Below are 57,671 nucleotides of genomic sequence, written 5' to 3'. Positions count from 1 at the left end.
CTCCTTTCAGGGTTGCGGGGGACTCCCCTGGGGAGGAAAACAAATTATTGACTTATCGTTTACCTGCGGAACTTACCGTGCAACCAGGGGATATTTTGAGTGTACCCTTTGGCAATCAACAGGTAGGGGCGATCGCGATTCGGTTCATTTCTCAACTGCGGCCCGACTTAGATCCGACAAGGGTTAAAGATGTCGTAGATGTGGTCAGTGCGGGTTTTTTCCCGCCTAATTACTGGGAATTGCTCGATCGCATTGCCACCTATTATTGCACACCTTTAATTCAAGTAATTAGAGCCTCGCTGCCGCCCGGTTTGTTAAGGCGTTCCGTGCGCCGAATTCGCTTAATTAAGGACGCAATTTCTCCGAATGCCGAAACATTTCTCAATCCCGCCGCTACTCAAATTTTGCAATTGCTGCAAGCTCAAAAAAACTGCGATTACACTTGGCAATACCTCCAGCGACAAGTCAAGGGAAGTTATCGGGGATTGCGAGATTTATTGAAACGGGGTTGGGTAGAAAGTTATTTAGAACCTCCCCATCCTCCCAAACCACAACTTAAACCTGCAGTGACATTAATTGCTAGTGCATTTGTCACAGATTTAACCAAGCGGCAACAAGAAGTATTGGAAGTTTTGCGGCGCGAGGGCGGTGAAATGTGGCTGAACGATTTGCTGAAAAAGTGCAGTGCGAGTTCTTCGGTTGTCAAAGCTTTGGAGCAAAAAGGTAGCGTTGTTATCGATCAAAGGGAAGTGCTCAGGGGCGACCGCGGAATTGCTCGGTTGCCCGATTCACCGAAAGCTTTAAATCATTTTCAGGCTGAAGCTTTAGCGTTTATTAACACTTTTTCGGGATTCCGTCAAGTGCTGCTGCACGGCGTTACAGGTTCCGGGAAAACCGAAGTGTATTTGCAGGCGATCGCCCCCATCTTAGCCAGCGGCAAATCCGCCCTCGTACTCGTTCCCGAAATCGGTTTAACACCACAACTTACCGATCGATTCCGAAACCGTTTTGGCGAGCAAATTTGCGTGTACCACAGCGCCCTATCCGACGGCGAACGTTACGATACATGGCGTCAGATGCTGACTGGAACCCCGCAAATTGTCATCGGCACGCGATCGGCCATTTTTGCGCCTTTACCTCACCTCGGCTTAATTATCCTCGATGAAGAACACGACAGCAGCTTCAAACAAGACGACCCAATCCCCTGCTACCACGCCCGCACCGTTGCCAAATGGCGCGCCGAATTAGAAAATTGTCCCTTAATTTTAGGTTCCGCAACGCCAGCTTTAGAGACTTTTGTGGGGACGCGCCGAGATTATTGCTCGTTACCAAATATCCATTATTTATCATTGCCCGATCGCATTTATTCGCGCCCGATGCCGCCTGTGGAAATAGTCGATATGCGCCAAGAATTGCGGCAAGGAAACCGCTCAATTTTCAGTGCTTCCCTGCAAAACGCCCTGGAACAATTGCGAGCAAGACAACAGCAAGGTATTCTATTTATTCACAGAAGAGGACACAGTACCTTTGTCTCTTGTCGGAGTTGCGGGTATGTGATGGAATGCCCGAATTGCGATGTTTCTCTGTCTTATCACCACGTCGGTGAAGGAACCGCAGAAGTGTTGCGGTGTCACTACTGCAACCACACGGAACGGCACCCCCAAAACTGCCCGGAATGCAGTTCTCCTTACTTCAAAAACTTTGGTAGTGGCACTCAGCGAGTCGAACAGGAATTAACGAGATTATTTCCAGAACTGCGGGCAATTCGGTTTGACAGCGATACGACTAGAAATAAGGGCGACCACCGCAGATTGTTAACGCAATTTGCCAATGGGGAAGCTGACATTTTGTTGGGTACGCAAATGCTGACGAAAGGGTTAGATTTAGCTGGAGTAACATTGGTGGGAGTTGTGTCTGCTGACGGGTTGCTGAACTTATCCGATTATCGGGCCAGCGAACGAGCTTTTCAAACATTAACTCAAGTCGCGGGCCGTGCGGGCAGAGGCGACGATCCGGGGCGGGTAATTATTCAAACTTACACTCCAGAACACCGGGTTATTCAAGCAGTTAGGCGGCACGAATATACAGGTTTTGTGGAAACAGAATTAGCAGAAAGAGCAGCGCTGAATTATCCTCCTTCGGGGCGGCTGATTTTGTTGCGATTGAGCAGTGCAGATGCGACGGAAGTGGCGGTGACGGCGGTACAATTGGCGTCTGTTTGTCAGGAGTATATTGAGCGATTGTCTGTACCGGGGTGTGAGTTGTTGGGGCCTGCACCTGCGGTGATTATGCGGGTGGCAAATCGCTATCGGTGGCAGATTTTGCTGAAGTTGCCTTTGGATGAGTCGGTGGATTTGTCGGATTTGATCGGATTGCGCGATCGTACGCCGCGTTCTGTTAGTTTAATTATTGATGTCGATCCGTTGAATTTTGGTTGAGGGTTATTGGTTGGGTGGGGGCGGGTTTATATAGATTGTTTGTCAGCCTCAAAGATAGTTGGTAAAACCCGCCCCTACAGGTCATCGTCGGGGCGGGTTTTTATAGATTGTTTTTCAGCCTCAAATATGGTTGGTAAAACCCGCCCCTTGTATCTTAAAAGAGTGAGTCAGTCGATCGCCACGTCATTGATTAGATCGTACCGACAATCAGGCGATTGAGCCGAAAATCAGGCGATTGAGCCGAAAATCAGTCGATCGAGCCGATAAGTGGTCGAGCGTACCGATAAGTGGGCGATCGTACCGATAATCAGTCTATCGAGCCGACAATCAGGCGATGGAGCCGACAAGCAAAGCGAATCTAAAGAAACAAGGAAAGTTTTGTAAAAAAGGTTCTGTAACAGGCGAAAGTGCTAGCTATAGGACATCAGCAATCGGTGAAGTTGGCCCGCCCCTTAGACGGAATAAGTCTGTTGCGTAGATCGGCGGACATTACTGATGACAGGCGCACACTAAACACAGGCGGTATCTGAGGCTCTCGGCACCGCCCTTGAAAGCCTGCATTAACAAGGTTAGTATTCAATTGCCTGTCACGTTCTTTCATAAAATCGGAGTACATCGGGAGCTAAAAATGACATCAACAGTCTTAGGTATATAGCGGTTCTCAAAAAAGTGAGGTATGCCCTATGCCCTATGCCCTATACCCTATGCCCTATGCCCTATGCCCATGAGTACCTCATATGAGAGCTCGAAAGGCTATAGACATCAGTAAAAGAGACTTTCATGTCTGATTGCTGAAAGGAAGTCGTGCAACTAAACCAAAAAGATTCACTAACAATATTCAAGGGTTCGAGAGTTTACATAACTGGCTTCAACAACAAAGTGTAGTCGAACTCCATGCTTGCCTGGAAGCTACTAGCATCTATGGAGAAGCCTTAGCAGAATTCCTTTATGGGGCTGGATTTTTTGTTAGTATCGTTAATCCGACCCGGCTTAAAGGGTTTGCTAAAAGCGAACTCCTACGAACTAAAACTGACTCCGTAGATGCGGCATTGATTGCTCGTTTTTGTGCAGCGATGAAACCATCTCTACGGACACCAACTGCGCCCGAAGTCAAAGAATTAGAAGCCTTGTTGCAACGGCTCGAATCTGTGATTGAAATGACTACTCAAGAGCCGAACCGTCTGGAAACAGCTACGCCAACTGTTGCCGGTCTTACACTGGCACATTTGGAGTATCTAAAAAAGCAACAAAAACTCATTAAAAAACACATGAGTGACCATTTTGACCAGCACCCACATTTAAAACAACAGCGTGACCTCTTGACCTCAATTCCTGGAATTGGTGATGTGACAGCATCCGTATTGTTAGCTGAAATTCGTGATGTTTCCGATTACAACAATGCCCGTCAATTAGCGGCTTATGCGGGTTTAACACCCTGCGAACGGAGTTCTGGGACTTCGGTTAAAGGCAAAACTCGTTTGTCTTGTACCGGCAATGTGCGACTACGAAAGGCGTTGTATTTGCCGGAGGTAGTGGCGATGCGTCACAACCCTTTACTCAAAGCTACTCGCTGTGCGATTATTGGGTCGTGGAAAGGTCAAAATGCAGGTGATTGGTGCTTTGATGCGGAAGTTAGTGCATTTGGCTTTTGGGATTTTAAAATCTCAAAAGCCTTTCGACCCCAATTATTTACTTGCTACCCCTTGACAGTTCAAGACAGTATCTACAAGAATCCTGGTCAATCGATCGGACATGGTATTACTTATTAGCTTGCAGCCAAATTTCTAAACTCGTCAACAGCCACAGCTTAACGCCGTAACGCCCCCAGGTATCTCCTTCATAGTCTAACCATTGACCGATCGCAGATTGGTTGAAATAAGGAGCGATCGCAGCTTTTTTCGACAGCAGCAAACCCTTAGCCTCTCGCTGCCAAAACTTCTTAAATCCCAACTGTACGGGAACCAGCATCCCGCTTTTGGGCCTGTCTAAAATTTGAGCGGGCAGAAGGTTTGCAACCGCTTGTTTTAAAACAGCTTTTTCCACAACTCCCGATAGTTTGTATTCCGGTGGAATACTCATGCTCAAGTCAACTATTCGCTGGTCGAAAAGAGGCGATCGCCCGTGCAAGTCAGCAGCTTGAGTCAAGTTGTTCACTTTGGTCAAAATCTGGTCTGCTCCCTTAAATTTAATATTTAATGCCATTAATCGATTGAGATAATTGCCGCTGGCATTCAAATCCGCACTAAATACCGAAGGTTCTGCTTGCATCGCAGCCAAAATCTCCGGTTTTAACAGTTTCGGCAAATCAGCCGCGCACTTTTGAAAAGAGATTAAATACGCTGGCAGCGAATCCAAATTAGTGACAGAATTGTACAAGCTATTAATTAGCATCGGTTGATTTTTCGGCCCGCCAAAACAGGGGTCGCCGCCTTCGCCGTTGAGGACAACTTCAACAGATTCTCGCGCCATTCTTGCTAAGAGCAAGTTGGGCACTGTCAGCGGGTCGCCGATCGGATCGTCTAAATAGGCCATGGTTTCTGGCAACTTTTCCCACATATCCCGAAAGCTAATTTCTAAAATGTGGTGTTGAGTTTGGCAGTGTTGGGCAACTAAACTGGAAAACTCTAATTCGTTGGCGCATTCTTCACCAAAATGAATTGAGTAAGTGTGAACTGGTCGCTCGTGAAATTTAGCAGCTAAAGCAGCGATGCAGCTAGAGTCTAACCCGCCGGAAAGAAAGACGCCTACAGGTTGATTTGCAGGCAAATATTCTCGGACAATTTCATCTAAAAGAGAGCGCAATCTCGCGCCATGCCATTCTAAAGATTGTTCGGCTTCGGCAACTTGTTCTCGGAGTTCCCAGTAAGCGGAAATCGTCTCGTCAGGGAAGCTCAAAACGGTTCCTGGGCGCAGTTCTCGCACTTGCTGCCAGAGGGTACGATCGCCCGGAACGAAGGAGCAGCAGAGGTAATCTCGCAGCGCTGTCAGGTCGATCGCCCTTGAATGGTATGGTGCGATCGCCCTTTGTTGAGGAGCAATCCAGCGAGTCGCGCCAACATCAGTGTAGTAAAGAGTGCGCGCACCCGTGCGATCGCGCGCCAGCCGCAAAACTTGCCCTTCTCTGTCCCAAACCGCGAACGCGAACATACCCGCCAGCAGCGGCAAACATTCAACGCCCCAGCGTTCCCACAGTTGAGCGACTAATTGGCGATCGCACCCCTGCCAACCCGACGCAGAAATCCCCACTCTTTCCAGCAATTCTAATCGGTTGCTCAGCCAAATATCGCCGACAACTGCAAATTTTTCGGAGGGACTTAGAATTATTTGAGTGTTTGGGTTTGAGCAAATAATAGCGATTTGACCTTCTCGCCACGCTGTATTATCTTCTATCCCGTCTGTTTTGCCCCAAGCTATCCGCCAACTTGAGGCAAATTCAACCAGAGGATTTCGAGGGAGAGAGGATTTTTGTTTTTGGCTACCTTTATAATTTAGGAATGATTTTTTATTGCTCATTTTTGATAATTCAATATAATTCTAAATATTATCAATTATAACTGAGATGTTGCAGCATTCTTAATAAGCTTTTTATGAACAGGCAAGATGCCTGTTCCACAAGAAAATTCACTCTTCGCTTCACAGGCATCTTGCCTGTTCTTGAGAATGGTGCAAGATGTCAATTATAACAGACTAAGGAGTTACGCACTCCGACAGAAACCTGGTTTTTTATTGAATCTGCGACCTGCAACAAAGTCCGATCGTCCATCAAACCCGGTTTCTCGCCACCCGTGCGTCCAGGACTATCGAACAGCCACAATTAAATTGGTTTGTAGTGAGGACTCTAGTCCTCACTACAAACATTAGTAGCAGTAAGGTGCGCAATGCGTACCCTCTGTATTTCTTAGTCCACTAAGCTGTTGCGGCATTTAAATTGTCTGTCAAAAAACAATCAAACAATGAGTGGGGTGGGCGTCCCGCCCGCCTCGAATATGCAATTTAAATGCGCGACAGCTTAGGAGTGGACGAGAGTTTGTCTAGGATAGGTTTCAACCGCCGAGTAAGGTGCTTCAGGCGCACCCTACATTAGTTTATCGCCCGCTAGCTCAAGCCTCCCGCAATTTACGGCCCCGCGCTTTATCCCGAAGTTGTGGAGTCGCCATCCGCAACACAAAATCCAACAACCAAGGAGCAATTCGGTGACACCAAACTGCTAGATGACTTTGCCATCCTACCAAGATTTCCGGCGCATCTTTCTGCAATCCCGCGACAAGTGCCAGGGCAACTTTTTCGGGAGTTGTGGGCACTACCCACCGGAATTGCTCCAAGTCTCGCACCATGTCCGTATCTGTTAGGGATGGCAGCAAAGCTGTGACTCGAACATTGTACTGACTTAACTCGCTGCGCAAAGCTTGGGTGAATCCCAAAATGGCAAATTTGGTAGCAGAATAAGTCGCCATTGTCGGAGCGGCAATTTTTCCCATCAAGCTCGAAACATTGACGATTGTTCCCTCTTTTTGAGCCGCCATTCGCCGAGCTATCAAGCGGGTAATTGTGTAGGTTCCGAGCAAATTTAAGGCGATTTCTGACTCGATTAATGGCAGCGGCGAACGCAAGAATGATGCTTGGTGCGCGACGCCCGCACAGTTGACTAGCAGGTGAATCGGGCCGCAATCTCGCCAAGCTTGGGCGATCGCAATATTCACCGCTACTGACTGAGTTAAATCCAAAGCTAACGGCACTATTTCTGTGCCAAAAACATCGATTTCCTCTGCCAGTTCAATTAATTGCTTGCGGTTGCGCGCCACAATCACCAAACGTTTGACTCCTTGTCGCCCTAATTCCAGGGCGATCGCTCGCCCAATTCCGCGCGAAGCTCCTGTAACAAGAGCTGTTTTTCCTTGAAGTTGCATAGATTAAACCTTTTGGTAGATGCTCACCGCTGCACGGAGTTATGAGTTGTGAGTTGTGAATTATCAGTTATGAGTTGAATATTTTGGCGGTAACAACTCATAATCCATAATTTTGGGAAAGGCTATCTTTTTTCGATAGACCTCATTTACTTGTGGGGTTAACTCAAAACCAAAAACTGTTGAATCGCTAACGTGCGCGTGAGTTGAACTAAACTTTTAGTTTGCCAGGAATCAGTCAAATATCGGGTCACTTAACCTCATGCAAGCAGACAAACGTGAGATGAGAAAACCTAGTCGGGAATCATGCCAAAGCTGGCTTTAGTACCGCTATTTCTTCAGTTAGCGTCGGCGGACTTTGCCTGTGCAGCCGCGAATTTATTCGCCGGGATTGGTTTTCTTCAGTCCGCGTCGGCGGACTTTGCCTGTGTAGCCGCGAATTTATTCGCCGGGAATATTCGCCTGGATTGGTTATTCGTTTGGGCTTAATTACCCCTCTTTTTTTAGTCCGCAGAGGCAGACGATATCCTGTGCAGCCGCGACTTACAATCGCCGGGGATTCGCGCGAATTGGCACAGGATAATTGAGCAATGCAGATTATCAATTCCACACCTCCTAGATATGAGAATTTCCTATCTACACACACCTTAACAACTAGAAGTTAAAGCGGCAACAATTTTTAATAAATCTTCCGCAACACTTCTTTACACAATTCTCATACGGCGGATTTCCAAGTGCCGTGAAAGCCCAAAGGTATGACACCGGGCAATTCTAGCTGGCAAACAGGTTCGCGGGAAAGTCGGTCGCTGTCAAATATCCAGACTTCGCTGCTGTCAGAATTGCCGTCGTAAACAACTGTCAAAATCCAACCTTTGTCTGAGTAAATATCTGGAACGTAGATGGGCTCTGCGGGATAGCGATTTTCGCCACAGTCGGCAATTGTGAGATGGCGGCTTTGCGTGTCAAAACGGGCGATCGCGCCATAACGTTCCGGTACAATATCAACGTCAGGCCGATACATTGCCAGATAAATATACCGCGACTCTTGCCCTATTTCGGCAGCAGGTACCATCGGAAATTCGCAAGGTTGATCCAGCAATTCTTCTGTTGTTGTCACTTTGCCAGTTTGAGGATTTAGACACACCCGCCACAGAGTCCCCTCCGCATCAGTGCGGGTTTTACCCGCCGCTACTTCTTTCAGCCGCTGATTAGTTTGAAAGTCAGCCAAGCGCACAAAATCAACCGCCACCGAACCATCTTCTTTGACAAAACCGTTAGCAAAATGCCACTGATACCAAGGTTCGGTTTCGCCGCGACTAACTAAAGATAGAGTTTCCGAGTCAACCACTAATATCTGCGTTCCTAACTCGGGTTTCCATTCCAAAGAGTCGCTGTAACTGCTAATTCCAGCTAACATTGGCAAAAGTTTTGCTCGTACTGGCGGCACAAAAAATATTAGATACTTTCCCGCCATAACAAAATCGTGGATCAAGGGAAGTCCCTCTAAAGCAACAGTTGCTTGTTGCACAATTTTGCCTGTAGGATCGCTTTTATACAGATGCAACTTTGTACTGGCACCCGGTGTAGTTCCAAAGTTAAAAATATTGCCAGTAATCGGGTCGCGCTTGTAGTGAGCGGAATAAGAAGATCCACTCTCTAAACTTCCTAAATCGTCCGTTCCCTGAGTTTCCAGAGTTTGCAAATCGAGGCTGTGAGGCCAGCCGCCTTCCCACAAAGCTAAAAGGCGATCTGGCAAAGCTAAAACTGAAGTATTGGCAGCATTTTTAACAGATTTAGTCCACCGTAACCACACTGGACCCGGTGCTGTCATGCCGTAATTAGAGTATAGAAATTTATCAGATTTTTCCTCAGCTTGATATCCCGCTGTCTGCACGTAGCGATAAACAGCAGCAGCACCGGCATCGGTAAAATGTACTGCCAAAATTGCACCGTCGCCATCAAACCAGTGTCCCGCATTCATGCCGCCGCGTTCCAAACGTGCGGGCCCGTTGCGGTAGAGAGTGCCGCGCAATCCTGCGGGAATTTTACCGCTTTTAACCAATAGCTGAGTCAGCGGAAACTCCGCAGCAGGACGGGCTAAAGCTTTTGCCCAAGATTTTTTAGCTGAGATTTTAGTGTCGGTTTTCATTGGAAACTCGCAATTTAAAACTGATCTGACAGAAATTTTGCTATACAATTATAGCAAAAGTTACCTAACAGCTATGACTCTCCGCCGCCGCTATCTGCTCAGAACTTTTGGGCTGACTGCTATTGGTACTCAGCTTTTGCCGTTAGCGAAGCCCTCGAAGAGGATCGCCCAAACTAACCTATCTTCGCAAAGTGCGATCGAGCCGCGCCGCCTGCAAGTCGGCGATACTGTAGCTTTAATCAATCCTGCCGCTTTCAACTACCAAAAAGAAGTGCAGCCATTTTTTAAAGTTCTGGATAACCTGGGTTTAAAAGTTAAATTGGGAGAGCATTTTTACGACCGCTACGGCTATTTAGCAGGCAAGGATGCCGATCGCGCCGCCGATGTCAACGCAGCCTTTGCCGATGACTCAGTGCGAGCTATTTTTACCGGGATGGGCGGCTGGGGCTGCGGTCGGATATTGCCGCTCCTAGATTACAATATTATCCGCAACAATCCCAAAATTATTATGGGATTCAGCGATATTACTGCGCTGTTATTGGCGATTTATGCTAAAACTAATATTGTTACTTTCCACGGCCCGTTAGGTGTGTCAAATTGGAGTCCCTTTACAGTAGATTGCGTCAAGAAAGTTTTGTTTGACGGAGGTTCGGTTACGCTGCAAAACTCCCAAAGCTTGCAAGTAGAAACAATCTGGCGCGGAACAGCTAGGGGAAAACTAATCGGCGGCAATTTATCAGTAATAGCAGCAATGGTGGGTTCTGGATATTTACCGACCTGGGAAAACAGTATTTTGTTTGTCGAGGAAGTGGGCGAAGAAGTTTATCGAATCGATCGAATGTTGACGCAGCTCAAATTAGCGGGTATTCTCGATCGAATATCCGGTTTTATTTTCGGACAGTGTACCAAGTGCGAAGCTGAAAAACCCCAAGAGTCCCTAACCTTACCTCAAGTCTTGTCAGACCACATACGCCCCTTGAAGATTCCCGCCTGGTACGGTTCAATGGTGGGACACATCCGGGATAAGTTCACTTTGCCGATCGGCAAACAAGTCGAAATCGACGCAAATTATGGTACAATCAGATTGTTAGAATCCGCTGTCAATTAAGTTTTGAACTCTTCTGGATATTACCGAGGCAGAGCCAAAGCATCTGCGTTCCCAGGCAGAGCCAGGAAACGAGAAATAAATTTAAACACAAAATCAAAAATATCGTGAAAAAAACCGCACAATTCCTTAAACCATTAACAGTAATAATCCTGACAATTATTTGCCTGTTGCCGCTCAATGCCTGTGCAGCAGCAAGTAAAACCGCAAATGGCGACCCAATTTATCAGCAGCGAACCGTCCACAATCCCGACGGAATCGGCAAATTTTACATGGGTCGAGAAATTGCCCAAGTCATGGGATATCAAGGCGCTGGTTGGCTGGAAAGACCGTCTCGCGGCATGGAAGAAAAATCAGCTCGATTAGTCAACAATCTCGATTTAAAACCAACCGATATTGTAGCAGACATTGGAGCGGGAACGGGATATATTAGCTTTCGCATCGCTCCCTTAGTTCCACAAGGAAAAGTTTTAGCAGTTGACGTGCAGCCGGAAATGATTAATTTTCTGGAATTGAATAAACAAGAAAAAAATATCGCTAACGTTGAGCCAGTTTTGGGAAATATCGACAATCCGAATTTGCCGGAAAACAGCGTGGATTTAGTTGTGATGGTCGATGCTTATCACGAATTTGCATATCCCAGAGAAATGATGCAAGGAATTGTGAAAGCACTCAAACCGGGGGGCCGCACGGTATCGATCGAGTATCGGGGCGAAAACCCCCTGATTCCCATTAAAGGTTTGCACAAAATGACGCAGAAGCAGGTTAAAAAAGAAATGGCAGCCGTCGGTTTAGTATGGAAAGAGACAAAAGATATGTTACCTCAGCAGCATTTGATGGTGTTTGAGAAACAATCTCAAATTTAGCAGCCAAACAAAGCGATTATATACCATTTTTAATCATTTTTGTCAAGGTACAAAAGACGTATTTTTTATGCGCGCGGGCGCTCGCTCAAACATACTAAGCCTTAAGTAACCCTTAAGATAGACATTTTACTAAAAATACCATTTACAATTAAAAATTGATAACCCAGAGGCGCTTCCTTCATTTTTCAAGCGAAGAAGTGTCGCTATTAAGAAGTACCAGCGTGAAGATTCCAAGTTCTATCCTCACTATGCTCGCCGGCATCGGAGTGACTCTGATCAGTCTCTGGTACGGGCAGAATCACGGTTTACTGCCGATCGCCGCCTCTGATGAAGCATCCGAGATCGACGCACTCTTCAATACAATGATGACCATTTCCACTGGATTATTTATCATGGTCCAGGGAGTGCTGATCTATGCTGCAATTAGATATCGCCGCCGTCAAGGAGACAACACAGACGGGCCGCCTTGGCATGACAACTTTCCCTTAGAAATTCTTTGGACAGCCGTGCCGGCGGTGATTATTTTAGGAATCGGAGTCTACAGTTTTGAGATTTACAACTCAATGGGAGGCCTCGATCCGATGGGCAATCACGACCACGGCACCATGCAAGCGCACTCTAAAATGCGGGGAAGTGCGATCGCAGCCACACTCTCAGATACGCCCCAAAACGCCCCTCAAATTCCGTCTCAAAAATTCCTTGCTTTAGGCGTAGGCGCTTCCCCAGAAAATGAAGACAAACCAGCAGATTTAGTTGTAAATGTCATGGGTTTGCAGTACGCCTGGATTTTTAGCTATCCAGAAAGCGGCGTTAGTTCCGGCGAACTGCATATGCCAGCAAACCGCGACGTACAGCTAAATATCTCAGCCCAAGACGTGCTGCACGCATTTTGGCTGCCGGAATTTCGCCTCAAACAAGATGCAATTCCCGGGCGGCCGAGCGAACTGAGATTTACAGCAACTAAAACCGGCGAATACCGCGTTGTTTGTGCTGAATTGTGCGGCGCTTATCACGGAGCGATGAAAGCTTTAGCAGTCGTTCACACGCCCGAAGAATTCGACAGTTGGCTGCAAAGCCAGCAAGTTGCTAGCAGTCAAAACTTAGAGCAAGCAGTTGCAGCCAATCCTGGGGAATTGTCAGACGGTGAATTTTTGGCTCCCTACGTCAGGGAAATAAAAATTAATTCCGAAACCCTAGAACAACTTCACCCAACTCATCACTAAAAATAGTCATTAGTTCCTGGCACTGGATCTTCGATCCTCAGCCAATAACTAATGACTAATAACTAATGACTAATAACTATGACACAAGCACAGTTCCAAGAAAGTGCCAACACTGAGGCTCGCGGAACAGCGCCCGCCGATAGACATTGGCGCGACTACTTCACTTTTAATACCGACCACAAAGTCATCGGTATTCAATACCTAGTCACAACATTTATTTTCTATCTAATCGGCGGCGTCATGGCAACTTTGGTGCGAACAGAACTCGCCACCCCCGACGCCGATTTTGTCACCCCCGAACTCTACAACAGTTTATTTACTGTTCACGCCACAGTGATGATCTTCCTGTGGATCGTACCCGCCGGAGCCGGATTTGCTAACTTTTTGATCCCCTTAATGATTGGGGCAAAAGACATGGCATTTCCCAGGCTGAATGCCGTTGCCTTTTGGCTAATTCCCGCAGGCGGCGTGTTGCTGTTGAGCAGTTTTTTGGTAGGAGCTCCGCAGGCGGGTTGGACTTCCTATCCGCCTTTGAGCTTAGTTACAGCTCAAGCGGGAGAAGAAATTTGGATTCTCAGCGTTTTGATTCTGGGAACTTCTTCGATTTTGGGGGCGGTGAATTTTGCCGTTACCATCTTTACCATGCGCGTTCCGAGCATGAGTCTCAATGAAATGCCTTTGTTTTGCTGGGCGATGATTGCGACTTCAGCACTGACTTTGATTGCTACTCCAGTGTTAGCCGCAGCTTTGATTTTGCTGTCGTTTGACTTGTTAGCAGGGACGGCATTTTTTAACCCGACCGGCAACGGCGATCCCATCGTCTACCAGCATTTATTCTGGTTTTATTCGCACCCGGCAGTTTACATTATGATTATGCCCTTTTTCGGGGTGATTTCAGAAGTTTTGCCGGTGCATTCCCGCAAGCCAATTTTTGGTTATTTGGCGATCGCATATTCCAGTCTCGCGATCAGCTTTTTGGGCTTGATCGTGTGGGCGCACCATATGTTTACCAGCGGCACTCCCGGCTGGCTGCGGATGTTTTTTATGATCACCACTATGATCATCGCCGTACCAACTGGGATTAAAATATTTAGCTGGTTGGCAACTATTTGGGGAGGAAAACTCCGGCTTGTCAGCGCCATGCTATTTGGGATGGGTTTTATCTCAACATTTGTCCTCGGCGGCATCACCGGGATCATGGTAGCTTCCGTACCTTTCGACATTCACGTTCACGACACTTATTTTGTCGTCGCTCACCTACACTACGTGCTGTTTGGCGGCTCAGTGTTTGGAATTTACGCGGCTTTTTACCACTGGTTCCCCAAAATGACGGGGCGGATGATTAATGAATTTTGGGGTAGAGTTCACTTTGTTTTAACCTATGTTGGCTTTACTGTAACTTTCCTGCCGATGCACGCTTTGGGGATGCAAGGAATGCCCCGGCGGGTGGCAATGTACGACCCGAAATTTACCACAATTAATGTCATTTGTACTGTCGGTGCTTATATGCTGGCAGTGTCTACAATCCCGTTTATCATTAATGTGATTTGGAGCTGGAGGTACGGCCCGAAAGCAGGTGACAATCCTTGGCAAGCTTTGAGTTTGGAATGGATGACGACTTCGCCGCCCCCGATCGAAAATTTTGAAGGAGTGCCGGTATTGGCAACGGGACCTTACGATTACGGCATGGAAAAAATTCAGAATACAGGGGAACGTCTCAGGCTCAAGTTGAGGGAAAATGCCACCCGCAACGCCCAGAAACAGGGTATTCCTATTGCGGAGGCTCAAGCTTCAACTTTCTTGGGTAGAACTGCAACTTTGGTCGCTCCTGAATCAGACATAGATGTTGATTCTCCTGCTGATGAAAGTCAAGATGGCGAGTAGTTATTAGTCATCAGTCATTAGTCATTAGTTATTAGTTATTGCTCTTTGCAATATGAGAACTTTGGACTAATGACTTTTGACAGCAACAGCACACCAGCGATGTAGGGAGAAATTTTTTCCCTCTTCCCTCTTCCCTGTTCCTTCTTCCTTCTTCCTTCTTCCTTCTTCCTTCTTCCCTCAACATCCCATTACCAACTAGCAATTTATTATGCAAATTCCAGCGATCGATCCGGCAAAAACAGCCCTGAATTACCACCGCGAGGCCGAGGTAGAAGCACACGGTGTCGAGCATCCCGACCACCGAATGTTAGGTGTAATTGTCTTCCTGTGCGCTGAAGGCATGATATTTTTCGGTATGTTTGCGGCGTATTTGATTTATCGGGCGATGGCCCCCGTGTGGCCTCCTGAAGATACCCCGGCGCGAGAATTATTGCTGCCGGGAATCAATACGATAATTCTGATTGCTAGCAGTTTTGTGATTCACAATGCGGATACTGCAATCAAAAAGAATGATGCGGCGGGAATGCGAAATTGGCTGCTCGTCACTATTGCTATGGGCGCAGTTTTCTTGGGCGGTCAGGTTTACGAATACGCTCATTTAGAGTTTGGCTTGACGACGAATTTGTATGCCAGTTGCTTTTACGTTTTGACTGCTTTTCACGGCTTGCACGTTACGTTGGGAGTGCTGCTGATGGTGGGGGTGGTGTGGCGGTCGCGCACCCAAGGTCACTATTCTAGCGAACACCACTTCGGAATCGAAGCGACTGAGATTTACTGGCACTTTGTGGATGTTATTTGGATTGTTTTGTTTTTGCTGCTGTATATTTTGTGACCCCTAGGTTCTGCTTGGATGCCCCCTTTTTTAGGGGGTTTTTTTGTATTCACATGAATCAAAGCCGATCGCGCTAAACTAAAAGTAGGAGTTCTCCTATGCAGCAGCATTGAGAAAATTATGCAGTGCGAATTGTGCGATCGACAAATGGAAGCATTAACCGCCCATCACCTCATCCCCAAACAAAACACCAAGCGGAAAAACGAAGATCCCAGCCCGACAATCGACATTTGCTCCGCTTGTCACCGCCAGATTCACTCTCTATTTGACAACAAACACCTCGCCCAAGAGCTCAACACCCTGGAAAAGCTCAAAAATGACCCTGAGCTCCATAAATTTGTCTCTTGGATTAAGAAACAAAAAACCGACAAACGCATTCAAGTACGTAGCAAAAAACCTCGATCCCAGGGCCCGCACTCAGGTATATAGTCCTGGACGCAGTTACTGTCTGAAACCCGGTTTCTTCATAAATTATTCGTTTCCCAACCCAAAATTTTGCAGAGCAACCCGGTTTTTTTTGCCTAAATCCTAGTATAGTGATTTACTTATTCGTAACAAGCTGCCAACAATTATCATGAACCTCACCTCCCTCGAACTCGCAAAAGACCGAGCGCGCATCTTCAAAAACTACCTCCAAACCGAAATAGATGCCACAGCTAACTCAGAAAAATTAGCCTTTTTAGACCGGGGCATTCAAAACTCGCCTTACCAAAAAGAAATTACCAACTATCCCGATTATCTCAAACAGAAACCCGACGGCTTAAAAGTAATTAGCTATATTCCCGAACCCAATAACCGCCTCAAACTTGCCGCCTTTCCCAGCCTGGGAGAACTACCTCAAATTGACCCTCAAGCTTTAAATTTTCTCCACGAAGACATCAAACAAGCCTGCGTTTGCATTGGTACTTTTGTAGGAGGCAAAATTCAGGCGCAGTGGCTGGGAAAAAACGCACTTACCAAAGCTGAGTTTTGGAGTGCCACTAAAATTATCCCACTCCTTAATATCGTCAGTCAAGTAAATACCAAATATCCCAACTGCGACATTGACAACTGCGTTATTAGAGATAGCGACGGGCAACAACACGATTTTTACTTTTATGATTTAGCAAAAGACATGATTAGCTATAGTACAAATATAGCAACTTCAAACTCCTTAGCAGCGATGTTCAAACGCTTCGATACTCGCATAGGACTAGAACAGTGGCTGAAGAACACTACTGGCAATAACGACCTAACTTTTCGCGGCGATTACGGCGAAATCCCTTATCTCACCAACCCAAAAATATTCGATCGCAGCAAAAAACAAGTGCTGCTAACTGCAGCAGTAAACAGCGCCAAACAAAATAATTCCGTATCTGCTTATGACTTGACCAGGCTGATTTCAATGTTAGGATGGCACTTCCACCTCGAACAGCGATCGCGCATGAAAGGATGTCAGTGGAACAGCTTAAAAACCATTGTCAGAGCAATGGGACATGACAGCGCTCGATACGCGGACGAAGCAATTAAAACTTTGGGGATGGATAGCCTCATCACTTCTCCAGTAATTATCTCAAAATTGGGTTTCGGAGAGAGCTCGATCAGGGGAACCGTAGAAACAGTTTATCTGGCTTTAGTGCAGTTTGTTGACGAACGGCCTCATGCTGCGGGAAAGCCGGCAAAACTCAGAACTTTAGCCATGACTTTGCGGGCAGAAAAAGTTTTAGACGGTTCCAGCACTCTCGATCGCAAAGCGATAGAAATCGACGCCCGAGTCTGCGCCGAAGTCACCGAAATTCTCCGCCGGTTGTTGGCGGAAGAATTTTCTTAAACGCGGGCGATAGACTACTTAGAAAGCCCGTGAAACTTGCGGTAAAGCATCCTCTCCACCGGCTTTCCTCCCCGCAAATGTTGCTCAGTTATTGTAGCAACTTCTTCAGGGCAAACGCCATTGTACCAAACCTCTTCTGGCAGCACCAACACCATCGGCCCGTTGCCGCACTGTCCCAAACAACTGCTAGCAACAACTTCAACTTCTGAGGGCGACAATTGCCGAAAAGCTGCCAGTACCTTTGCTGCACTTTGCTTGCGACAAGTGCGGTTTTGACAAACAAGAACTTGCCTAGAAGATTCTTTGATTTTCATGTTTTTTTACTTGACAGTCTGCTACATATATGGTATTTTTTTATCATGGGAATAGGTGTGGCAATATATACTTGAATTTTAACTGGTTCCCAGGCAGAGCCGGAGAACAAATTTCCAGAGAAACAGCCTTGCTTGCAGAGGAAAATTCGAGACAGAGCCTGGTAACGCGTAGAGTTGGATAAAATTATTGTGGGGTGGGCGTCCCGCCCGCCCGAAAAATACAATTTAGATGCGGGACAACTTAAGACTTCAGCGCACCTGAGGGTTAATCAGGTGACAAACCTTTGGAAGCCAACCATTGTCGATCGAACAAACGCGACTGATACCGAGCCCCGCCGTCGCAGAGTACCGTAACAATCGTATGTCCAGGCCCCATTTGCTTCGCTAAAGCCACCGCCGCCCCCACATTAATCCCCACAGAACCGCCCATAAACAGCCCTTCTTTCCTCAGCAGGTGGTAAATCACCCGGACAGCTTCAGTATCGTCAATTTGAATGGCGTCGTCTACCGGGGCATTCTCCATATTTGCAGTGACGCGAGTGGTGCCAATTCCCTCAGTAATCGAACTGCCTTGAGTCTTAATTTCCCCAGTTTTGAAATAACTGTAAAGCCCGCTGCCCATCGGGTCTGCCAAGACAATTCTCACAGCAGGATTTTTTTCTTTCAAAAACATTCCTACCCCAGCAAAAGTGCCGCCGGTACCAGTAGCTGTTACCCAAGCATCAATTTTCCCGTTTGTTTGTTCCCAAATTTCCGGGCCAGTTGTCTCGTAATGAGCTCGGCGATTGGCTAAATTGTCAAACTGATTTGCCCAGACTGCATTCTCCATTTCCCCCGCCAATCTTCCCGACAACTTGACATAATTATTCGGGTCTTTGTAAGGAACAGCGGGAACAGTCCGAACTTCAGCGCCCAAGGTTTTCAAAGCATCGATTTTTTCTTGAGATTGGTTATCGGGAATCACAATCAAACATTTGTAACCTTTAGCGTTGCAAATGTGGGCCAAACCGATGCCTGTATTGCCGGCAGTGCCTTCAACAACGGTGCCGCCCGGTTTCAGCAAGCCTTTTTCTTCTGCATCTTTGATGATGTAAAGAGCTGCCCTATCTTTAACGGAACCGCCGGGATTGAGAAACTCTGCTTTGCCCAGAATTTCGCAGCCAGTTTCATCGCTGAAGCTGTTTAAGCGAATTAGTGGGGTGTTGCCGATTGTGCCTACAAAGCCGTTTTTAATATCCATATTTTTTGCGTGTTTGCATTCTATTATTAATTTTTACAATAAGTTGATATTTATTGCTAGCAGTTCTACCAAATCTTGCTCATATTGAGTACGAAGCCGGGCAAAACGGGGTCGCCGCTGACTGTCGCGGGATTCTCCAAACATTCCTCTGGCAAACCGGGACGATAGATGTAAACTCTGCGATTTTTGCGGTCAATTAACCAGCCTAACTGCACTCCTGGTTCTCTCATATATTCTTGCATTTTTTCTTGCAAGGGCTTGAGATTGTCAGAAGCAGACCTCAGTTCTACTACAAAATCAGGGCAAATCGGGGCAAACTTTTGCTTTTGTTCTGGTGACAAAGCATTCCATCTTTCCAATTTTATCCAAGCAGCATCCGGCGACTTTTCTGCACCTGTTGACAGAGTAAATCCTGTACTCGAAGTAAACGCTAAACCAGTACCATTTTCTTCTGCCCAAACCCACAGCGGTCCAAATATATTACCTTCTCGGTTTCCCGTCTCCGAACCAGTAGGGGGCATAATTAGCAATTCTCCCGATTTGTTGCGTTCAATGCGCAATTCACTATTGATTTGACAGAACTCGAAAAACTGGTCATCTGTCATTTGCAATTCTGGTGGTATTCGCAACACAATTGTTGATGTCAACATAATTGATTTCCTCGATCGTTGCTCCTATACTAAGCTTACCAAATCTTGCTCATATTGAGTGCGAAGCCGGGCAAAACGGGGTCGCCGCTGACTGTCGCGGGATTCTCCAAACATTCCTCTGGCAAACCGGGACGGTAAATATAAACTCTGCGATTTTTGCAGTCAATCAACCAGCCTAACTGCACTCCTGGTTCTCTCATATATTCTTGCATTTTTTCTTGCAAGGGCTTGAGATTGTCAGAAGCAGGCCTTAGTTCTACTACAAAATCCGGGCAAATCGGGGCAAACTTTTGCTTTTGTTCTGGTGACAAAGCATTCCACCGTTCCAGTTTAATCCACGAGGCATCTGGAGACTTGTCACCCATTGAAAGCTTAAATCCCGTACTGGAGTCAAAACATATACCGGTTCCATCTTGCCCGGCCCAAATATACAACTCTCCAAAGACGCTACCGCTGCGATTTCCCGTCTCGGAACCAGTAGGGGGCATAATTAGCAATTCTCCCGATTTGTTGCGTTCTATGCGTAACTCACTATTGATTTGACAGAACTCGAAAAACTCGTCGTCTGTCATTTGCAATTTGGGCGGTATTCGCAACACAATTGTTGATGACAGCATTTGGCCTTTACTCCACTCTAAATTGTTCAGACAAGATTGCACAATTTCTTTGTTTGTAGTGAGGACTTGAGTCCTCAAAAATCAGGATTAAGGACTCAAGTCCTAGCTACAAGCTGGTGTGATCTCAATTCCGGTTGTATCGGAATGATTAAACCACAGAGGGCACAGAGGACACAGAGAAAGAGAAGAGAGAGATAATAATTCCGATGTCAACGGATTTGATATGACGCGCGAATTATAGAGGTAAGGTGCTCTGCAGGCACCCTACATAATTAGGTTCTGCTTCCAGGAATGTTAAACCTATTTATTCGGCTGAGGAGTCATCCGCAAATAAGGCTTAATCGGCGTGTAGCCTTTAGGAAATTTCTCTGCCAACTCTGCGGGGTCGGTAATCGAAGGTACGATTACGCAATCGTCGCCGTCTTTCCAATCAACTGGAGTCGCAACGCTGTATTTGTCGGTAAGTTGCAAGGAATCAATTACTCGCAAAATCTCATTAAAATTCCGACCAGTGCTCGCCGGATAAGTAATGCTCAAACGCAATTTCTTTTGCGGGTCAATCACAAAAACTGTGCGGATTGTTAAGTTGTTTAGCGAGTTGGGATGGATCATGTCGTAAATGTCGGAGACTTTACGATCGCCATCTGCTAAAATCGGATAATTGAGGGTGACATTTTGAGTTTCCTCAATATCTTTAATCCAGCCCATGTGAGAATCCACATCATCGACGCTGAGGGCAATGGTTTTGACACCCCGCTTTTCAAATTCAGACTTGAGACGGGCCACTGCACCGAGTTCTGTGGTGCACACTGGGGTATAGTCTTTCGGGTGCGAAAACAACACGACCCAGCTATCGCCTGCCCAGTCGTAGAAATTGATTTCCCCTTCAGACGAAGCTTGGGTAAAGTTGGGAACTGTATCGCCTAATCGCAGAGTCATAACTGATTTCCTCTAATTTTATTTAAGGACTGTTCCTTATCATGCCATAATTCCCCGGTTTCTCGATCGAGCTGTAAAGGATTCTAAACTTTTGGGTCGATCGAGCGCCAATTCCACTACTGTAATGTATGTATGGCTTCTACCGCTGAATTTTCTTGCTATGCTTTACTTTTTGCTTAAGGCAATACAGCCTGTTTTAGTCCCGCTGTGTTTTGTCTCCGCCTGGGGTTTAGTTTTTTTGCTCTTTTCGAGTATCGGGCGTACTGTCTCCGACTCCATGCGCCGAGCTCAGCGGATGCACCAAATCCCTTGTGCTAACTGCGTATTTTTCACCGGCGACTACCACCTCAAGTGTCCCGTTCAGCCTACTATAGCTTTATCTGAAGATGCGATCGACTGTCCTGATTATCGAGCGCATTCGGGAACTTACGGTTAAAAAATCCGGCCGCCGCTTTACATATTTCTTAACATCTCTTGCTCTTTCAATTAAACTTAAGTTGTGGTAAAGAGATTTTTAGGAGTCGGGAAAGAATGCTAATTCAAAAGCTAAATGCCTGCGACGAGTTTATTGCTGGCGACGGTACTCAACTGCGAGAATTGCTGCATCCAGACAAACAAGCTGTGGATTTGCGTTACAGTTTAGCCCACGCCGCTTTGCCAGCGGGACAAACTTCTGTCCTGCACTCCCTGACAACTTCTGAAGTTTACTACATCCTCAGCGGCGTTGGGGAAATGCACATTGACGACGAAAATCAATTCGTGGAAGCCGGAGATGCAGTTTACATTCCCCCAAACGCCAAGCAGTTTATTTACAACTGTGGCACAGAGCCGCTAATATTTATTTGTATCGTCGATCCCGCGTGGCGAAAGGAAGACGAGACAATTTTCCAGTAATTTTCTAGTTTTTCTCCTTTTATGCTCGTTACCCGGCTATGCCCGGTAACGCATATCTAGAGGCTGTGCCTCTACTGAAAAAAACATCATATCAATTCCGGTTACACCGGAATGATGGGGAGTCGGGAGTCGGGAGTCGGGAGTGGGGAATGTGGAATTATTGACCTTGACTTTATCATTTCCATGCAACCGGAAACGACATCACAAACGGAAAATTTCTTTTAACAACAACAGCACCCAGCCATATGTACCGAGTGAATTCCTCTTTTTTTAACTTCGATGTGGAGTTGCAATAATCCTCGGATTCACTTGCATTGCTCCCCTCTAATTAGTTTAGGAACTATCAGCTTTGTTGGTGGGTGCTGCTATTGGTTTTTGATGAGACAGATGTGAGATTATACAGCGTTTTACTCCTTAGATTCTATTGTGAACTTCGCTGTGAGATCTGGATGTGGTATCTGTCGGAGAAGCTTTTTGTTCGCTTCATATTATTAATTTAGCACCTTCTTCTAGAAGCGCAAGTACCTGCAACTAAACTTTACATTTTCGCTGGGTCACTACTGAAAATTATGAAGTTAAATAAAACCCGAGTCCTTGTGGGCAGAAGGCAGAATCTTACCCTGTACACAAATCAGGGGTTTTGTGACCCAATTCTTTCCCTCGCGGTCGGTATGTAAACTTTTGTAAGTTTTGCGAAAGTGGCAGGACAGATAAGTAAATTCAGTATATAATTGGCTAGGTCGGATTAAGCTGAACCATGTCACTGCATGTAAACAGAGCTAAGTCAGCCACTACAGGGCTAAGCATACTTTACAATCGTTTACATAGTTGAGTTTTACATCACCTACTTACATCAATAGTCCGGACAGTTTTTAGTTCGTATTCTGAAACCATCGATTTTCCGTTGGTAGCGAACTTGCCGCAGATCCTTGAAACCCTTATTATACGGTTGGCAATCAAAAACTGTCCGAAGTATTGTTACATTATAGACATTCCTAATAGAGGGACTAAAATATTCACGTTATCAGGGTCAAGTCCATTTTAAACACTTAACAAAAAGGGCAAAACTGTGAAAAGCTTTATTCGTCAAAAATTACCGGCTTTATTTTACGGTCTCCGCTACCTAAAAAGACGATATTGGAGAGTTTCACATAGGTTGTTTTCAGAATGGCGTGTTGGAGAAATAGAAGAAAAATTTGCTAAAATTTATAGCCAAAATCTTTGGCAAGATATAGAGTCGGTTTCAGGCCCAGGCTCAAATATTATTCATACAAATGTAATTAGGAAAGAATTACCTAAGCTGGTATCGGAACTCGGTGTCAACTCGTTGCTTGATATTCCTTGCGGTGATTTTAATTGGATGAAAGAGGTAAATCTCGATATAGATATGTACACTGGCGTTGACATAGTTGAAGAATTAGTTGATTTTAACAATAAAAATCATGGAAATGAGCGCCGAAAGTTTGTTAAGTTAGACATTACCAAAGATCCGCTGCCAACAGCAGATTTAATCCTATGTAGAGACTGCTGGGTGCATTTTTCTTTTGCAGATATTTATAGAAGTATTAAAAATATCAAAAACAGTAATTCAAAATATCTTTTGACAACGACCGATCCTAATTTAGATGAAAACATGGATATTTATACAGGAGCTTGGCGAACTATAAATCTACAAATAGCTCCTTTTAACTTTCTTCAACCCATCAAAATTATTAATGAAAAATGTCCCCCAGAATGGTGTTACGATAAAAATTTGGGTTTGTGGCTAATTAATGACCTAACAATTGTGTAAGGGGAAATTTGCGGTGTTTGGAGGGCGGATAGGGCGATCGCACGGCATAATATTTGTATGAAAACAACCAAACTCATCAAATTGTGTGCCTTGTCGCTGGGCCTGTTTCTACTGTGTAGCAGTGCAGCTAGAGCCCAACCGACAGCCAAACCTCAACCGCAGCAGACTTACACTAACAAAGAGATTCTGCAACAGTTGGTAAAGGCAAAAGTCGTGTATCTGGGTGAAACCCACGATAGCGCGGAAGACCACCAAGCTCAACTAAAGATTGTCCGAGAAATGCAGCGGCAAAATCGGAAAATTGCGATCGCCCTAGAAATGTTTCAGCGCCCCTTCCAAAGCGTACTCGACCAATATTTAGCAGGTAAACTCACAGAAGAGCAATTGATTGAGCAAACAGAATACGATCGCAGATGGCGCTTTCCCTGGGAATCTTACGCCCCCATTTTGCGGTTTGCCAAAGAAAATCAACTACCTGTCCTCGCCTTAAATACACCATCCGAAGTAACGAGAAAAGTTGCCAGTCAAGGTTTAGAAAGCCTCACAGCCGAGGAAAAAAAGCACATTGCGCCAATATCCGAAATTCGCACCGACAACGCCGAATATCGGCAACTGCTGCTAGAAGTTTACCAGCAACACCAAAAGGCAGGACAGGGAAATAGTACGGCTTTTGAAAGATTTTTGCAAGCCCAAGTTTTGTGGGACGAAACTATGGCGGAAAAAATCGCTGAATTTGTCAAAGCAAACCCCGACTATCAAGTTGTGGTGTTGGCGGGGAAAGGACACATTATTTACGGTTACGGCATTCCCAGTCGCGTCGAGAGGCGTTTGGGTGTCGGGAATGTAAAAGTGCGATCGGTTTTATTTAATTCCAGTGAAAATCCTCCTTTGTCCGCAGATAGACCCATTGCTGACTTTGTTTGGAATCACTCGGAATAGTACAATTTTACTCGGAAGCAATAATTAGGAAAAAATTAATGACAAACAGACCAAAAATTATCGCATTTGCCGGAAGTACCCGCGAAGCATCCTATAACAAACTGCTGGTAAAAGTTGCGGCGGCTGGGGCTAGGGCGGCGGGCGCAGAAGTTACTTATGTAGATTTGCGCGATTTGCCGATGCCGCTATTTGACGAAGATTTGGAAGCAAAAGAGGGAATGCCAGAAAATGCCCGCAAATTGAAGGAATTGATGGTAGCGCATCACGGGTTTTTGATCGCTTCTCCTGAGTATAACAGTTCAATTACGCCTGTGTTGAAAAATGCGATCGATTGGGTATCGCGCCCAGCACCGGGTGAACCGGGATTGGTGGCATTTACTGGCAAAGTAGCGGTAATTATGAGTGCTTCCCCAGGCGGAATCGGCGGTTTGCGGGGATTAGTGCATTTGCGATCGATCCTGGGGAATATTAACGTATTGGTACTCCCGGATCAGAAAGCAGTTCCCCAAGCTTTTGAAGTATTTAATGCTGACGGTACGATGAAAGATCCCAAACAGCAGGAGTCTGTTGAGAATCTCGGTGCTAAGTTGTCTAATGTGCTGTCGAAATTAATCGCATGAGGCAATAAATTCATTTTGCAGTTGGGACACGGCAATATTGTGTCCCAATCCCAGCATCTGTTATTTTGCTGGGCATCAAGTGCGATCGCGTCGCAGAATTGCTACGATCGGAGTCGATCGACTGTTATTCTCACCCCCAAATTAACATGACATTCACCGGAGATCCGGACTCAGCACCTGCTTTGCCGACAGCAGCAGAAGCAGCGGTTGCCAAAACCAGCAGCCGCGCTTTAGAATCGCACTTGCAAAATCATCCGTCTGGCGAATCCCTCAAATTGATATTAAACGAAAAAGAGGGAAAGACAATTGACATACCTGCCGCAGCATTGCCACTGCTGTTAGCGATTTTGCAACAGACAAGCAGCGGCAATACTGTCAAGCTGATTCCAATTACCGAGGAACTTCATATTTATCAAGCAGCAGACATTCTGGGAGTTTCCGATAAATATATGCGGGAGTTGCTGGATGCGGGAAAAATCCCTTACCAGACAGTCAGGAACAGTCGCCGGATACGTTACGAAGATTTAATGGCTTATAAGAAACAAAGTTACGAAGAAAGCAGTAAAATTATGGATATGCTTGTAGATGAATCAGAAGCACTCGGTTTGTACCATTAAAACATGGCAATTTTAACTGTTGTTTACGATGCTAATGTTTTGTATTCGGCATCTCTTCGTGACTTGTTTGTAGAGTTGGCAATTACCGACATAGTTGAGGCACGTTGGACTGAAGAAATTCACGACGAGTGGATGAGAAATGTACTTATAAACCGTCCCGATATAAGATTTGAACAGCTTTCCCGAACCAAAAGATTAATGAATACAAGTGTTGAAAATTGCTTGGTGCAAGGCTATGAGACAATTATACCAGAGTTGGAACTTCCCGATCCGGGCGATCGTCATGTCCTCGCTGCTGCAATTCACTCTCGTTCAAAGTTTATTATTACTTTCAATCTCAGAGATTTTCCTGAAGAAGCTCTTGCACCTTACGACATTTTAGCGCAGCATCCAGATGATTTTATTTTAGACTTGCTTGACCTCAACTGGCAAACAGTATGCAAAGCAGCCGAGAAACAAAGAATCAGGCTCAAAAATCCGCCAAAAACGCCTGACGAGTATTTGGGAACGCTGGTAGAATTGGGACTACCGCTGTCAGCAACTCGGATGCGAGAATTGTGCTATCGAGATTAGTTCGATCGCAAACCGCAGACTTTTCCGAGTTTCTTCCAAGTTTTTTTATTGTACGATCGCACTGGATCGCTCTTCGGCGCAGCCAATATACCACTCATCTACTTTTTCCAACACCGCAGTAAACGTATTTTCGATTGTGCCTCTACTGGAAAACGGGTATAATTTTATTTTATAGAGATAATAGCTAGTTGAAGAATTACCACAAATTGTAGCAGCACCGCATCACCCGATCGCCCTAAAAGAAAACCACCCGATCGCATATTGCCAGAAATAGACGAGAGCAGGCATACTTTAACCATCGGTCATCGGTCGGTATATTTCTTCCAAACAGCACGGCAGGCGTGGGAGACTCCTCCGTCACGCCTGCCAGGCTGTTTTATTTTATAATTGCTCGATTGCCTAGGGGATAGCTTCGCTTCACGCCAATTATATCGTTTCCGGTTGCATGGAAATGATAAAGTCAAGGTCAATAATTCCACATTCCCCCACGGACCACTCCCCACTCCCAACGGACCATCATTCCGGTGTAACCGGAATTGATATCACCCCATTTTTTTCTTCTTCCAAGCCTCGACAAACGGCAAAAATACCGACACCAACTCCTGCCGATTCATCACCAAAGTCGGATAAGAAATCCTGCCGTAATTCTTCCCCACTTCCAGCGGAAAAATCGCCTGGGACTCCAGCGGTAGCCAAACCGCACCAGCAGCCTTCACAATTACCCAACTCCCGGCAATATCCCAAATTTTCGGCGTCGCTTCCACTCCTCCCAACACCGTACCCGAAGCCACCGTCAAAAAATTGTAACTAGCCATACCCAACATCCGAACTTTACTCGGAAGATGAGGCCCGATTCCCACACTCCGCGAACACAAATTAAAAAAATGATTCCCGCTCATTTTATCAGCACTCGGCCGAATTTGCTGCCCGTTTAAAAACGCACCTTGAGGCATATTGTCAAACACGCCGCCCGCCCAATCAGGTGCATAAAAACCGTGAAAAGACTGATTAATTGGCGGCAAATGCACGCAGCCAAAAACCGGAGTTCCGCGATACAACAAACCCAAAGAAATACCCCAAATCGGAATTCCCCTAGCAAAATTAGTTGTACCATCCAAAGGATCGACAACCCAACACCATTCAGTATCTGGGAAAACCTGTTCTCCTTCCTCGCTCAAAATGCCGTGACTGGGAAAAGTAGATGCGATCGCACTTCTAATTTCCGCATCAGCCCAATTATCGGATTTCGTCACCAAACTCCCGTCATCCTTCTCATCCGCTTGCACGGAACCGAAATCTTGCAACAACTGCCGTCCGACTCTCTCGACAGTAACCCGTGCAAAACTTAAAATAGAATCCCAAAAATTAGTCATTAGTTATTCGTTATTAGTTATTGGTTATTGATTGTGGGAACTAACAACTGCCCCAGGCAAGCTGACAACTGACACCTGCTGTCTCGTCAACTGCCCCAGGCAAACTGACAAAACATCAGTCTAAGTCATTTTCAAGAATATTTGCGATCGCACTTTTAGCATTATCCTGAAACTCCCCAACATCCACCCTACCCAACAGCCAAACAGCCAGAATCATACCCACCGCCGGCACAGCAAAAACCAACCCGTAAGCCAGCATCGGCACCCCAAATAAACTTCTGCCCAAATCCAAAATAGCACCGCCGCTAACCGTCGCCACACCGCGCGCCATCGCCTGCGACAAACCCCAAGCACCAATAAAAGTCCCAGCAGTTTCTGCAGCAGTCAAATCCAACATCAAACTCAGCGCACCAGTCGTCGTAATTCCCGAAGAAAAACCAAACAACATTAAAGCCGACTTAAACACAATTGGATTTCCTGTGAATCCAGATAAAATAATTAAACTCAAACAAGTCGCCACCGACAAACAGCCCAACCTAATCGTATTTTGCTTGCCAATTCGCGGCACAATTAAAAAACCAGTTGCGCTCAAACCGATCAGAGTACCAGTACCGTAAATAGCATTCAACCGGGTAGTTTCCGAAATCTGCATCTTAAAAATTTCCCCGCCGTAAGGTTCCAAAACCGCATCCTGCATAAACAAGCAAATTGTCATAATCAGCAGGAAAGTAAAAAACAAACCGGTTTGGCGGCTAGCGGTCAAAATCCGCAGCGCACTTCCCAGAGTAATTTTATCTTCTCGATTCACTGCGATCGATCGCACCCCGTACCGCGAATATTTTTTCTCAACGCCAAAAGTCGCAATCCCCACCAACAGCAAAACAAGCGCCGGCACCTTCACAAACAAACCGTTAATCGAAGCCTGCAACACTTCGCGCGACACATCCCCATCAATTTGCTTGAGCAAACCGCTGCTAATAATCGCCCCGATAATAATACCAACCATCAGCATCGACCACACCACACCCACCAACTTCGATCGATCTTCCTCATCCGAAACATCCACCAACAAAGCAGCAAAAGGAGTCGAACTCGAACAAATAGCAATACCGTAAAGCGCAAAAATCAAACCCAACAAACCCACCCAACCGTAAGTAGGAGTCGTCCACCCCACAGCCTCCAAACTGCCGCCCAAGCGCCACATCACCTGCACCGCCAAAAAAGCAGAAATCACAAACAAAACGCTTCCTACCCACACATAACCTGTGCGGTGATGGCCAAACAAAGGCCTAGCATCAGACATTTGCCCGAACCACACCCTAGCCGGCGCCACAAACTGGTGCATGGCCAGCGTACCAGCCACCACAGTAGCCGGAATCGCCAACTCCTTAATCATGACGCGATTGAGCACCCCCAGGGTCAAAATCGACATCATGCCCAATCCCATCTGAAACAAACCCAACCGGAACATAGTCAGCAGGGTAACTCTCTTGAGAGCAAAAGTCCCGGAATCTGTTAATCTTGAATCTGGCAAACGGTCGATCGACATAACTATTCAAATAAACACAGCATTTGAATTTATAGTAACTGAGATATAGCAACCCGCCGCCTTTCCTCCCCCGGCTAGAAGCTCGATCGCGATTATTCGTATAAATTCATATAAAAATAAAGAGAATCAAGAACTGTGGATTTACCAACCGTGACAACCATTACCCTAGGACAAAATGGCCCAGCCGTCATTCCCCTGTGCGTCGGAACTTGGGCTTGGGGCGACAAACTATTTTGGAACTACGGCAGCAACTACGGCGCCGCCGAAGTCGAAGCAGCATTCAAAACATCCCTAGACAGCGGAGTCAACTTTTTCGACACAGCCGAAGTCTACGGTAACGGCTTGTCAGAAGAATTACTGGGACAGTTTCTCAAAAAAACCACCCAACCCGTGCAAATAGCCACCAAATTCGGCCCCCTACCTTGGCGGATTACAGGAAAATCAGTTTCCGACGCTTTGAGTGCCAGCTTAAAACGCTTGCAAGTAGAACAAATAGCCCTCTACCAAGTGCACTGGCCCTTCACTTTTTTACTCCGTCAAGAAACCCTGATGAACGCCTTAGCCGATGAAGTAAAACAAGGCAGAATTCAAGCAGTAGGAGTCAGCAACTATTCAGCAGAACAGATGCGCGAAGCCCACAAAATACTAGCAGCCAGAGGCGTTCCCCTAGCAACAAATCAAGTCCGCTACTCCTTGCTGTCGCGACAAGTAGAAAAACAAGGAATTGTGAGTGCAGCCCGCGAATTGGGAGTAACAATTTTAGCTTACAGCCCCTTAGCCCAAGGATTGCTAACCGGGAAATATACAGCCCAAGAACAACCTACAGGAGCCCGCAAAATGGACTCCCGCTTCAGCAAAAGCGGCCTCGAAAAAATCGAATTAGTCATGTCCACCCTGCGGAAAATGGGCAAAAAGCGCGATCGCACGCCCGCCCAAGTAGCCCTCAACTGGCTAATAGCCCAAAACAAAGTAATCCCAATTCCCGGCGCCAAAACCGCAAAACAAGCCCAAGAAAACGCAGGCGCATTAGGCTGGACTTTAAGCCAAGATGAAGTCAACCAACTAGAACTAATGACTCGTCCCTGGCTAGAATAAATTGGTGTTAATTGTTGAGTGTTCACTGTTCGCTGTTCGCTGTTCGCTGTTCGCTGTTCGCCGTAGGTTGGGTTTTACTTCACTGTACCCAACCTACAGTTCACTTTCTTCTCCCCTCTTCCTTCTGCCTTCTTCCTTCTGCCTTCTTCCTTCTGCCTTCTTCCTGCTTCGTCTTACTATGAAAATCTTAACTCACTGGGGTTTCACGCGCGAAGGCTGGCGCCATAACAGCCGCGGCGAATATTTAGTTTTGCTTCAAGGAGGATTGCTCACAGGATTTGTAATCTTACCAGTTTATCAACTGCCAGGATTAAAAATTCAATCAACTCAATTACTTGCTCTTACCTGGATTGTAGCAAGTATGCTCGGCTTGGGCGGATTAATTTTAATCTTCAAAGCATTGATAGACTTAGGAAAAAACCTCACACCTTTACCGTATCCTATAGAAAACGGAGAATTAGTCCAAACAGGCATTTACGGGATAGTGCGACATCCATTATACAGTGGCTTAATTTTAGCCGCCCTCGGCTGGACACTTTTTCAAATGAGCCTATCCCACTTAATAGCCACCGCCATATTAATAATATTTTTTGACATCAAAGCCAATCGAGAAGAAACCTGGTTAACCCAAAAATATCCAGACTATTCAGATTACCAGCAGCGAGTCAAAAAAATAATTCCCGGCATCTATTAACATTTCCACATTCATCGGCGTTAATTCGCGTTCATCTGCTTCGATCAGGAGTCAAAAAAATGCATCTCAAAAACAGACAACTTACACTGGTAGCATTAACACTATTTTTATGCTTATCAACAGCAATTAATGGATGTAACTTTTTGATTGCAAAACCCTTTCAACTTCCCGCCTCAGCCAAACAAGAACCCTGGCCTATTCAAACAGGCCTCCGATTAGGCATCCTCCGATCCAAGATACCAACAGTCAACCGCGTAGTTCTAGTACCCGACGAAGCCACATTCTTAGCAGCAATCCAAAAATGGAATCTCAAAGGAAACTGGCCTATTCTCATCGAAGACGACAAATATACGCCCAGGTTTTTGCAGCGCTTTCAAGCCGAAGAAGTAGTCCGTTTGCCAAGCATCAAAGAGCAACTGCCAAAAGGTAAACAACTCCAAGAATTAATGCTGAACGCCGCAGCAACAGCCTGGAATGCCACCGATACTAAAACCTTAAAAGCAAAATGGACGGAACTCGGCTGGGAACCCCCAGGAGTAGTAATCACATCAGAAAACGACCCCGCACGCTCAGCAGCAGTTGCCTTAGCAGCCGCTCACGGCCAACCTTTAGTATTTCTAGAAGGCAACTTCGGAAAACCCAACCAGAGCCTCAATAAGACACAGTGGAAAACTCTGCAAATAGCAATTACAAAAGCCGTCGAATCTACCGGATTTTATTATTCTCAACTCGGAGACCCGATCGACACAATAACCATTGTACGCGAACTAGCAGTAAAATATCAATCCCCTCAAAAGAAAAACGAACAATTAGCTGTTACCGACGGTTTGGGACGGCACATCAACGGCGAACGCTGGGCGGCTGTCGGCTGGATTTACGGCTCGGAGGTGCGATCGATCTATCAAGCCATGTGTTCCATATTTCTAGACAGCCAAACAGCCATGCTTTATGACAGTTACACCAAGGAAGGAAATTGGGCAAAATATGAAATGGAGGAAGCAGCTGCCGAACTAAAAACCATAGGTTTGGATGTCGAAGTAGTGCAGCGACCAGAATCTAGCCTGGAAAAGTGGCGGAGTTTAGCCTCAAAACCGTGGACATTTGACTTAATATTAATGAATTCCAAAGGCTATTCAAAATCATTCCAAGTCGGCAACGGCGACGCTTCAGTTGAAGACATACCAAAAGTGGTATTTCCCACAGCAATCCACATGATTCACAGTTGGTCAGCCTCAGATCCAGATGACACAAACACCGTTAGCGGAAGGTGGTTAGCAAATGGTGCTTACGCCTATGTCGGCAGCGTCCACGAACCTTTGTTATCGGCATTTATTCCACCTAAATTAATGGTCGATCGCCTGAAGCGAGGAGCCCCCTTTTTAATAGCAGCACGGCAGCTACAATCCCCTCCCTGGAAAGTCGCCACCATCGGCGATCCGCTAATGTCGATCAACACACCTAGACAAAGGATTCCGCCCACTCAACAACCGCTATAGGATGATTTTGGATTTTATATCTAAGATTGGTGTTTTTAATAGACAAGATTGGAAGCATTCGCTCTCCAATCTTGAAATATATCTGCGTTCCGAAGCGTTGCTCTGCGGTTTCCCGATCGATCAAAAATTGAGGCAATAAATCTAATGCAAAATATCGAATCGCTAATTATTGAATCCGAAGGTTTAGTTTCACTAATTTCTCCCCAATCTACAGCTCATTGATTCGCTTATGCGATCGCCCTAAGCGCCAAAACTATAAATATAGTTAACTAGGACGATCGCCAGAGTGTATCTAAGTTTGAATGTAAGTGAGTATACAATCCCGCCAAATCCGTCGGTCCTCAGAATCAGTCATTCCACGCCAGCCGCCAGCCCAAAAAATCCGCCCTAAAATACCGCTTAATTAACTTGTCAATTCCCCTAAAATCACTCACAATTAAAATAAGAAATAAAATGTAATATTTATCTCACTTCTCACAGAAGAATTAACCGCTAAATGAGAGCCACCCCTCCTGTGGATCTGCAGCCGCCCGGCCCAACCGCAGCAACTCCCCAAGCCTCCCGCCTAAGCCCGCTGTTCACCCGCCTGCACCCAAGCCCAGAAACCCTCCTGCTCATCCTTTCCCTAGTCATTGGGGGAGTTACGGGTGCAGGCGTCGTCACCTTTCACTACCTGATCCACTTCATCCACAGCCTGATGCTGCAAGACTTCATGGGGGCGATCGCCTCCAAAGGCTCTTGGACGCTAGCCTGCATTCCCACCATCGGCGGAGTCATCATCGGGCTGATGCGCTGGCGGTTTCGGGACTTTGGCCCGAATATGTCTTCCTTAATTGCAGCCACCCGCGGGCTGCAAGAACTCTCCCCCCTCAAACCCATCACCAAAATGATGGCAGCATCAGTTTCCCTCGGCACCGGCGCCTCCCTGGGTCCGGAAGCCCCCAGCGTCGAAATCGGCGCTAATTTTGGAATGCTGCTGGCTCAAGTTTTGCAGCTCTCGCCAGAACGGCAGCGCTTGCTCCTGGGCGCCGGAGCTGCTGCAGGTTTATCTGCCGGGTTTAACTCTCCCATCGCCGGAGTGTTCTTTGCCTTAGAAGTCGTGCTCGGCAGCACCTTCGCCACTTCCTCAGTCAGCGTTGTCTTGCTCTCGGCCGTAGTTTCGGCGCTCATCGCTCAAATCTGCTTGGGAGCTCAGCCGGCCTTTTCTTTGCCGATCTACGATGTCCGCAGCCCCCTAGAACTGCCTCTGTACATGGGATTGGGACTTTTGGCGAGTGGAGTGTCTCTAGCCTACACAGAAGCAATTCAATTAGCCGAGGGCTGTTTTCAAGGAAAAGTCCGAGGATTTGCTTGGCTCGGACGACTGCCCCGGCCGCTTCACCCGATCGTCGGCGGGGCCGCAGTCGGCTTAGTCGCGCTGCAATTGCCTCAAATTTTGGGTGTCGGTTACGAAACAGTCCAAGCAATGCTCCAAGATGTTAAATTTTCTTTGCCTTTGCTGCTGCAGCTGCTGTTTGTCAAACTGGCGATGACAGCAATCAGCCTCGGCAGCGGTTTAGTGGGGGGCATCTTCGCTCCGGCGATGTTTTTGGGAGCTTCCCTGGGTTCGGCTTACGGCCTGTTTTTGGAAATGCTGCCGGCAATGAGCGATCGAGTCGCCGGTCCTGCCGCCTACGCAATGGTGGGAATGGCCGCCGTCCTCGCCGGCAGCGCCAGAGCACCGCTGACAGCCATCCTATTGATGTTTGAATTAACCCGCGATTACCGGATTGTCTTGCCTTTGATGGCAGCAGTGGGATTGAGCGTTTGGCTGGTGGAGTGTGTCAACCGCCGATCGACAGCCCACAGCCTCAACCTTCAGCAAATGGGCGTAGACGTGGCTGTCAATACACCGATCAAAGCCAGAGAACAGTTGCAAGATTGGGAAGATGTTCTGGGCGATCGCATCGTCACAGAACTGATTTCTTGCCCAATTCCCATTGATGACGAACACAGGGACGATGAGGCTGTGCTCGCGAGCGCTAACGCACATTTGCCGGAAAATGTCAAACCATTACCTGAAACAAAATCAGGAGTTTTACCCAGATCCAATCCCGTTGGTTCGTCACAAAACCAATAACCTCAAAGCTAAATCTGACAACTATGATATTTATCAACCCTAAAACCGATTACGCCTTCAAAAAAATATTCGGTTCCTCAGAAAGCAAAGACATTCTAATTAGCTTTCTCAACGCCTTAATTTATGAAGGCAATTCCACCATCGAAGACTTAGAAATTATCAACCCGAATCTGCCGCCCAAACTAGAAGGCTTAAAAGATACTTATCTGGATGTGAAAGCAAAACTCAGCGATGGCACTTTAGTAATTATTGAAATGCAAGTGCTCAACGTCCAGTCTTTTGGGAAACGAGTGTTGTACAATGCAGCGAAGACTTACGCTTTTCAATTGGAAGCAGCCCAAGGATATCGAATGCTGAAGCCAGTAATTGCTCTAACAATTACTGATTTTGAAATGTTGCCTAACAGCCCAGAATTTATTTCTCGATTTGTGTTCAAAGAAGTCAAGACTAATTTGACTTATCCCGAAAACGAGCTGGATTTAGTGTTTGTAGAGTTGCCCAAGTTTACCAAAGGACAGGAGGAACTTGAAACTTTAGCAGACAAATGGATTTATTTTATGAAAAATGCGAGAATTCTGACATCGATTCCAGAAACAATGGATAGCATACCAGAAATACATGAAGCTTTTAATATTGCGAATCAAGCCAGTTTGAGCCGAGAGGAAGTGGAAGATTTGGACAGAAGAGAACAGTTTATTTATGACCAACAGGGAGCAATTATTAAGGCTGTTCAGGACGGCATAGAACAAGGCATAGAACAAGGCATAGAACAAGGCATAGAACAAGGCATAGAACAAGGCATAGAACAAGGACGAGAAGAAGGAATGCGAGAAAAGGCGATCGCGATCGCCCGACAATTACTTTCACGGCTAGATGATGAAACTATTAGCCAAACTACAGGGCTTAGCGTTGAGGAGGTGCAAAATTTGCGCTCGGGCGATTCATAGTTTAAAGTAATTGGGTACAGGGAGTAAACCTAGACATAGTGATGAACTATTTTTGATTGTGGATTCTCTCAAAAAACTATTGATCCTCGATATTGATGAAACTTTAATTTATGCTACCCAAGCATCTCTACCTCGGCAAGCTGACTTTTTAGTGGAGCAATATCACATTTACAAACGACCGTTTCTTAATATGTTTTTGAAAAATTGCTTAGACTGGTTTGAGGTTGCAGTTTGGACATCTTCTACGCCGTCTTATGCGAGCGCAATTGTGTCAGCCATCTTTGAAAATCCTAAAACTTTATCGTTTGTGTGGGCAAGCGATCGCTGCACAGTTGCTTACGATATTGAATGGTTTGAATATTACAATCGCAAAAATCTAAAAAAGGTCAAGCGCAAAGGGTATCGTCTAGAGTCAATCATTGCAGTGGATGATACACCTCAAAAGTGGGAGCGCAGCTATGGCAATCTGGTGCGAGTAAACCCCTTTGAGGGAGAGGAGACGGATGATGAATTGAAGTATTTGCTGCTTTACTTGGATCAACTGAGATCTGAAGAAAATATCCGCAGTGTCGAGAAAAAGTTCTGGCGAAATCGGCTTACCCGATCCATCGGTGAGTCATATCAAATCCGTTGACATCGGAATTATTATCTCTCTCTTCTCTTTCTCTGTGTCCTCTGTGCCCTCTGTGGTTTAATCATTCCGGTATAACCGGAATTGATATCAGATATCTCAAACACTTCCTCAAGTCGCATAACAAATCGATGAAGCCGACGGCATGAATATCTTGGTGCTGAGTTTGATGTTACTTGCCGTCGCCTTACGCCCACCCTCAACCCCTCGACATCGCAGACAGTGGCGCTACCCTCAAATCTGCTCTAAAATAATCAAAAATTATAAACAACAAGCCCAGAGGCGCTGAGGTGACTCCTAACGAGGGAACGGCAAACAGCAAAAGTCAGAAAATACCCGGCAAAACCCCCTTGGGTTCTAGCTACTACGGCTTGTTAGGGCTGCATCCTTCCGCATCGCAGATCGAAATTCGGCGATCGTACCGGGAACTGAGCAAACTCTACCATCCCGATACCACCGACCTGCCGCCCGCAGTCGCCACCGCCAAATTTCAGCAGCTCAACAACGCCTACGCCACCCTCAGCAACCCAGAACGTCGCCTCGCCTACGACCTCAAAATAGGCTATTCTCGCCTGAACGTGATTCAGTCGCCGCCCGGTTTCAATACTCCGGTTTCGGGCTCGGGCAAAAAAACTTCCAACTCCGCTTACCTAGATCCCACGGATCGACCTCTTTCCCCCGGAGAAATGTTCGCCCTGTTTATCATGGGAGCTAGCTTAATCGGATGTTTGGTACTGGCGATCGCGATCGGCTTAATTCGCGGCAATTAAAGCCTCAAATCCCAAATCCCCCATCTAAAATCCCAAATCCTCAATCCTCCATCCCCAATCTAAAATCTAAAATCTAAAATCTAAAATCCCATGACTCTTCCTTCCGCTGACACTCCTTTGTACAACCATCCCCTCCCGTCCATCGAGCAGTGGCTCATCAGCCGTGGCTGCCAGCAAGACCGGCGAGAACTCCACTGCTGGCAGATCGATCGACCTACCTGGAAAGCAGAACTATCCCTCGATATCGACCAACTCACCATCCGTTACATCCATGCTGGAGCCGACGGCGAAGATATTCAGCGAGCCTTCAAATACTCCCTCTCGCGTCAGGACATTGAAGCTGCCGTTTTCTCCGGCCCCTAATTTGATTTGAGATTTAAGATTGGAGATTTGAGATTTAAGATTTGAGATTTGTGCTCCAATCTAAAATCTCCAATCGTTATGTTGAGCAGGAGTTGACATCCTCACCGGCATAAAGGCGCGGTGATTCCCAAACCTCACGATTTAGGTTTCTGTTTCATAGCAACTGCCTCTACCCACAAGTAGTTTTATGGTCTTATGTTCGCTCCACAGACGCTCCCCCGCGCTTACCGACGGTTTTTATGTATCTTCATTCCACAGAAGAATTTCTTTGTCGTTTTGATTCAAGGGATGCATATTTCATTGCCCCATCCTCTTTTCCCGGTCTACCGATTTTTCTTCCCCGTTGCGAAACATCGCAAACTTGGGTGTTGGGGTTTATTTCTCCATCGACGGACAGTGGGTCATTGACCACTGAAATTATACTGCGACACCGTGTAAAGCCGTCCTAGAAGGACGGGGTTTCTACCCAATTTTTTAGATGAGTCAAATTAGTATGAGATTTTAGATTGGGAATCCAGGTGAAAATCAGGAGCATCCAGCCTGCAAACATTTACATGGGAGTTCGAGCGGGATCCTCGCTGTATTGCGCTGTGCGGGACGCTCGCAGGTCGTAAAAACGTTTTTTACTTTCATGGAGATGCTCCCTCAGAATCGACACCTACTTGGAAATTGAAAAATCAACCAAAAAATCTCAAATCTCAAATCCCAAATCCCAAATCCTTACACTTTGCCAAATCGGCGGCTGCGCTGCTGATAATCAGACAAAGCACGGTGAAACTCCGATCGATCGAAATCCGGCCACAGCGTCTCAGTAATGTAAATTTCCGAATAAGCCATTTGCCATAGCAGAAAATTGCTCAACCGCATTTCCCCGCTCGTCCGGATCAGCAAATCCGGGTCACAAATATCAGCAGTATACAAATAGCGTTTAAATAAAACCTCATCAATCTCCTCCGGCTGCAACTTGCCCTCTTGCACCTGAGTGGCGATCGCCCGACAAGCTTGTACAATCTCCTGACGCCCCCCGTAATTCGTCGCCACCGTAAACAAAATCCCCTGATTGTGCTGAGTTGCCGTCACAGAACGCTCGATTTCCGCCTGCAAAGACTTCGGCAAAGCCTGCAAATTACCCATAAATTGAATTTGCACGTCCTCGTCCACCATCTCCCGCAATTCTTGCCGCAGCTTACCCTCAAACAAACTCATTAAAAAATCCACCTCCCCGGCCGGCCGCCCCCAATTCTCCGTCGAAAAAGCATAGGCCGTTAAAGCTGGAATCCCCCAATCTTTGCAGCAGCGCAGCAGTTCCTTCAGAGTGCTAGCTCCTCGGCGGTGTCCCGCAATCCGCGGCAACCCCCTCTTCTTAGCCCAGCGCCCGTTACCATCCATAATCACTGCTATGTGCTTAGGCAGTAGTTCTTGTTGCAGATCCTCCGGCAACTTTTCCAAGCAAATTCCTTGACTCATGGTTTCTCCCGATTACCCGACTAACGGCGCAGTATCCGTTTTAACAGCGTCACTCCCTTCAATCCTATCTGGCGTCCGAGATTGCCGATCGGAATTGGAGCCACAGCTCTTTCTCCGTCCGACGGAAACAGCTTTGCTTCCAGCAATTCCTTAAGTTTGCTGCTAGTCAAAGGTCGATTTAAAGTTCCCATCTGCGCCAGAGAAATAGAACCCGTTTCCTCCGACACCACCACGCACACGCAAGCTTGCACCCGTTCCGTAATCCCCATCGCCGCCCGGTGGCGGGTTCCCAACTGCCGCGACGCGCTGCGATCGGACAAAGGCAAAATTACCCCCGCCGACACGATCCGCGAAGCTCGAATCAAAACAGCTCCGTCGTGCAGCAAAGTTTGTGGCTGAAATATCGTCTGCAACAATTCCTTAGAGACTTCAGCATTTAGCTTCACCCCCGGCACCGAAAAATCTCGATCGTCGATCGGAGAATCTGTTTCTACAATTAGTAAAGCGCCCGTGCGGTTTTGCGAAAGTTCTTTTACTGCGTCCACAATTTCATCTATTACGCTGTCGGGTTCCGGAGTTGGTCGGCGATCGCGTCCAAACAATTGCCGAAATTCCCCCCGACCCAATTGTTCCAGAAATCGGCGAAACTCCGACTGCAATATTACCGCCATTGCCACAGCAGAACCCGTCACCAAGCTGTTGAGGGCAACGTGCAACAACCTCAATCCAGCCCAGTTGCTCACCGCCGCCGCCAGCATCAAAATGATAAATCCCCGTACCATCCACAGCGTTCTGCGCTCTCCAACAATGACGAGCACCAAATACGCAAGGGCAAAAACCAGTCCAATATCGATCCCTTGAATCAATAAGGACTGAACGAGGCCAAAGTCATACCCAGATTGTTGATTGTTCATGGTTCATCGAACGCTACCGCCTGTGAACCGCGAACCGTGATGCACTCGAACCCATGAACCATGAACAGTTGTTATAAGGAATATGCTGAAAATCCCCGTGTTTTTAGACCGGGGAGTGTCAATCCAATCGCGTGACTGAACAAGGCAAAAGTTAAAAGTGAAAAAGCAATCATCACGAAGTAAACATGGATTGTCTTTCTTTTAACTTTTAACTTTTAACTTTTAACTTTTAACTTTTGAGATCCGAGTCGTTCAGGAAGGCGGTCAAGCCTCAGCAAATCCTGGTAAGTTTCCCGCTGTATAATCGTGTTAACTTCCCCATTTCTCACTAAAACCGCTGCCGGTCGAGGTACTCGGTTGTAGTTAGAAGCCATGCTGTAATTGTATGCCCCTGTGGCCGTAACCGCGAGGACATCTCCGGCCTGACACTCTGGCAATTTGGCATCTTTAATCAGAATATCGCCTGACTCGCAGTGTTTCCCAGCAATTGTCACTGTTTCCGTTAAGGGTGCAGACATTTTACCGACTGCGATCGCTCGATAAACTGATTGATAGGTAATAGGACGCGGATTGTCCGACATACCTCCATCCACAGCTAAATAAGTCCGCATTCCGGGAATGACTTTTTGAGAGCCAACCGTATAAGCAGTGACGCAGGCTGTACCGACGAGCGATCGACCCGGTTCGCAAAGCAATTTCGGTAATGGCAATTGCTGCCGCTCGCAAGCTGCTACCACTGCGGAGCAAATTGTACGAGCCCAATCTTCTATGCTGGGAGGATCGTCCGCTTCAGTATAGCGAATGCCCAACCCCCCGCCAATATTAATTTCTGTCGCTGGCAATCCATAACTAAGTGCTTTTGTCAAGGCCTCAACTATGACATCGGCTAAATCGTCATGGGGTTGCAGTTCAAAAATCTGAGAGCCGATGTGAGCGTGCACTCCCACGCAAAATAAGGACGGCTGTTGGCTGATGAAAGTAAATACTCGATCGAGCGAGTTCGGATCGAAGCCAAATTTACTGTCGATTTGACCCGTCTGAATGTACTCGTGAGTGTGACACTCAATTCCTGGAGTAAACCGCACCATAATTCGTGTCGGCCCACCTGTGAGGCTGCTGACACCCAATTTTCCCAACTCTGCTAGAGTCTCTAAATCCCGCCAATTGTCGGCTACGGTAATGCAGCCGCTTTCGACAGCTAGCTGGAGTTCCTCGCGGGACTTGTTGTTACCGTGGAAGTAGATTTTGTCGGGATCCACACCGGCTTGCAGTGCAGTGTGGATTTCGCCTGCAGATACGACATCTATTCCTAAACCTTCCTCCGCGGCGATCGCGCAAACTGCCAAACAACTCCATGCTTTAGAAGCATAGAGCACTTGAGAAGATCCCGGATAGTAACGCCCGAAAGCATCCCGGTACTGGGCGCAAGCCGCCCGCAGCGTTTCTTCGTCTAAAATGTACAACGGCGAGCCAAATTGCTCCACCAAGGCTGTCACCTCGCAGCCTCCGATTTCCAACCGATCGCTGCTGTTGACACTGGCTGTCAGCGGTAACAGTTCTTGATTGGGCGATCGATTTTGCAGGACCGGCTTCGACTCAGACAGATACTTCAGCCCCGATTCGACCCCGAAAGATTGAGTTGATACCATCGCGCAATAACTATCCTAGGTTATTAGTCAGCAGTCAGCAGTCGGCAGTCATTAATCAGCAGTCATTGGTCGTTGGCAGTAGACTAATGTCTGGAGACTTGTGAGTCATGACTCAAAACTAGCCACAAACAGCTAATCGCTACTGTGTTTTCCAGTGTACAATTTACAGCCGTGCGTTTTCTACAAATTAAACATCTCGCCGCAGAACACCTCAACAGTGCAGTCGAACTCGATCGGCTTTGTTTTGGCGGACTTTGGACTTTAGAAGGCTATAGGCGCGAGTTAGGCAGCCCTAACACCGATTTACTGGGTTTGTGGGCATCGGAAACCGGGGATTCCCCATCAGAAAGATTCGACAGCGAACTCGAGTCGATCGAGCCCAACAGCATTCTCAACTCAAAACCGCTCAGTGTTGAGACATCCTCGCGGGCCACTCCCAACTCAAAACTTACCCCAACCCCGATCGGTTTGGGTTGCCTGTGGGCAATTTTAGAAGAAGCTCATATTACAATTTTGGCAATTCATCCTCGCTTTCAAGGTCAGGGTTTAGGACAAGCTCTGCTTTGGGCTTTACTAACAAAGGCTCACTCTAGACAATTAGAACGCGCAACTTTAGAAGTGCGGGACTCTAATTTAGCCGCCGTGTCTCTGTACAATAAATTTGGTTTTAAAGAGGCAGGACGGCGGAAACGATACTACAAAGACACCGGAGAAGATGCTCTGATCATGTGGCGCAGCGGCATAGAAAAACCCGAATTTAAGCAATATTTGGCTGTTGAGAAAGTCCAAGTTTGCGATCGGCTGCATGGGAAAAACTGGCATTGGGCGATCGATAGTTTTGAGTTTTTAATGTAATTTATTGCGAATTTAATAAGACTTAGCATGATAGTCCAGAAACCGGGTTTTTTACCAAAAGACGCGTTACAGCCCGCAGATTCCGTAAAAAACCCGGTTTCGAGCAGTCATATCATGTCCGGTCGAGGGACCGCGATTTTTGTAGGGGCTCCCCTCACCAACAATACCTGCCAACAATCTCCCATCTCAAAAACCCGCCCCGACCGGGATATTATGGTTAATCGTGAGGACATGATATCAAAGTGCGATCGCGAACAGTTTAATAAAAAAACATCATACCCAAATCCCCAACTTATTTAAGAAGTTGGGGGATTTAATATAATTACTGATATATTCAAAAAATCTAGTTATTTAGAAGCAAAAACTCTAGTAAAATTACAGTACATAATACAGCTAGGAAGCTTTAATCTTTATTGCAAGATATTGTTTTCGTTAATTGCTACGGACGTGAAAAAACTCACGGTTGTGGGTGAAGCCTTTCAAAGCAGGAATATCTAATGAACATCAAATATGGACTGACCGCTATCCTGGGAACATATTTAATATCCACATTAGCAGGAGAGCCAGTTATGGCAGCCACAATACGAGGCACAATCAAAGTCAACGTCGTCAACGTCACAGAGCCCAACTTCGCTGGTGTCTACACCGGAGACTTTTCCTACGACGATACACATCTGACCAAAGTCGGCACGGAATCGATGACTGTCAATGGTGGAAATGGAGCTCGACCCGGACTGCTATCTCTGAACTTGAGATTTTTGGACTTTGCGGAGGGCTTAACTCCAGTCACGTATACAGCCAGTGATGATTTCAACTTCCCAGATAATCCTGTTTTAGCTTTTGAGAACGGACTTCCAATTCAATTTGGCTTTCAAGTGGATCCGGGAAATAATGGCGGAGTTTGGGGCGGAAATAACGGATTTATGTTTGTAGATCCTGGTATATTTAAGTTCGTCTTGCGAAATGGAACTATTGGAGGTGAGGGGCTAGTGACCTTAGAAATTAACGAATCTCCTCCTCCTCCCGTACCCGAGAACGCCTCCCCATTGACCTGATTGTTGGCCTTTTTGGGCTTGGGTTCAGCTCACTTGTGGCCCAGAATTAATCATCTTTAACAACCTAACTTGAGAGGAATAGACAATGGCAGTAATAAATACTCCCTTTTTGGTAACAGGTGGCGAAACTAAAAGACCGCCTAGCAATGCTTTTAGTCCAAGTCAGCGTCAAATAAATATCCGTGCGCCCTTCTCGGTTCCCTCTGCGGATCAATGGACCAATCAAAAAGTATGGTTGCTGATTCCTGGTTTCACAGCACCCAGCGATGCTTTTGATGCAACTATGGCGACAGCCATCTATGATGCTAACCCAAACGATACAGTTTTAGCCCTTGACTGGACGCAAGTGAGCGGCACCCCAACAAATAATGTAGCAGCAGGGATCGCTATAGGAGACCTTTACAGGTCTGGTTCGTGGATTACTCCAGTGGCAACAGCAGTCCGAAACAAACTTGTGGAGTGGGGAATGCCAGCCACAGCACTCAATATTGTTGGTCATAGTCTTGGTGCTCACCTTGCCAGCGAACTTGCCGCCAGTTTCAATACTACCTATGGGAGTCAAGTTGGTTCGGTTACAGCCCTTGACCCAGCATCAAATGGTTCTAAAATTGTCAGTCCCTACGATATTATTAATGGCTTCGATACAAACCTATCAAATGGATACCTAAACAATCTAGGAATTGCAGACCCAATCGAACGCTTAGACTTTGGTGCTACGACTTCAAGAAGAAGTTTTAATGGCATCAGTAGTGTAGCAGGCAATGAAGCTCAAGCTGGAACTGCCAGGGAATCTTTCCTGTTTGACTTCGGCACCAATCCGCTTAATCCCTTCGACCAAGCTGCTGAACACGGCCGTGTCGTGACCGCCTACACAAATTTGGTTAAAACTGATGCAGCCGACAATTCTCGTTTAGCCACAAATATTCTGGGTCTGACTGACACGCAGCCCGATCATCAATTTCGACCAAACTTCTATAGAGGGGATTTACTTAAATCTCTTCAAGTGCATGAAGGAGTGATTCCCGTTGATGCTCAAGATAATCCTTTGTTTCTGGTTGCTGCTAAGCTTAATGGCGGAACCAACGATCGCTTCATCTATGGGACTAACAGCAACGACGTATTAACAGGAACTGGCATTTTTGCGAAATATTACAACAACAACGGCAACCATACTTATTATTTTGGGGATGGGGACGATATTGTCTCTGCCGGCACAGGGAATGACACCATTAATGGCGGGGCTGGAGATGACAACATTAATGCCGGAAATGGCGACAATACCATTCGCGGTGACGAGGGTAATGATGTTCTCACTGGTGGAAACGGCATTAATATCTTGTTTGGTGGTTTGGGGAACGACACTCTCGGAGGTGGTGCGGGTCAGAACATATTAACAGGTTCAGAAAGCAACGGGTTGTCTGGTGTTGAGGTAGATACTTTAATTGGCAACAGCGGTAACTCGGTTAACGCATTTTATATTGGTGATAACACCACAAATTGGTACTCAGTCGGTGGTGGAAATGATTACGCCAAAATAGTTAACTTTGCAGAAACTGACATAATTGTAGGTGGCGTCAATATTGAGGCGCAAAACGGCATAACTGAAACCTTTCTCTGGTCGGGAAGTGAATTGATTGCAAAGATTGACGGTCTCTGGGCTTCGCAACTACTGTTCCCTGTAAGGATTTAGAATTGACATCTCCCCGGTCTGGCAGAGGCGGCTGTGATTCGTTATAGTTTGCCCTGTCATAGACCGTGCTTTTTCACCAGTCCCAAGAATTGTAAAATTGCCACAAGCCGAAAAGAAAAGTAGTCCCGATGCCTAGCCGCCTAATCTGCCTGCCCGGCCATACTTATGGCTTTACTTCGCGCTTCTATAATTTGACCTATTTCGCGCCCCAAGCTTGGTTGACGTTCAATCATCGTATTTACAGCATCTGAGTAGATGACAAGAACCTGCAAATCGTCAACGGCGGTGATTGATACCGGGCTCGGTTCCCCACTAAACAGTGCCATCTCGCCAAAAAACTCACCGCGCAAAATAGTCATTACCTCCAACTCCATGCCCGATTTGTTCGTGAGTGTGACCTTAGCCTGACCCGCAATGATAATGTACAAAGCATTACCAGGCTCGCCCTGCCGGATGACTTTCTCTCCCGCACCAAACTTCTGTAAAATAGTTCCCTTAGTTAAGTCATCCAAATTTTTGGGTTCTCTAGCTAAAGGCATAAATCCGGGAATTGAGTGCAGGCTTTGAGCTAACTTACTTGAAGCGCTATCTGCCTTATCAGCAGCTTCCACAGCATACTCGTATCGGTAGCGATAGAGCGTCAGGTTGTTTCGCTGCGCTGCGTACCAGACTCGCGTCATAAATCGATCGAGTATCTGCTCCATATCCTCAAAGTTTTCGATAAAAAACTCCACCTCATAGATAATTGCAGTCTCATCATAGGATGTGGTTTTGCTCTCTGGTTCGGGTTCGGCTAATATTCCCTGTGTAGCCAAAGCTGTACTTAGTAGTACCTGCTTCACGAGGTTAGGGGGGCTATCGTAGGAAAAGCCAATATTGATGCGTTGGTTGTAAATGCGTTCTGGTTGGCTGTAATTATGAATTATTTCTTTTCCAACAAATTGATGGGGAACGATAATCACCTGCCGCTGGAGAGTTAGCAGGCGAACCGAGCGCCAATTGATATCAATTACCTGCCCTTCGATATCTCCAATACGCAACCAATCACCCACACTGAAGGGGCGCTCTAGAAGCAGCGCAATGCCCGACATGATGCTGCCCAACGTGTCCTGAAGCGCCAAACCGATCACGATCGAGCTAACGCCCAATCCGGTAGCAAGACCAGCCAAATCTGCACCCCACACCACCGCCAGTACGATCGCGCTTCCCACAAGCACCAAAAACAACCTAGAAAGGTCGATCAGCAGTTTGGGCATCCGTGCCCGCCATGTATTTGCCTCAGCTTCTTCAAACAAAATCACATTAAACAGCGAGAGAGAAGCGTAGATAACAGATATCCAAAACAGCGTTGCGACGAGCTTTGCAAAATTCCCGTCAACGTCAAGCCTCACGACATTCCGGATTAAAACCATCAGCATTAAGACGGGCAGGACGAGGTTTTTGACAACCTGCAGCGTAGCCGCCAGCGGTCTACCGCGCCTTTCTAGATGATAAATAACCTCTCCTAGTAAAACGACCAGGAGTGGGAACCCCAATCCGACAATTACCGCCCAGGTTTGCCAGTCGTTTGAAAAGCTTAAATTACTCATAAACTTCTTCCTCTCGAACACTTACCGTCAGCTTAGAACTTTTGACTTGCCAAGCCACTAATTTTTCTTTTCCAGGTTCTTGAATTTCACCAACCAGCTCAAAATCGTAGAGATCGTGGAGGCGCGAGCAGAGGTCTTGAGAAACTAAGATTGTTCCTGGCGGACAAGCCGACTTCAATCTATTGGCAATATTTACACTATCGCCCCAAACGTCGTATAGCAATTTATTTTTACCAATCACGCCTGCAACCACATCTCCTGAATTGATGCCGATCCGCAGGTCTAGATGTAAGTCTTTTTCATAACTAAATCGGCGGACAAACGACAGCATTTCCAAAGCAAAATCTAGCGTGCGTTTGTCATGATCCAGACGCGGCATACCAAGCCCGCATACAGCCATGTAACCGTCACCAATAGTTTTAATCTTCTCTAGACCGTATTTATCTGTCATTTCATCAAAGCCTGTTACCAGTTCATTCAGCAAGCGAACAACCTCTTGAGGGGACATTGATTGAGTCAGCTTGGTGAATTGGTGGAGGTCGGAAAACAATATCGAGACATTAGAAATCTGCTCGGCAATTTCTCGATCGCCCTGTTTGAGGCGTTTGGCGATTGCGGGACTAAATATACTTAAGACTAATGCTTCATTTTCGCGATTTTGGCGCTCGATTAGTTGAGTTTCGGTACGAAGGCTGCCTATCGTTTGGTTAAATGACTTAGCTAAGTCTCCAAATTCATCTTGCGAACCCGATTTCACAACCGCGTCAAATTCCCCAGCTCCCACCTTACGAGCGCTTTTGATTAAAGTATTGATGGGTTTGACAAAAATTGAGGTCAGCCAGATCGCAACAAGCGTGATTAGCGCGATGATTATAGTAGCTCCAATCACAACTTTTTTTTCATACGAGTGAATTGAGGCATAGGCTTCAGAAACATCAATCTCCGCCAAGATCACCCACCTCAATCCATCAATCTCTAGTGGAGCATAAGAACTCAAAACTGGAATATTACGATAATCGTCGATCGCCTGCGTGTCCTGTTTTCCAAACAACGCTTCCTTCACGGCTGTTGTTTGCACTTCCTGTAGGAGGATGGTAGTATTAAACTCTTTGATTTTCTTGAGTGTCTTTTCATCAGTACCGATCGAGCGTAGAGTTTTTGCAAGACCTTCTGGGTCTTCAATCTGGAAACGAGACGCAGACCGCATTAAATAATCCGACCCCACCAGATAAGTTTCTCCTGAATCGCCCAGACCATTTTGTTTCCAATTTTTGTTGCCAGTCATTACATTGTTAATTTTGTCAACGGGAAGCTGGAACGCCAAAATACCAATGAATTGGGAGCCGTTAAAGATTGGGGCAGCGATAAAAGCCGCAGGCGCACCGTAGGAAGGGGTGTACGGTTTAAAATCTACTATTTTTACATAGCCCGTTCCTTTAGCCTGTCGTGCTGCGGCGATCGCGGATGCTAGGTTACTCTCGTTGTAGGGGCCGTTGGTGAAGTTTGTGGTAAAGTCAGCTTCTTTAAAAACCGTGTAGACAACAGTTCCTTCGGGATCGATCAAAAACATATCGTAGTAACCGTATTTTTCAACTATATTGCGAAAAATAGGGTGGTAGCGGGCGTGAATGCGGCTGTAAGCGCTGGCGTCGCCTGGATTGTCAAGGAGAAGTTTTTTGCCAGCGGGGTTGGGGTTAGCAGCGATGTAGTGGTACTGCAAGTAACGGGCAGCAGTTGTTTTTGGCGTGTAGGATGCCAGAACGGGCGAGCCCTCGTTAGTTCGCGTTAGTTTGGTTAGAAATTCTGTCCGGTAGTAGGTATCAATTTTTGCGTCAAAATCCGCTGGTACTGTTGATTGTTCAAGTTGGCGGTAGGCTGTCTTGAACTCCTGCATGGCACCGACGACTGTCAGGTCTTCGCTTAAGGTTTGGCTGTGGTGGTAAAGGCTTTGAAAATAATCTTGGATTTGATAAGTTTTGGCCGCCCGAAGACTGGTTAATTGGTTGAAGACTTTTTCGGTCAGAGTAGCTTTCCCACTACTAGAGCATATATAGGTGCTGGCGAGCATAGCGCAAAGGCTGACTACCAGCAACATAACTATGAGTTTTGTCTTGATACTTAATTGATTCAGTAATTGCATAGGATGTTTTTTGATATTCTTTGCCTTGTTTTTTTCATGTCTAAGAATTAGAATAAAAAGCTAATCTCTGATTATTGTTGGCGATCGCCTTGTAACGGCTCGCATTTCATTCAGGACAAGCTTTTATACTGATAGATTCCTCACCAGTCAGTTATAAAAGCACATCAAACACCTCTTACCTTCTTCCTCGTTCTGCTAGGCTCGATGCTCCATTTGGGAAAACCCCAGATGCTCTCATACGAGATGCGGCTTCTCAACTTCGCCTTCAGGACAAGCTTTTATACTTACAGATTCCTCACCAGTCAGTTATAAAAGCACATCAAACACCTCTTATCTTCTTCCTCGTTCTGCTAAGCTCAATGCTCCACTTGGGAAAACCCCAGATGCTCTCATACGAGATGCTGCCTCTCAAATTAACCTTTGCCTTGCTCAGGTCACGACAGCAACATAAGTAGCACCACTCCTCCAACAAAAACTAATATTTGAATTGCTAAAAGCGTGCGATCTAGTCGAACAACTCGCGCAGAGTTTTCTGGTGTCTCATCCTTAATCCAGTCAGCGGTTACGATCGCTTCCAAAATCGAAATAGTAATCAGTAGGTACGCCAGGGCATATATCTTATCTAACAAAACTAGATAGCCAATATTCGGTAGTGTTGAAGAGTAGGACTGCTGTAAAAATACAGTAGTTAGCAGTGCAGTCACGGATAGGGCAATGCGGGAATCAACGTATTGTGGCTTGAGCAGCAATGTTCCCCAACTGGCAGCGACAACAATCACCAGAGGTAACAGCAGTTTCCAAACGAAGAAACTAACGGGTCGAGAGACAGTCAGTGAATATTGTAGAATCGAATACTGAGTTATATCTCCCAATCTTGGATCGCCAAAATTAGTCGTGTACTCATGAACTAGACTCGACATATCAGCCGCTTGAATTTCCCAGCCCGGAATTGATATCTTACTTGAGTAACCCGACTGCTTGTTGTCTGCTACGTAAACCATTTGGTCAACAGTAGAAACTGAATCTTCTAGCGAAATCGTTAGATTCTGCTGATCTAGCGGATACTTTGCCAAAGCAAACGGTTGGACAAAGCGACCTTCAACTCTCACAGCTTGAAAGAAGCGACCGTCTGGTAGTTTTTCGGGCTTTTTATATGAGGGGACTGAAGTCGTGTCTGAGTCGCTAACTCCGTTGAAATACTCCAGGTTGGCAGTTGGGTCTAGGTTACCCTTCCACTTAAACCAAACATAGAAGTCCAGGGAGCAAGTATTGCTGGAGATATCAAGATCGTAGAGGTTCATTACAAAGATTCCTGTCTCAACCTGTTGTGATTGAGCAGGAATATCAGACAGTGGTTTGAATGTATCAGACTTTGTTTGAGACTGAGCCGAAACTCTGACCCCACTACCGAACTGAACCAAGAGAGCGAGCAGGGCAACGAAAAGTACAGATATCAGCAGCTTGCGAGTCGTGCTGTTTCTAACAAAGATATGCATTTAACTAGGGAATCGCGTTTTGACGTTCACGAAGGCGGTGGCTGTCAGGTCTTCTCTGACAGTCTGGCTATGGTTGTTAATTGTTTCAAAATAATCTTGGATTTGATAAGTCTTGGCCGCCCGAAGGTTGGTTAATTGGTTGAAGACTTTTTCGGTCAGAAGAGATTTACCTACTAGACCATATAAAGGTAGTTGAAAGCATAGCACAAAAGCTGATATCAAATCCGTTAGCATCGGAATAGTAAATTCGAGTTGACGGTTGACTGTTCACTGTTGACTGTTCACTGTTCACGGCGTCAACAGTCAACAGTCAACAGTCAACCGTCAACATCATTCCGGTGTAACCGGAAATGATATGACTACCAGCAACATGACTGTGAGTTTTGTCTTGATACTTAATTGATTCAGTAATTGCATAGGATTTTTCATGATATTATTTACTTTATTTCTATCATGAGACATCATTGAGGACTTTTTATAAAGGCTTGGCGTGTCCCCATTCAAAAATACTATCTGAGGCAAATAGGTCTTTTTATGCCAATTGATTAACTCAGAACTTACACAGCTCCAAGCATATCATTGGAAGGTAAGCTCGTGAAACTTTTTAAACCGCTCTGTGGTCGTCCTTATTTTTTACCTTTGTCAAACTAACAGGTTTAATTTTGCCGATTCGGTTCAGATACCCGACTTCTCTTTGAAGTTGGGTATCTCGCCTTCACGAAAGCTCGGCGGTTGTGAATAGCTGCTTCAAATCTTCAACGAAACTGGTGAAAAATTTGCTCTCATCAACCTGCAACGCTACCCAGGCATTTGCTCCTGTTTTCGGTGCAGGACGACTATCAATCAATGTCTGTCCCAGTGTCAACTCTCCCTTTGTTTCAACTCGAACTTTTGCCCTTTTCAACATCAAAGTTTCTGGATAAAACAGGTATCCCAAGGTTGCTGCATCATGGACAAGAAGACCTGGAATTCCTGCTGTTTCTCGATAACCCAAGGCTGTGCCAATCATGAACTCACAAAGAGCTATCAAGAATTGGGAAAGTTTACTCTCTGGATTCGCCTGAGTGACTGCCTGAGTCATATCTCGTGTGAAAATTAAGTGTCTGGTCACGTCCAACGGCATCACGACAATATCCTCTCGGCTGTCAAATACTGTCTGAGCAGCTTCAGCATTAAACCAAATATTGAATTCGGCATGGGGAGTCACATTACCGGAACAGAAAAAAGCACCTCCCATGATGACAATTTCCTTGGCTTTTTTGAGGATGCCAGGACTTTTCGTTTCCGCCGCAGCGAGGTTTGTCAGCGGACCGATCGCTACAATGGTAATCTCCCCTGGATTTGCGTTTAGCTCATCGATGATGATTTCGTCGGAGTAGCGAGCATCCTCAAAATTATGCGTGGCTGGGGGTAAAGTATGAGACAGATTCCCCATCCCATCCGCCCCATGAATATGTCCGGCATCTTCCACAACTTGTTTGATGGGGACACCGCGACCCACTTTAATCTCTGGGAACCCTGCTAAATTTAAAATCTGCGACGCATTAGAAAACGTGCGTTTAGCAGCGACATTGCCATCTGCGGAAGTAACGGCGACAAGTTCAGCTAGTCCTGATTTGACCAAGCTCAGAAGCCAAAGAAAAGCATAGATATCGTCTCCGCCCGGATCCGTGTCGAGAATGATTCTGGGATGAGTGAGTGGAGTTGTCATAGGATAAGGTTGATCGAGCAACGGATGATTGTATAAAAGTCCGATCGGGCATTAGACCTCTTGCAAAAATCCTTTTGCTCAATTGATGGGACGGGCTCTTCGGCCCATCCCACAAGAGTTATTTTTTCTTGTGGGATGGGCATCTTGCCCGTCCTAATTATTTTTGCAAGAGGTCTATTGTACAACCTGTGTCACTCGATTTTAGATTTTAGATTTTAGATTTACCCCACAGATAAATCTGGGAGCTTGAACTTTGGTCTAAAATTTTTATCTTTCCACGACTTAAGTACGTGGCACGATATCCGTTTTTGGGCTGGGTCACTCGTCAGACAAGTCGATCGAATAGCTGCATAAACCGTTCAGTATCCACATCTAAGCAAGCCTGTACATTGGGGGGGTTCGTTTCCTCATCTCTGCGATCGCGGCGATCGGCTAGTGACATTCCCGTCGTGAATCTTCCTTGGGTTTCAACCATCATATGTAGCGATTCTGTCCTTACCAAACTGGGATCTATTGCAACCGCCATCGCCAAGGGATCGTGTAAATAACACCCATAAAAGCCTTCGTTGTCACGGTAGAAAGCCATATAAATTCCCGTGCAATCCGCAATAAATTGGCTAAGTTTTGAAGGACGGCGCTGTAAATTATCTTCAACAACTTGGCGGGGTAAAGGCGCTTTCATCGCCACATCTAGACCAACCAAGGTAAGGGGAATTCCTGACTCCATCACAACTTGAGCGGCATCGGGATCGACAAAAAAGTTAAATTCAGCCGCTGCTGAAATATTTCCCGGTACTGTAACCGCCCCACCCATAATGACAATCCGCCCGATTTTTTTCATGGTTGCGCCATCTTTCTGAATCGCTGTGGCTAGATTTGTGAGTGGTCCTAAAGCAATAATCGTCAGATTATCGTACTCTTTAGCTGCCGAAAGAAGCAGATCGATAGCATTCTCTGTAGATGGCTTAGTAGTAAGTTTGGGATAGCGAGCTGTACCATCCGCTTCCTTAAATTGCTCCAACTCACCCAAACCATCTGCCCCATGAATTCCTGCGGCATTGAAGGGAGGTTTCAGCAGTGGTTTTTCACAGCCTTTGGCAACAATGGGCGAAGTATCTGGCTCCACAATACTGATGACGCGCAACACATTATTCGCCGCCTGCTCGACGTTAATATTGCCAGCGACAACGGTGACGGCTTTCAGGTCTAATTGAGGTGAATTCAAGGCCATAATCAGAGCCAAGGCATCATCAACACCACCGTCTGTATCTACTATTACTGGAAAGGACTGATTTGAAAGAGCGATCATGCTATTACTGCTCCATTAAACTTATTAGAAGTAAATTGTGACCGTACAGGTAGAACCCGTAAAGCAAGAACTTCAAACCTTTACTTGTAGACAAATCTTCCTTCGATATGGCTATCAAGATTTTGATGATGACTAAAGTATTCTTCAATGACATCCTGGCAAGATGTTGTGACTACCTTGGGGTCAGCTAATTGTGTTAATTCTTCATGGGTTAGGCCTAGAGTATGTTCTGAATTTTGGAAACGATAGCCATCCATACAGATGGTATAGTGTCCATCATCTTGTACAGGTTGTCCATTAATACTTAAAGATTCCAGCTTTTCTTCCGCGTCTCTATAAACTGCCCGAACACCTTTACTGACCTGAAGATACTCACTTTCACCAGGTATTCGGTTTTCCAATCTCATAATGTGCGCGAATATTTTTCTAAGCTGTAGGCCTGTTACCCTATATTTATGCATAGGATCTTCGTAAGGGAATATTTGTTTAAGATCGCTCAATGTTACTGCCGGTCCTAATTCTTTTCCCCGGATTGAACCACTGGCAACAAAAACTACATCTAAGCTATCTAATTGGGCAAAAATATCAGCGAATAAGTTCCCCAATTCTGTTTCTTCTTCACGCCTAGGATGGGTCAGTTGACGTGCTAATCGTCCAATCAGTCGATTGTACTTACGATCTACGCCTTCTTTGAAGGTAGCGATCAGCTTTTCGATTTCGGGATCTGGCCCGGCGAGATTATTATCTACAGGTAAGAGCTGCCACTTCCATTCAATAATGCTATTAGTATCGTCATCCACTACAATATCGAAACGCCCAATTTGATCTGTGCCTACTCCGGCTTGGGCAATTAGAATGTTGTTAACTTCGGCAGGTTGCTCTAAAAATGTATGGGAGTGTCCGCCAATTATCAGATCCACACCCCATTCTGGGTCTAGCAATGCTGCGAGTTTTTTATCCTCTTCAAAACCGATATGAGTCAGGAGAATTGTTAGGTCAATGTCGTCATTTTTGTAGGCGTTGCAAATTTTACCAACTTCTGAAGCGGCATCTTCAAGACTTACGAATGTACCAATGTTTTTGTCACGTTTTAATGTTTTAAGAGATTCTTCAGTTATAATTCCAATGAACATAATATCGAAGCCATCCACATTGAGGATGATATAGGGGTTCATCAAGCGTTTGTTGTACTTTTTGATATACAAGTTGGCATTCACGATCGGAAAATTTGCCATTTTTTCCAGGAAAAGTAAGTTAGGCAACCCATAATCTAATTCGTGGTTTCCCAGCGTCACTACGTCGGGAGCCAGGTAATTCATAATTTCTATGGTGGAAAAGCCTTTATATTCCGAATCAATCGTAGAGCCTTGAAGCATATCACCAGAAATAACAAAAAGCACGTTTTTCTCCTCCTGGCGAACTTTATTGATATAGCCTGAAAGTAACGCCATTCCACCAATCACATGACCTTCTGCGAGTCCCGTAGCTTCTGCCAAAAAGTCTCCATGCATATCATTGGAATGTAAGATAGTGAAACTTTTAAACCGTTCTGTGAGCGTCATAGTCTTTTACCTCTGAATAGAATTGTTTAGCAATGTTGGTTTAAGTCAGGAGCAGCACTTCAATAAAGCGATTCCAGGTTAATGACTGGCCTCCTGTTTGCTCTTGTAAGAATGTGATTTCATCCTCAGATAGAGGTGGCTCTCTCAAACTGCGTAGTGCGGTATTCATCTCCTGCATACTGATGGTATCATCTGCATCGACATCAATCGGTAGGAAATAGGTGACAAATTCTGTGTATCTCGACATCAGCCGTTGATGGCGCAACATTAATTCGCCAAATTCCTCAAAGTCGATCGCACCACTGCCATCTCTATCCATGCAGTTGAACAGATAGGTAAGTTCACCCTCAGAGAGGACTTTTCCTGCCTGATGCAAGTGAGTGGCAAGCTCCTGGGTTGAGAGAAACCCACTGCGATCGCGATCGATTGCATCGAAGATGTAGCGCAAATCGCCTTTAATCGCAGGAGTTGCCTGCTCAAACAAGATATGGTGTTGCTGCCCCTGAAGTGCGGCTCTGAGTTGTTGCCGGAAGCTACCAATAGTTTCCTTGGCTGCACGGAACCGCTGTCGATGTTCTTCTGGACTCGCCACTGTATGCAGCACGACGGGTACGAGTGAAGGCAGCGATCGCTGCAAAATCAGACAGAACCCAATCGTCACAAGGGAAAAAGGCACGGACAGAAGGGGTAGCTTCAGCAGCGAGAACAGGGGTGCTAAGAGAATGCTGGCGATCGATGCCAAGAAAGCACAGATCAGACCGATCGAAATGCTGAGACGGTTTGGCGTGTAAAACACTCCCCCAATTGCCGTCGCGGTGAGAGCTGCATTGTAGCCCCACAAACCCGTATAAAGTTCATCCGGCTTGGCTCCCAGCAGCAAACCCGCTAGCAGGTACATGGCGCAACCCAGCAATCCCACGACTGCCCCAATCGGGGTACAGATGGCAATGCCTAGGACGACTAGCAAAACTGAAACAAGCTTGTCTGAGAAAAAGATCTGCCCCAGACCCATCGGCAGCGATTGGATCAAGCGAAATCCGTCAATCGCACCAGCGGGAAAAGGGGGCGGCGGCGGTCCCAGATCGAAGAAGGGTTGGGGTACAAATGCCAGCAGGAGTAGAAAGGTCAGCATCAGCACATTAAATGGGAGGCCCAGTGGAGCCACTCTGAACCGGGTGGCAAACCACGTCCCTACCGTCTCCATCATCACGGCTGTGAGAGCCGAGAGGATAATGACGGCGATCGCCCAGACAGGATTCCAGGCTCCATTACCAAACCCCCCAAAGAACGCCATCGCCGCACCAACAAGCATTCCATTGATCCCGAAGATCCCATTCTGGATGGCTCCTGGATTGGCTTTGAGGACGATCGCCGTTAACGTTGCGCTGGCCGTCCCCACTAAGCTCATGCCCCCCAGCCAGGGAGACTGAATGAACATAGCAGCGAGGATTAGCAATCCACTTAAGGGGTTGTTGACGAAAATGACTTGACCAATCCCACGTAAAGTGGCGTTGATGAAATCCAGCAGGGGTTGATTTGCGAGGCGCTGATTGAGGGTTTGCATCGTACCCAGTCCCGATAGAAGTCCCTTCGGCTTCTGGAAGGAGGGTTCCGGTGCCAAAATCCGCGAAATAAGTTCGTGTAAGGGTAATGGCTCGTCGGTTGTGGTGGCCATAGAATGAGCGTTGCTTATTGGTTTGTCGGTTTTGAGCAATTGACACTCCCCTGGCTAAAGCCAAGGGGATTCTTGTTTCGCAGAATCGACTTGCTGATGCAGAATTACTTCAACATCAGTAGCGGTCAATTCTCCACAAGCGTTCGGATCTAAGACCCAAGTTCCGGTGTGCCCCACCGTACTCAATCCGCGACTCAGGATATTTTTAGCTGCATTCCAATCCCTATCAAGTACGCATCCACACCGACAGGTATGGGTTCGCGTTGATAGATTTTTCTTAACAATTGTCCCGCAGCTAGAGCATTCTTGGCTTGTTCCGCTGGCTGGCACGGCAATCGTAATCCTTCCGAATACTTTGCCGAAATACTCCAGCCCGACTCGGAACATATACCAAGATGCGTCGTTAATCGATTTAGCTAAACAGTGATTCTTCACCATATTTTTAATCCTCAAATCGACCTAGGCTACACAGTCGTTTGACTGGATGACGCATCTTGCCAATTTCACGGCAAAATCTTTACGCTGTCTACTTATTTTGAGGTGGCGCTTTCCTAAAATCACTCTAGCTTTTTTTCTGTTCTGCGAACCCTTGACTCGTTTGGAAACTCGTCTTTGGGCTTTCTTTAACCTGCGCTCTCCCTTGCCCAGAAATCGCGGATTTTCGACGGCAACGCCATTAGAGTCTGTATAGAACTCTTTTAGCCCCACGTCTAATCCAATGGCCTTGCCAGTGACTTCAATTTTTTCAGTTCTGTCAACTTGAACGCAAAACTGGACGAAATACCCGTCTGCTCGCTTTACTAAGCGTACTCGCTTAATTTGAGCAAGCTGATAGAAATGTAAGTTGCGCGTCCCTTTTAATTTGAGTTTTCCGACTCCTTTCTTGTCGGTAAAAGTGATAGTTTTTCGGTCTGGTGCCATCCGCCATCCGCTTGTTTTATATTCGACTGATCGGTTGTCTTTCTGAAACTGCGGAAACCCCTTTTTCCCCGGAGTCTTCTTTTTACAGTTGTCGTAAAATCGGGCGATCGCCGACCACGCTCTTTCTGCGCTCGATTGTCGAGCCATGCTGTTGAGTTCATCGCAAAACGGAAATTCTTTGGCTAAAACAGCGCT

47 protein-coding genes and 1 pseudogene (1 of these 48 running past the window's edge) are annotated in these 57,671 nt (G+C 46.3%); 27 read left to right on the top strand and 21 right to left on the bottom strand.

The genetic code is table 11. The features are described from left to right. Both priA and QUB61_RS10135 read left to right on the top strand, forming a co-directional pair. On the top strand, positions 1-2,438 hold the 3' portion of the coding sequence (gene priA / locus QUB61_RS10140) for a primosomal protein N' (RefSeq protein ID WP_333123316.1). The gene continues 124 nt to the left of window position 1, outside the view; only the last 2,438 of its 2,562 coding nucleotides appear in the window; its start codon lies off the left edge, out of view; its stop codon occupies positions 2,436-2,438. Between the two features lie 788 nt (positions 2,439-3,226). Next, positions 3,227-4,207, top strand: a complete 981-nt coding sequence (locus tag QUB61_RS10135) for a transposase (protein ID WP_333123314.1) — start codon at positions 3,227-3,229, stop codon at positions 4,205-4,207. On the opposite strand, the gene QUB61_RS10130 is transcribed toward QUB61_RS10135, so the two are convergent. From QUB61_RS10130 to QUB61_RS10120, 3 genes are all read right to left on the bottom strand, one after another. After that, positions 4,197-5,951: an asparagine synthase-related protein gene (locus QUB61_RS10130; protein WP_333123312.1), complete on the bottom strand. Its 1,755-nt coding sequence runs from the start codon at positions 5,949-5,951 to the stop codon at positions 4,197-4,199. The two genes, QUB61_RS10135 and QUB61_RS10130, sit on opposite strands and share 11 nt — an antisense overlap. Before the next feature lie 587 nt (positions 5,952-6,538). Beyond that, entirely contained in the window at positions 6,539-7,345 is an 807-nt protein-coding gene (locus tag QUB61_RS10125; RefSeq protein ID WP_333123309.1) for an SDR family NAD(P)-dependent oxidoreductase, read from the bottom strand. Positions 7,346-8,057: 712 nt separating this feature from the next. Continuing rightward, a complete protein-coding gene (locus tag QUB61_RS10120; protein WP_333123305.1) occupies positions 8,058-9,491 on the bottom strand; it encodes a carotenoid oxygenase family protein in 1,434 nt (477 codons plus the stop codon). A 73-nt stretch (positions 9,492-9,564) separates the two neighbouring features. Between QUB61_RS10120 and QUB61_RS10115 the strand changes: the two genes are divergently transcribed. From QUB61_RS10115 to QUB61_RS10085, 7 genes are all read left to right on the top strand, one after another. Further along, positions 9,565-10,599, top strand: coding sequence for an LD-carboxypeptidase (locus QUB61_RS10115; RefSeq protein ID WP_333123371.1), 1,035 nt, complete (start codon positions 9,565-9,567; stop codon positions 10,597-10,599). Positions 10,600-10,700: 101 nt separating this feature from the next. Next, positions 10,701-11,462 carry a class I SAM-dependent methyltransferase gene (locus tag QUB61_RS10110; RefSeq protein WP_445300220.1) on the top strand — a complete coding sequence of 254 codons (762 nt, stop codon included), beginning with the start codon at positions 10,701-10,703 and terminating at the stop codon, positions 11,460-11,462. A gap of 221 nt (positions 11,463-11,683) precedes the next feature. Then, positions 11,684-12,685, top strand: a complete 1,002-nt coding sequence (locus QUB61_RS10105) for a cytochrome c oxidase subunit II (RefSeq protein WP_333123299.1) — start codon at positions 11,684-11,686, stop codon at positions 12,683-12,685. Positions 12,686-12,763: 78 nt separating this feature from the next. Beyond that, complete coding sequence (gene ctaD / locus QUB61_RS10100) at positions 12,764-14,569, top strand: cytochrome c oxidase subunit I (RefSeq protein ID WP_333123296.1); 1,806 nt, start codon at positions 12,764-12,766, stop codon at positions 14,567-14,569. Between the two features lie 208 nt (positions 14,570-14,777). Continuing rightward, positions 14,778-15,401 (top strand): heme-copper oxidase subunit III, encoded by a 624-nt coding sequence (locus QUB61_RS10095; protein WP_333123293.1) that lies wholly within the window; start codon positions 14,778-14,780, stop codon positions 15,399-15,401. Between the two features lie 120 nt (positions 15,402-15,521). Next, on the top strand, positions 15,522-15,830 hold the full coding sequence (locus QUB61_RS10090; RefSeq protein WP_333123290.1) for an HNH endonuclease: 309 nt from the start codon (positions 15,522-15,524) through the stop codon (positions 15,828-15,830). A gap of 145 nt (positions 15,831-15,975) precedes the next feature. Then, complete coding sequence (locus tag QUB61_RS10085; protein WP_333123287.1) at positions 15,976-17,211, top strand: hypothetical protein; 1,236 nt, start codon at positions 15,976-15,978, stop codon at positions 17,209-17,211. 14 nt (positions 17,212-17,225) lie between these two features. Here the strand turns inward: QUB61_RS10085 and QUB61_RS10080 are convergent, their stop codons facing one another. The 5 genes from QUB61_RS10080 to QUB61_RS10060 all read right to left on the bottom strand — a co-directional run bounded on the left by QUB61_RS10080 (position 17,226) and on the right by QUB61_RS10060 (position 20,971). Then, complete coding sequence (locus QUB61_RS10080; RefSeq protein WP_333123285.1) at positions 17,226-17,525, bottom strand: (2Fe-2S) ferredoxin domain-containing protein; 300 nt, start codon at positions 17,523-17,525, stop codon at positions 17,226-17,228. 265 nt (positions 17,526-17,790) lie between these two features. Continuing rightward, positions 17,791-18,765 (bottom strand): cysteine synthase A, encoded by a 975-nt coding sequence (locus tag QUB61_RS10075; protein ID WP_333123283.1) that lies wholly within the window; start codon positions 18,763-18,765, stop codon positions 17,791-17,793. A gap of 65 nt (positions 18,766-18,830) precedes the next feature. Further along, complete coding sequence (locus tag QUB61_RS10070) at positions 18,831-19,415, bottom strand: Uma2 family endonuclease (protein WP_333123281.1); 585 nt, start codon at positions 19,413-19,415, stop codon at positions 18,831-18,833. Positions 19,416-19,450: 35 nt separating this feature from the next. Further along, positions 19,451-20,032, bottom strand: coding sequence for a Uma2 family endonuclease (locus QUB61_RS10065; protein WP_333123278.1), 582 nt, complete (start codon positions 20,030-20,032; stop codon positions 19,451-19,453). Between the two features lie 300 nt (positions 20,033-20,332). Further along, positions 20,333-20,971 carry a peroxiredoxin gene (locus QUB61_RS10060; RefSeq protein ID WP_333123276.1) on the bottom strand — a complete coding sequence of 213 codons (639 nt, stop codon included), beginning with the start codon at positions 20,969-20,971 and terminating at the stop codon, positions 20,333-20,335. A gap of 160 nt (positions 20,972-21,131) precedes the next feature. Here QUB61_RS10060 and QUB61_RS10055 point away from each other — a divergent pair, with 160 nt between their 5' ends. The 7 genes from QUB61_RS10055 (at position 21,132) to QUB61_RS10025 (ending at position 26,406) form a co-directional block, all read left to right on the top strand. Then, positions 21,132-21,407 carry a hypothetical protein gene (locus QUB61_RS10055; RefSeq protein ID WP_333123273.1) on the top strand — a complete coding sequence of 92 codons (276 nt, stop codon included), beginning with the start codon at positions 21,132-21,134 and terminating at the stop codon, positions 21,405-21,407. A 95-nt stretch (positions 21,408-21,502) separates the two neighbouring features. After that, positions 21,503-21,865 carry a cupin domain-containing protein gene (locus QUB61_RS10050; protein ID WP_333123269.1) on the top strand — a complete coding sequence of 121 codons (363 nt, stop codon included), beginning with the start codon at positions 21,503-21,505 and terminating at the stop codon, positions 21,863-21,865. 1,069 nt (positions 21,866-22,934) lie between these two features. Further along, positions 22,935-23,657, top strand: a complete 723-nt coding sequence (locus tag QUB61_RS10045) for a methyltransferase domain-containing protein (RefSeq protein WP_333123267.1) — start codon at positions 22,935-22,937, stop codon at positions 23,655-23,657. Positions 23,658-23,714: 57 nt separating this feature from the next. Then, positions 23,715-24,596 (top strand): ChaN family lipoprotein, encoded by an 882-nt coding sequence (locus tag QUB61_RS10040; protein WP_333123264.1) that lies wholly within the window; start codon positions 23,715-23,717, stop codon positions 24,594-24,596. 38 nt (positions 24,597-24,634) lie between these two features. Next, complete coding sequence (locus QUB61_RS10035) at positions 24,635-25,216, top strand: NAD(P)H-dependent oxidoreductase (protein ID WP_333123260.1); 582 nt, start codon at positions 24,635-24,637, stop codon at positions 25,214-25,216. A gap of 65 nt (positions 25,217-25,281) precedes the next feature. Further along, a complete protein-coding gene (locus tag QUB61_RS10030) occupies positions 25,282-25,833 on the top strand; it encodes a helix-turn-helix domain-containing protein (protein ID WP_333123257.1) in 552 nt (183 codons plus the stop codon). A gap of 3 nt (positions 25,834-25,836) precedes the next feature. Continuing rightward, complete coding sequence (locus QUB61_RS10025; RefSeq protein WP_333123253.1) at positions 25,837-26,406, top strand: PIN domain-containing protein; 570 nt, start codon at positions 25,837-25,839, stop codon at positions 26,404-26,406. Between the two features lie 542 nt (positions 26,407-26,948). Here the strand turns inward: QUB61_RS10025 and QUB61_RS10020 are convergent. Beyond that, positions 26,949-27,779, bottom strand: coding sequence for an inositol monophosphatase family protein (locus QUB61_RS10020; protein WP_333123251.1), 831 nt, complete (start codon positions 27,777-27,779; stop codon positions 26,949-26,951). A gap of 115 nt (positions 27,780-27,894) precedes the next feature. Further along, entirely contained in the window at positions 27,895-29,328 is a 1,434-nt protein-coding gene (locus QUB61_RS10015; RefSeq protein ID WP_333123248.1) for a BCD family MFS transporter, read from the bottom strand. Between the two features lie 150 nt (positions 29,329-29,478). On the opposite strand from QUB61_RS10015, the gene QUB61_RS10010 reads away from it, so the two are divergent. From QUB61_RS10010 to QUB61_RS09975, 8 genes are all read left to right on the top strand, one after another. Next, entirely contained in the window at positions 29,479-30,423 is a 945-nt protein-coding gene (locus QUB61_RS10010; RefSeq protein WP_333123368.1) for an aldo/keto reductase, read from the top strand. Positions 30,424-30,601: 178 nt separating this feature from the next. Further along, positions 30,602-31,117, top strand: coding sequence for an isoprenylcysteine carboxylmethyltransferase family protein (locus QUB61_RS10005; RefSeq protein ID WP_333123245.1), 516 nt, complete (start codon positions 30,602-30,604; stop codon positions 31,115-31,117). A gap of 143 nt (positions 31,118-31,260) precedes the next feature. After that, positions 31,261-32,613, top strand: a complete 1,353-nt coding sequence (locus tag QUB61_RS10000) for a hypothetical protein (RefSeq protein WP_333123242.1) — start codon at positions 31,261-31,263, stop codon at positions 32,611-32,613. A 496-nt stretch (positions 32,614-33,109) separates the two neighbouring features. Next, entirely contained in the window at positions 33,110-34,732 is a 1,623-nt protein-coding gene (locus QUB61_RS09995; RefSeq protein ID WP_333123239.1) for a chloride channel protein, read from the top strand. A gap of 23 nt (positions 34,733-34,755) precedes the next feature. Continuing rightward, entirely contained in the window at positions 34,756-35,679 is a 924-nt protein-coding gene (locus QUB61_RS09990; protein ID WP_333123237.1) for an Rpn family recombination-promoting nuclease/putative transposase, read from the top strand. A 58-nt stretch (positions 35,680-35,737) separates the two neighbouring features. After that, positions 35,738-36,313, top strand: coding sequence for an HAD family hydrolase (locus QUB61_RS09985; protein WP_333123233.1), 576 nt, complete (start codon positions 35,738-35,740; stop codon positions 36,311-36,313). A gap of 287 nt (positions 36,314-36,600) precedes the next feature. Continuing rightward, on the top strand, positions 36,601-37,080 hold the full coding sequence (locus tag QUB61_RS09980) for a J domain-containing protein (protein WP_333123230.1): 480 nt from the start codon (positions 36,601-36,603) through the stop codon (positions 37,078-37,080). Positions 37,081-37,170: 90 nt separating this feature from the next. Then, positions 37,171-37,443: a DUF3143 domain-containing protein gene (locus QUB61_RS09975; protein ID WP_332955961.1), complete on the top strand. Its 273-nt coding sequence runs from the start codon at positions 37,171-37,173 to the stop codon at positions 37,441-37,443. Positions 37,444-38,163: 720 nt separating this feature from the next. On the opposite strand, the gene QUB61_RS09970 is transcribed toward QUB61_RS09975, so the two are convergent. The 3 genes from QUB61_RS09970 to lysA all read right to left on the bottom strand — a co-directional run bounded on the left by QUB61_RS09970 (position 38,164) and on the right by lysA (position 41,473). Beyond that, complete coding sequence (locus QUB61_RS09970; protein ID WP_333123227.1) at positions 38,164-38,910, bottom strand: isoprenyl transferase; 747 nt, start codon at positions 38,908-38,910, stop codon at positions 38,164-38,166. Positions 38,911-38,930: 20 nt separating this feature from the next. After that, a complete protein-coding gene (gene cdaA / locus QUB61_RS09965; protein WP_333123225.1) occupies positions 38,931-39,824 on the bottom strand; it encodes a diadenylate cyclase CdaA in 894 nt (297 codons plus the stop codon). A 215-nt stretch (positions 39,825-40,039) separates the two neighbouring features. Continuing rightward, a complete protein-coding gene (gene lysA / locus QUB61_RS09960; RefSeq protein ID WP_333123223.1) occupies positions 40,040-41,473 on the bottom strand; it encodes a diaminopimelate decarboxylase in 1,434 nt (477 codons plus the stop codon). Between the two features lie 171 nt (positions 41,474-41,644). Here lysA and rimI point away from each other — a divergent pair, with 171 nt between their 5' ends. The 3 genes from rimI (at position 41,645) to QUB61_RS09945 (ending at position 45,073) form a co-directional block, all read left to right on the top strand. Then, a complete protein-coding gene (rimI, locus tag QUB61_RS09955; RefSeq protein ID WP_333123220.1) occupies positions 41,645-42,328 on the top strand; it encodes a ribosomal protein S18-alanine N-acetyltransferase in 684 nt (227 codons plus the stop codon). Between the two features lie 497 nt (positions 42,329-42,825). After that, a complete protein-coding gene (locus QUB61_RS09950; protein ID WP_333123217.1) occupies positions 42,826-43,383 on the top strand; it encodes a hypothetical protein in 558 nt (185 codons plus the stop codon). Positions 43,384-43,468: 85 nt separating this feature from the next. Further along, complete coding sequence (locus tag QUB61_RS09945; RefSeq protein WP_333123213.1) at positions 43,469-45,073, top strand: hypothetical protein; 1,605 nt, start codon at positions 43,469-43,471, stop codon at positions 45,071-45,073. Between the two features lie 140 nt (positions 45,074-45,213). Here QUB61_RS09945 and QUB61_RS09940 read toward each other — a convergent pair whose 3' ends face one another. The 8 genes and pseudogenes from QUB61_RS09940 to QUB61_RS09905 all read right to left on the bottom strand — a co-directional run. Then, complete coding sequence (locus QUB61_RS09940; RefSeq protein ID WP_333123210.1) at positions 45,214-46,662, bottom strand: mechanosensitive ion channel family protein; 1,449 nt, start codon at positions 46,660-46,662, stop codon at positions 45,214-45,216. Continuing rightward, on the bottom strand, positions 46,655-48,802 hold the full coding sequence (locus QUB61_RS09935) for an adenylate/guanylate cyclase domain-containing protein (RefSeq protein WP_333123208.1): 2,148 nt from the start codon (positions 48,800-48,802) through the stop codon (positions 46,655-46,657). The genes QUB61_RS09940 and QUB61_RS09935 overlap by 8 nt, the downstream gene beginning before the upstream one ends. Positions 48,803-49,236: 434 nt before the next feature. Further along, entirely contained in the window at positions 49,237-50,298 is a 1,062-nt protein-coding gene (locus QUB61_RS09930; protein ID WP_333123206.1) for a hypothetical protein, read from the bottom strand. 715 nt (positions 50,299-51,013) lie between these two features. Further along, positions 51,014-52,009 carry a nucleoside hydrolase gene (locus QUB61_RS09925; protein ID WP_333123204.1) on the bottom strand — a complete coding sequence of 332 codons (996 nt, stop codon included), beginning with the start codon at positions 52,007-52,009 and terminating at the stop codon, positions 51,014-51,016. A gap of 325 nt (positions 52,010-52,334) precedes the next feature. Next, positions 52,335-53,318, bottom strand: coding sequence for a nucleoside hydrolase (locus tag QUB61_RS09920; protein ID WP_333123202.1), 984 nt, complete (start codon positions 53,316-53,318; stop codon positions 52,335-52,337). Between the two features lie 80 nt (positions 53,319-53,398). Further along, positions 53,399-54,880 (bottom strand): bifunctional UDP-sugar hydrolase/5'-nucleotidase, encoded by a 1,482-nt coding sequence (locus QUB61_RS09915; protein ID WP_333123199.1) that lies wholly within the window; start codon positions 54,878-54,880, stop codon positions 53,399-53,401. Between the two features lie 40 nt (positions 54,881-54,920). Further along, on the bottom strand, positions 54,921-56,555 hold the full coding sequence (locus QUB61_RS09910; RefSeq protein ID WP_333123194.1) for an urea transporter: 1,635 nt from the start codon (positions 56,553-56,555) through the stop codon (positions 54,921-54,923). Positions 56,556-56,609: 54 nt separating this feature from the next. Further along, positions 56,610-57,671: pseudogene (locus QUB61_RS09905) on the bottom strand (RNA-guided endonuclease InsQ/TnpB family protein); the annotation flags it as partial.

The organism is Microcoleus sp. C2D2 (assembly GCF_036702495.1).
GTDB lineage: Bacteria > Cyanobacteriota > Cyanobacteriia > Cyanobacteriales > Microcoleaceae > Microcoleus.
This window is presented reverse-complemented; position numbering and strand designations above follow the sequence as displayed.

Coding starts and splice junctions, on each gene's coding strand:
- QUB61_RS10125 (WP_333123309.1), bottom strand. CDS start 7,345: ATGCAACTTCAAGGAAAAACAGCTCTTGTTACAGGAGCTTCGCGCGGA.
- QUB61_RS09970 (WP_333123227.1), bottom strand. CDS start 38,910: ATGAGTCAAGGAATTTGCTTGGAAAAGTTGCCGGAGGATCTGCAACAA.
- QUB61_RS09915 (WP_333123199.1), bottom strand. CDS start 54,880: ATGACGCTCACAGAACGGTTTAAAAGTTTCACTATCTTACATTCCAAT.
- QUB61_RS09945 (WP_333123213.1), top strand. CDS start 43,469: ATGGCAGTAATAAATACTCCCTTTTTGGTAACAGGTGGCGAAACTAAA.
- QUB61_RS10025 (WP_333123253.1), top strand. CDS start 25,837: ATGGCAATTTTAACTGTTGTTTACGATGCTAATGTTTTGTATTCGGCA.
- QUB61_RS10075 (WP_333123283.1), bottom strand. CDS start 18,765: ATGGATATTAAAAACGGCTTTGTAGGCACAATCGGCAACACCCCACTA.
- QUB61_RS10095 (WP_333123293.1), top strand. CDS start 14,778: ATGCAAATTCCAGCGATCGATCCGGCAAAAACAGCCCTGAATTACCAC.
- QUB61_RS10115 (WP_333123371.1), top strand. CDS start 9,565: ATGACTCTCCGCCGCCGCTATCTGCTCAGAACTTTTGGGCTGACTGCT.
- QUB61_RS10055 (WP_333123273.1), top strand. CDS start 21,132: ATGCTTTACTTTTTGCTTAAGGCAATACAGCCTGTTTTAGTCCCGCTG.
- QUB61_RS10040 (WP_333123264.1), top strand. CDS start 23,715: ATGAAAACAACCAAACTCATCAAATTGTGTGCCTTGTCGCTGGGCCTG.
- QUB61_RS10050 (WP_333123269.1), top strand. CDS start 21,503: ATGCTAATTCAAAAGCTAAATGCCTGCGACGAGTTTATTGCTGGCGAC.
- QUB61_RS09910 (WP_333123194.1), bottom strand. CDS start 56,555: ATGGCCACCACAACCGACGAGCCATTACCCTTACACGAACTTATTTCG.
- QUB61_RS09975 (WP_332955961.1), top strand. CDS start 37,171: ATGACTCTTCCTTCCGCTGACACTCCTTTGTACAACCATCCCCTCCCG.
- QUB61_RS09930 (WP_333123206.1), bottom strand. CDS start 50,298: ATGCATATCTTTGTTAGAAACAGCACGACTCGCAAGCTGCTGATATCT.
- QUB61_RS10085 (WP_333123287.1), top strand. CDS start 15,976: ATGAACCTCACCTCCCTCGAACTCGCAAAAGACCGAGCGCGCATCTTC.
- QUB61_RS10020 (WP_333123251.1), bottom strand. CDS start 27,779: ATGACTAATTTTTGGGATTCTATTTTAAGTTTTGCACGGGTTACTGTC.
- QUB61_RS09920 (WP_333123202.1), bottom strand. CDS start 53,318: ATGATCGCTCTTTCAAATCAGTCCTTTCCAGTAATAGTAGATACAGAC.
- QUB61_RS10015 (WP_333123248.1), bottom strand. CDS start 29,328: ATGTCGATCGACCGTTTGCCAGATTCAAGATTAACAGATTCCGGGACT.
- QUB61_RS10120 (WP_333123305.1), bottom strand. CDS start 9,491: ATGAAAACCGACACTAAAATCTCAGCTAAAAAATCTTGGGCAAAAGCT.
- QUB61_RS10060 (WP_333123276.1), bottom strand. CDS start 20,971: ATGACTCTGCGATTAGGCGATACAGTTCCCAACTTTACCCAAGCTTCG.
- QUB61_RS09925 (WP_333123204.1), bottom strand. CDS start 52,009: ATGACAACTCCACTCACTCATCCCAGAATCATTCTCGACACGGATCCG.
- QUB61_RS09935 (WP_333123208.1), bottom strand. CDS start 48,802: ATGCAATTACTGAATCAATTAAGTATCAAGACAAAACTCATAGTTATG.
- QUB61_RS10035 (WP_333123260.1), top strand. CDS start 24,635: ATGACAAACAGACCAAAAATTATCGCATTTGCCGGAAGTACCCGCGAA.
- QUB61_RS10005 (WP_333123245.1), top strand. CDS start 30,602: ATGAAAATCTTAACTCACTGGGGTTTCACGCGCGAAGGCTGGCGCCAT.
- QUB61_RS09990 (WP_333123237.1), top strand. CDS start 34,756: ATGATATTTATCAACCCTAAAACCGATTACGCCTTCAAAAAAATATTC.
- ctaD (WP_333123296.1), top strand. CDS start 12,764: ATGACACAAGCACAGTTCCAAGAAAGTGCCAACACTGAGGCTCGCGGA.
- QUB61_RS10130 (WP_333123312.1), bottom strand. CDS start 5,951: ATGAGCAATAAAAAATCATTCCTAAATTATAAAGGTAGCCAAAAACAA.
- lysA (WP_333123223.1), bottom strand. CDS start 41,473: ATGGTATCAACTCAATCTTTCGGGGTCGAATCGGGGCTGAAGTATCTG.
- QUB61_RS10065 (WP_333123278.1), bottom strand. CDS start 20,032: ATGCTGTCATCAACAATTGTGTTGCGAATACCGCCCAAATTGCAAATG.
- QUB61_RS10090 (WP_333123290.1), top strand. CDS start 15,522: ATGCAGTGCGAATTGTGCGATCGACAAATGGAAGCATTAACCGCCCAT.
- QUB61_RS09950 (WP_333123217.1), top strand. CDS start 42,826: ATGAACATCAAATATGGACTGACCGCTATCCTGGGAACATATTTAATA.
- QUB61_RS10070 (WP_333123281.1), bottom strand. CDS start 19,415: ATGTTGACATCAACAATTGTGTTGCGAATACCACCAGAATTGCAAATG.
- QUB61_RS09995 (WP_333123239.1), top strand. CDS start 33,110: ATGAGAGCCACCCCTCCTGTGGATCTGCAGCCGCCCGGCCCAACCGCA.
- QUB61_RS10080 (WP_333123285.1), bottom strand. CDS start 17,525: ATGAAAATCAAAGAATCTTCTAGGCAAGTTCTTGTTTGTCAAAACCGC.
- cdaA (WP_333123225.1), bottom strand. CDS start 39,824: ATGAACAATCAACAATCTGGGTATGACTTTGGCCTCGTTCAGTCCTTA.
- QUB61_RS09940 (WP_333123210.1), bottom strand. CDS start 46,662: ATGAGTAATTTAAGCTTTTCAAACGACTGGCAAACCTGGGCGGTAATT.